General features: G+C 44.0%; 49 protein-coding genes and 1 riboswitch (2 of these 50 cut by a window edge). Of the genes, 39 read left to right on the forward strand and 10 right to left on the reverse strand.

The features are described 5' to 3' along the window. The 13 genes from dxs to xerD all read left to right on the forward strand — a co-directional run. Positions 1–1,539: the 3' portion of a 1-deoxy-D-xylulose-5-phosphate synthase gene (gene dxs, locus BQ7344_RS14425; protein WP_072523101.1), read on the forward strand. Its footprint begins 324 nt before the window's first position; 1,539 of the gene's 1,863 nt are visible here — the last part of the coding sequence; its start codon lies beyond the left edge, outside the window; it ends in the stop codon at positions 1,537–1,539. Further along, the gene (locus BQ7344_RS14430; RefSeq protein ID WP_072523102.1) at positions 1,536–2,345 is read left to right on the forward strand and encodes a TlyA family RNA methyltransferase; all 810 of its coding nucleotides are present in this window, start codon (positions 1,536–1,538) and stop codon (positions 2,343–2,345) included. The genes dxs and BQ7344_RS14430 overlap by 4 nt, the downstream gene beginning before the upstream one ends. A 14-nt stretch (positions 2,346–2,359) precedes the next feature. Next, complete coding sequence (locus BQ7344_RS14435) at positions 2,360–3,223, forward strand: NAD(+)/NADH kinase (RefSeq protein ID WP_072523103.1); 864 nt, start codon at positions 2,360–2,362, stop codon at positions 3,221–3,223. 18 nt (positions 3,224–3,241) lie between these two features. Continuing rightward, positions 3,242–3,697, forward strand: a complete 456-nt coding sequence (argR, locus tag BQ7344_RS14440; RefSeq protein ID WP_072523104.1) for an arginine repressor — start codon at positions 3,242–3,244, stop codon at positions 3,695–3,697. After that, positions 3,691–5,382, forward strand: a complete 1,692-nt coding sequence (gene recN, locus BQ7344_RS14445) for a DNA repair protein RecN (protein WP_072523105.1) — start codon at positions 3,691–3,693, stop codon at positions 5,380–5,382. Before argR ends, recN begins: the two co-directional genes overlap by 7 nt. A gap of 185 nt (positions 5,383–5,567) precedes the next feature. After that, a complete protein-coding gene (gene spoIVB / locus BQ7344_RS14450; RefSeq protein WP_072523106.1) occupies positions 5,568–6,815 on the forward strand; it encodes a SpoIVB peptidase in 1,248 nt (415 codons plus the stop codon). Between the two features lie 210 nt (positions 6,816–7,025). Next, positions 7,026–7,832: a sporulation transcription factor Spo0A gene (gene spo0A / locus BQ7344_RS14460; RefSeq protein WP_072523108.1), complete on the forward strand. Its 807-nt coding sequence runs from the start codon at positions 7,026–7,028 to the stop codon at positions 7,830–7,832. A 95-nt stretch (positions 7,833–7,927) separates the two neighbouring features. After that, positions 7,928–9,376, forward strand: coding sequence for a glycogen synthase GlgA (gene glgA, locus BQ7344_RS14465; RefSeq protein ID WP_072523109.1), 1,449 nt, complete (start codon positions 7,928–7,930; stop codon positions 9,374–9,376). Positions 9,377–9,562: 186 nt separating this feature from the next. Continuing rightward, on the forward strand, positions 9,563–10,606 hold the full coding sequence (gene recA / locus BQ7344_RS14470) for a recombinase RecA (protein WP_072523110.1): 1,044 nt from the start codon (positions 9,563–9,565) through the stop codon (positions 10,604–10,606). A gap of 4 nt (positions 10,607–10,610) precedes the next feature. Continuing rightward, positions 10,611–11,093 (forward strand): regulatory protein RecX, encoded by a 483-nt coding sequence (locus BQ7344_RS14475; protein ID WP_072523111.1) that lies wholly within the window; start codon positions 10,611–10,613, stop codon positions 11,091–11,093. Between the two features lie 72 nt (positions 11,094–11,165). Further along, on the forward strand, positions 11,166–12,725 hold the full coding sequence (rny, locus tag BQ7344_RS14480) for a ribonuclease Y (RefSeq protein WP_330392882.1): 1,560 nt from the start codon (positions 11,166–11,168) through the stop codon (positions 12,723–12,725). A 185-nt stretch (positions 12,726–12,910) separates the two neighbouring features. Further along, the gene (locus tag BQ7344_RS14485) at positions 12,911–13,504 is read left to right on the forward strand and encodes a stage II sporulation protein M (protein ID WP_072523112.1); all 594 of its coding nucleotides are present in this window, start codon (positions 12,911–12,913) and stop codon (positions 13,502–13,504) included. Positions 13,505–13,688: 184 nt separating this feature from the next. Next, positions 13,689–14,573 (forward strand): site-specific tyrosine recombinase XerD, encoded by an 885-nt coding sequence (gene xerD / locus BQ7344_RS14490; RefSeq protein ID WP_072523113.1) that lies wholly within the window; start codon positions 13,689–13,691, stop codon positions 14,571–14,573. A gap of 46 nt (positions 14,574–14,619) precedes the next feature. On the opposite strand, the gene BQ7344_RS14495 is transcribed toward xerD, so the two are convergent. Then, complete coding sequence (locus BQ7344_RS14495; RefSeq protein ID WP_072523114.1) at positions 14,620–15,651, reverse strand: 3-deoxy-7-phosphoheptulonate synthase; 1,032 nt, start codon at positions 15,649–15,651, stop codon at positions 14,620–14,622. 107 nt (positions 15,652–15,758) lie between these two features. Continuing rightward, positions 15,759–17,072, reverse strand: a complete 1,314-nt coding sequence (locus BQ7344_RS14500; protein WP_072523115.1) for a polysaccharide biosynthesis protein — start codon at positions 17,070–17,072, stop codon at positions 15,759–15,761. 126 nt (positions 17,073–17,198) lie between these two features. On the opposite strand from BQ7344_RS14500, the gene BQ7344_RS14505 reads away from it, so the two are divergent. From BQ7344_RS14505 to BQ7344_RS14520, 4 genes are all read left to right on the forward strand, one after another. Next, positions 17,199–17,633 carry an RrF2 family transcriptional regulator gene (locus BQ7344_RS14505; protein WP_072523116.1) on the forward strand — a complete coding sequence of 145 codons (435 nt, stop codon included), beginning with the start codon at positions 17,199–17,201 and terminating at the stop codon, positions 17,631–17,633. Between the two features lie 29 nt (positions 17,634–17,662). Next, entirely contained in the window at positions 17,663–18,847 is a 1,185-nt protein-coding gene (gene nifS / locus BQ7344_RS14510) for a cysteine desulfurase NifS (RefSeq protein ID WP_072523117.1), read from the forward strand. A gap of 62 nt (positions 18,848–18,909) precedes the next feature. After that, the gene (gene nifU / locus BQ7344_RS14515; protein ID WP_015541142.1) at positions 18,910–19,350 is read left to right on the forward strand and encodes a Fe-S cluster assembly scaffold protein NifU; all 441 of its coding nucleotides are present in this window, start codon (positions 18,910–18,912) and stop codon (positions 19,348–19,350) included. Positions 19,351–19,378: 28 nt separating this feature from the next. Next, entirely contained in the window at positions 19,379–21,829 is a 2,451-nt protein-coding gene (locus BQ7344_RS14520; RefSeq protein WP_072523118.1) for a cation-translocating P-type ATPase, read from the forward strand. Positions 21,830–21,934: 105 nt separating this feature from the next. Here BQ7344_RS14520 and BQ7344_RS14525 read toward each other — a convergent pair whose 3' ends face one another. Both BQ7344_RS14525 and BQ7344_RS14530 read right to left on the reverse strand, forming a co-directional pair. Next, positions 21,935–24,217, reverse strand: coding sequence for an alpha-amylase family glycosyl hydrolase (locus tag BQ7344_RS14525; protein WP_143143571.1), 2,283 nt, complete (start codon positions 24,215–24,217; stop codon positions 21,935–21,937). A gap of 46 nt (positions 24,218–24,263) precedes the next feature. Further along, positions 24,264–25,082 carry a histidinol-phosphatase HisJ family protein gene (locus tag BQ7344_RS14530; protein ID WP_200793052.1) on the reverse strand — a complete coding sequence of 273 codons (819 nt, stop codon included), beginning with the start codon at positions 25,080–25,082 and terminating at the stop codon, positions 24,264–24,266. Between the two features lie 211 nt (positions 25,083–25,293). Between BQ7344_RS14530 and gap the strand changes: the two genes are divergently transcribed. From gap to BQ7344_RS14580, 10 genes are all read left to right on the forward strand, one after another. Further along, on the forward strand, positions 25,294–26,313 hold the full coding sequence (gap, locus tag BQ7344_RS14535) for a type I glyceraldehyde-3-phosphate dehydrogenase (protein WP_015541145.1): 1,020 nt from the start codon (positions 25,294–25,296) through the stop codon (positions 26,311–26,313). Positions 26,314–26,455: 142 nt separating this feature from the next. Continuing rightward, a complete protein-coding gene (locus BQ7344_RS14540) occupies positions 26,456–27,649 on the forward strand; it encodes a phosphoglycerate kinase (RefSeq protein WP_072523119.1) in 1,194 nt (397 codons plus the stop codon). A gap of 215 nt (positions 27,650–27,864) precedes the next feature. Next, a complete protein-coding gene (tpiA, locus tag BQ7344_RS14545) occupies positions 27,865–28,614 on the forward strand; it encodes a triose-phosphate isomerase (protein ID WP_022387864.1) in 750 nt (249 codons plus the stop codon). Between the two features lie 226 nt (positions 28,615–28,840). Then, the gene (locus tag BQ7344_RS14550; RefSeq protein WP_072523120.1) at positions 28,841–30,136 is read left to right on the forward strand and encodes a homoserine dehydrogenase; all 1,296 of its coding nucleotides are present in this window, start codon (positions 28,841–28,843) and stop codon (positions 30,134–30,136) included. Positions 30,137–30,179: 43 nt separating this feature from the next. Then, complete coding sequence (locus tag BQ7344_RS14555) at positions 30,180–31,328, forward strand: DUF2974 domain-containing protein (protein WP_072523121.1); 1,149 nt, start codon at positions 30,180–30,182, stop codon at positions 31,326–31,328. An 86-nt stretch (positions 31,329–31,414) separates the two neighbouring features. Then, on the forward strand, positions 31,415–32,956 hold the full coding sequence (gene gpmI, locus BQ7344_RS14560; protein WP_072523122.1) for a 2,3-bisphosphoglycerate-independent phosphoglycerate mutase: 1,542 nt from the start codon (positions 31,415–31,417) through the stop codon (positions 32,954–32,956). A gap of 254 nt (positions 32,957–33,210) precedes the next feature. Next, positions 33,211–33,393, forward strand: a complete 183-nt coding sequence (locus BQ7344_RS14565; protein WP_072523123.1) for a hypothetical protein — start codon at positions 33,211–33,213, stop codon at positions 33,391–33,393. A 393-nt stretch (positions 33,394–33,786) separates the two neighbouring features. After that, entirely contained in the window at positions 33,787–34,194 is a 408-nt protein-coding gene (locus BQ7344_RS14570) for a hypothetical protein (protein ID WP_072523124.1), read from the forward strand. A gap of 206 nt (positions 34,195–34,400) precedes the next feature. After that, a complete protein-coding gene (locus BQ7344_RS14575) occupies positions 34,401–36,212 on the forward strand; it encodes a L,D-transpeptidase family protein (RefSeq protein WP_181985304.1) in 1,812 nt (603 codons plus the stop codon). 21 nt (positions 36,213–36,233) lie between these two features. After that, positions 36,234–36,533, forward strand: a complete 300-nt coding sequence (locus BQ7344_RS14580) for a DUF3784 domain-containing protein (protein ID WP_072523125.1) — start codon at positions 36,234–36,236, stop codon at positions 36,531–36,533. A gap of 127 nt (positions 36,534–36,660) precedes the next feature. Here BQ7344_RS14580 and BQ7344_RS14585 read toward each other — a convergent pair whose 3' ends face one another. Continuing rightward, a complete protein-coding gene (locus tag BQ7344_RS14585; protein WP_072523126.1) occupies positions 36,661–37,281 on the reverse strand; it encodes an HAD family hydrolase in 621 nt (206 codons plus the stop codon). A 183-nt stretch (positions 37,282–37,464) separates the two neighbouring features. Between BQ7344_RS14585 and mutY the strand changes: the two genes are divergently transcribed. Beyond that, the gene (gene mutY, locus BQ7344_RS14590) at positions 37,465–38,523 is read left to right on the forward strand and encodes an A/G-specific adenine glycosylase (protein ID WP_072523127.1); all 1,059 of its coding nucleotides are present in this window, start codon (positions 37,465–37,467) and stop codon (positions 38,521–38,523) included. Continuing rightward, entirely contained in the window at positions 38,520–39,533 is a 1,014-nt protein-coding gene (locus BQ7344_RS14595) for a glycosyltransferase family 2 protein (RefSeq protein ID WP_072523128.1), read from the forward strand. The genes mutY and BQ7344_RS14595 overlap by 4 nt, the downstream gene beginning before the upstream one ends. A gap of 56 nt (positions 39,534–39,589) precedes the next feature. On the opposite strand, the gene BQ7344_RS14600 is transcribed toward BQ7344_RS14595, so the two are convergent. Continuing rightward, positions 39,590–40,513 carry a diacylglycerol/lipid kinase family protein gene (locus tag BQ7344_RS14600; protein ID WP_072523129.1) on the reverse strand — a complete coding sequence of 308 codons (924 nt, stop codon included), beginning with the start codon at positions 40,511–40,513 and terminating at the stop codon, positions 39,590–39,592. A gap of 175 nt (positions 40,514–40,688) precedes the next feature. Between BQ7344_RS14600 and BQ7344_RS14605 the strand changes: the two genes are divergently transcribed. From BQ7344_RS14605 to BQ7344_RS14625, 5 genes are all read left to right on the forward strand, one after another. Further along, complete coding sequence (locus BQ7344_RS14605; RefSeq protein ID WP_072523130.1) at positions 40,689–42,878, forward strand: DNA topoisomerase III; 2,190 nt, start codon at positions 40,689–40,691, stop codon at positions 42,876–42,878. A 70-nt stretch (positions 42,879–42,948) separates the two neighbouring features. Continuing rightward, a complete protein-coding gene (gene ade / locus BQ7344_RS14610; protein WP_072523131.1) occupies positions 42,949–44,652 on the forward strand; it encodes an adenine deaminase in 1,704 nt (567 codons plus the stop codon). Between the two features lie 20 nt (positions 44,653–44,672). Continuing rightward, on the forward strand, positions 44,673–46,157 hold the full coding sequence (locus BQ7344_RS14615) for an AAA family ATPase (protein ID WP_072523132.1): 1,485 nt from the start codon (positions 44,673–44,675) through the stop codon (positions 46,155–46,157). A gap of 135 nt (positions 46,158–46,292) precedes the next feature. Further along, positions 46,293–46,337, forward strand: a riboswitch (PreQ1 riboswitch). A gap of 76 nt (positions 46,338–46,413) precedes the next feature. Next, positions 46,414–47,397 carry a nucleoside hydrolase gene (locus tag BQ7344_RS14620; RefSeq protein ID WP_072523133.1) on the forward strand — a complete coding sequence of 328 codons (984 nt, stop codon included), beginning with the start codon at positions 46,414–46,416 and terminating at the stop codon, positions 47,395–47,397. A 13-nt stretch (positions 47,398–47,410) separates the two neighbouring features. Continuing rightward, positions 47,411–48,037 (forward strand): ECF transporter S component, encoded by a 627-nt coding sequence (locus BQ7344_RS14625; protein WP_072523473.1) that lies wholly within the window; start codon positions 47,411–47,413, stop codon positions 48,035–48,037. Positions 48,038–48,132: 95 nt separating this feature from the next. On the opposite strand, the gene BQ7344_RS14630 is transcribed toward BQ7344_RS14625, so the two are convergent. The 4 genes from BQ7344_RS14630 to BQ7344_RS14645 all read right to left on the reverse strand — a co-directional run bounded on the left by BQ7344_RS14630 (position 48,133) and on the right by BQ7344_RS14645 (position 54,021). Further along, entirely contained in the window at positions 48,133–49,749 is a 1,617-nt protein-coding gene (locus BQ7344_RS14630; RefSeq protein ID WP_072523134.1) for an alpha-amylase family glycosyl hydrolase, read from the reverse strand. Between the two features lie 79 nt (positions 49,750–49,828). Next, positions 49,829–51,433: a phosphoenolpyruvate carboxykinase (ATP) gene (pckA, locus tag BQ7344_RS14635; protein WP_072523135.1), complete on the reverse strand. Its 1,605-nt coding sequence runs from the start codon at positions 51,431–51,433 to the stop codon at positions 49,829–49,831. Between the two features lie 158 nt (positions 51,434–51,591). Beyond that, positions 51,592–52,950 carry an MATE family efflux transporter gene (locus BQ7344_RS14640; protein WP_072523136.1) on the reverse strand — a complete coding sequence of 453 codons (1,359 nt, stop codon included), beginning with the start codon at positions 52,948–52,950 and terminating at the stop codon, positions 51,592–51,594. 18 nt (positions 52,951–52,968) lie between these two features. After that, a complete protein-coding gene (locus tag BQ7344_RS14645) occupies positions 52,969–54,021 on the reverse strand; it encodes an AraC family transcriptional regulator (protein WP_072523137.1) in 1,053 nt (350 codons plus the stop codon). Positions 54,022–54,213: 192 nt separating this feature from the next. Between BQ7344_RS14645 and BQ7344_RS14650 the strand changes: the two genes are divergently transcribed. The 5 genes from BQ7344_RS14650 to BQ7344_RS14665 all read left to right on the forward strand — a co-directional run. Further along, the gene (locus tag BQ7344_RS14650) at positions 54,214–54,549 is read left to right on the forward strand and encodes an MFS transporter (RefSeq protein ID WP_235816127.1); all 336 of its coding nucleotides are present in this window, start codon (positions 54,214–54,216) and stop codon (positions 54,547–54,549) included. Continuing rightward, positions 54,549–56,117 carry an alpha-L-rhamnosidase-related protein gene (locus BQ7344_RS14655; RefSeq protein WP_072523138.1) on the forward strand — a complete coding sequence of 523 codons (1,569 nt, stop codon included), beginning with the start codon at positions 54,549–54,551 and terminating at the stop codon, positions 56,115–56,117. Before BQ7344_RS14650 ends, BQ7344_RS14655 begins: the two co-directional genes overlap by 1 nt. A 71-nt stretch (positions 56,118–56,188) precedes the next feature. After that, positions 56,189–56,422, forward strand: a complete 234-nt coding sequence (locus BQ7344_RS14660; protein ID WP_072523139.1) for an HPr family phosphocarrier protein — start codon at positions 56,189–56,191, stop codon at positions 56,420–56,422. A gap of 2 nt (positions 56,423–56,424) precedes the next feature. Next, a complete protein-coding gene (locus BQ7344_RS16610; RefSeq protein WP_235816128.1) occupies positions 56,425–56,730 on the forward strand; it encodes a glycoside hydrolase family 3 C-terminal domain-containing protein in 306 nt (101 codons plus the stop codon). Positions 56,731–56,808: 78 nt separating this feature from the next. Further along, positions 56,809–57,671, forward strand: the 5' end (the start) of a protein-coding gene (locus tag BQ7344_RS14665; RefSeq protein WP_235816129.1) for a glycoside hydrolase family 3 N-terminal domain-containing protein. Its footprint extends 1,264 nt past the window's final position; only the first 863 of its 2,127 coding nucleotides appear in the window; its start codon is at positions 56,809–56,811; the stop codon falls past the right edge of the window.

Consider the following 57,671-nt stretch of genomic DNA (forward strand, 5'->3'; position numbering starts at 1 on the left):
TTTGATGCTGGACACAGTTCAAATTCTATTTCGGCAGGCCTTGGTTATGTACGTGCGCGTGATCTTCAGGGACAGAAATACCGCGTGGTATCGGTGATCGGAGATGGTGCACTTACCGGAGGAATGGCATATGAGGCATTAAACAATGCAGCGGAACTCAAGACAAATTTTATAATTGTCCTGAATGACAACAACATGTCCATTTCAAAAAATGTCGGTGGCATTTCGTCTTATCTGAGCGCGCTTCGTACAGCAGAAGTCTACACCGGCATGAAAATCAATGTGACGAAAACACTTAAGAAGATCCCTAAGGTGGGAACTGCGGTGGTAGATACGATGCGCCGCACAAAGAGCAGTATCAAGCAGCTTATCATACCGGGTATGCTTTTTGAAAATATGGGTCTGACTTATCTGGGACCGGTTGACGGTCATGATATGCGTCAGATGATGAAACTTTTTAATGAGGCAAAGAGAGTAGAAGGACCGGTTATTGTCCATGTTCTGACACAGAAGGGACGTGGCTACGAACCGGCAAGTCTGCATCCGGATCAGTTTCATGGCACAGGGCCGTTTGATATCCGCACCGGCAGACAGCTTGCTGCAAAAAAAGGACCCTCATGGACGGATGTTTTTTCAGATGTAATGGTGCGCCTGGGAAAAGACAATCCGAAGCTTGTGGGTATTACTGCGGCTATGAAAGCAGGCACCGGCCTTGTGGCTTTTGAGAAAGCATTTCCGGAGCGCCTTTTTGATGTGGGAATTGCAGAGGAACACGCAGTCAGCTTTGCAGCAGGACTTGCGCTGGGCGGAATGATTCCGGTCGTTGCAATTTACTCGTCATTTCTTCAGAGAGCAGTGGATCAGATGCTTCATGATGTCTGTATGCAGAAGCTGCATGTTATTTTTGCAATCGACCGTGCAGGACTGGTTGGTGCAGACGGTGAGACACATCAGGGCTGTTTTGACCTGTCATATCTGACTATGATGCCGAATATGACGGTCATGGCACCGAAGAATGGCAGAGAACTCGAAAAAATGATGGAATTTGCCGTACACGCGGCAGGTCCGTGTGCAATCCGTTATCCGAGAGGAACGGCGTATCAGGGACTGGAAGAATTCGAAAGCCCGGTTCGTTACGGCAAGAGTGAGATCCTTTACAGGGGCAAAGATACCGCAATTCTTTCTGTGGGAAGTATGACGGAAGTATGCGAACAGGTTTATAAAGAGATGAAAAACAGAGGGGAAGAACCGACATTTGTCAATGCGAGATTTGTGAAACCTCTGGACACGGAACTTCTTGATGAACTTGCAAAGGATCACAAACTGTTTGTGACAGTAGAAGAAAATGTAAAAAACGGCGGATTTGGAGAACATGTGGCAGCTTATATGGAAGCCTGTCATCCGGAGGTACGTGTGCTTCCGCTGGCAATCTGGAACCGCTTTGTACAGCATGGAGAAATCGCCAGTCTGCGGGCCAAGATCGGCCTGTCAGCACCGGAGATTCTGAATGCAATAGAGGAATATGAGGAGCAGGCATGAAGAAAAGACTGGATCTTTTGATGATGGAGCGTGCGCTGGCACCTTCCAGAGAAAAAGCAAAAGCATATATTATGGCAGGAAATGTTTATGTGGATGGCCAGAAAGAAGACAAAGCAGGAACTATGTTTCAGGAAACTGTAAAGATCGAAGTGCGCGGAAATACACTTCCGTATGTAAGCCGCGGCGGTCTGAAACTGGAAAAGGCGATGAATCATTTCGGTGTGGAACTGGATGGCAGAGTCTGCATGGACGTAGGGGCATCTACCGGTGGATTTACAGACTGTATGCTTCAAAACGGAGCAGTAAAAGTATATTCTATCGATGTCGGATATGGACAGCTTGACTGGAAACTCCGTAATGACCCGCGTGTGGTCTGCATGGAAAAAACAAATATCCGCTATGTCCTTCCGGAAGATATTCAGGAACCGGCACAGTTTTCATCAATTGATGTTTCCTTCATTTCACTGACAAAAGTACTTCTTCCGGTAAGAAATCTTCTGACGGAAGACGGAGAGATCGTCTGTCTGATCAAACCGCAGTTTGAGGCCGGACGTGAAAAAGTCGGCAAAAAAGGTGTGGTAAGAGATCCGGCAGTACATCTTGAGGTCATCGAAAAAGTAATTGCCTATGCGTCCTCGATCGCGCTGGAACCGAGACATCTTTCTTTCTCACCGATCAAGGGACCGGAGGGAAATATTGAGTATCTGTTACATCTTAAGAAAAGACCGGAAGGAGAAGTGATCGAATCTTCTCTTGAAGCAGAACCGGAGCAGGTAGTGCGGGAGGCACATGATCAGCTCGATTAAGGAAGGCAGAAGAGATGGACAAGTTTTATATCATAACAAATCGTGACAAAGATCAGAATCTGAGATTTACGGAGGAGATCGTACGGTATCTGAAAGAACACGGAAAGAAATGTCAGGTGCAGCAGGCGGAGCGTAAGACAGAGGGCACATATCATTATACAGATCCGGAACTGATCCCTGAGGGAACACAGTGTATTCTGGTACTCGGAGGAGACGGAACGCTTCTTCAGGCAGCGCGTGATGTAGTTCACAGAGAAATCCCGATGCTCGGAGTGAATCTCGGTACGCTCGGCTTTCTTGCGGAAATCGATAAGCCATCGATTTATGCAGCGCTGGATAAACTTTTTGCGGATGACTACGAAATAGAAGAGAGAATGATGCTTACCGGAACGGTATGGCGTGGTGATAAAATCATAGGACAGGATGTGGCACTGAATGATATTGTGATCAGCAGAGTGGGACCACCTCTTCGTGTAGTTGGATTTAATAACTATGTGAACGACGGTTATCTGAATTCCTACAATGCAGACGGAATCATCATTGCGACACCGACCGGTTCTACCGGTTACAGTCTGTCATGCGGCGGTCCGATCATAGCACCGAATGCGGCAATGACGGTGATGACACCGATCGCACCACATACGCTGAATACCAGAAGTCTTATTTTTCCGGAAGATGATGTGATCACGGTTGAGCTTGGCGAAGGAAGACGACAGATTCAGGAAAACGGTCTTGCATCGTTTGACGGAGATGTCGAAGTGCCGATGTCGACAGGAGACCGGATTGTAATAAAAAAAGCTTCAGTCAGCGTCAAAATACTGAAACTGAACCATCTGAGTTTTGTTGAGGTGCTGAGACAGAAAATGAGCAACAATTAGTGTGATGGAGGGAATGTCGTGAAAAGTGCAAGACACGAAAAAATTATAGAGCTGATCCAGCAGCATGACATTGATACACAGGAAGAGCTTGCTGCGAGACTGAACAGTGCCGGATTTAAGGTGACACAGGCAACAGTGTCCAGAGATATCCGTGCACTGAAACTGACAAAGGTTGCCGGCAAAGACGGAAAATCCCGTTATGCAGTACTTTCCAGTGCATCTGTGGAGCTTGGAGACAAGTATACACGTGTACTTCATGATGCGCTTACATCCATTGATGTCGGACAGAATATGATCGTGATTCGGACAGTACCGGGCATGGCTATGGGGGTTGCGGCAGCACTGGATGCACTGAACTGGAAAGAAATCCTCGGAAGCATTGCCGGGGACGATACCGTTATGTGTGTGGCACGGGACAACGAACAGGCACAGAGCGTAGCTGAGCGTTTGAAAGGAATTTTGAAATTATGTTAGTTCATCTTCATGTGAGAAATCTTGCACTGATCGAAGATATTGAAGTGGAGTTTGGTCCCGGTCTTAATATCCTGACAGGTGAGACCGGAGCCGGTAAATCCATTCTCTTAGGCTCCATGCAGTTGATCCTTGGCGGCAGAAGTGCGAAAGATATGATTCGTACCGGTGCGTCAAGTGCGCTGGTGGAGCTGCTTTTTCAGGTGGAAAATCCGCGTGCGGAGGCATCTCTCCGGGAGCTTGGAGTCGAGACATCGGAAGGCCAGGTACTTTTGACACGTAAGCTTATGGATGGCAGAAGCATCAACAAAATCAATGGTGAGACCTGTACTGTGGCACAGATGAAAGCGGCGGCATCCTGTCTTCTGGATATTCATGGACAGCATGAGCACCAGTCACTTCTGTATCAGGATAAGCAGCTTGAAATTCTTGATATTTATGGAAAAGAAGAAATTTTTCCTGCAAAAGATCAAGTACAGAAGTCATATAAAGAGTACCGTGACTGTAAGAGACAGTTGGATGAACTTGACATTGATGAAGAACAGCGCAACAGAGAACGTGCGTTTCTTGAGTTTGAGATCAATGAGATCGAGAGCGCACAGCTTGTATCAGGTGAAGATGAGGAGCTGGAGAAGCGCTACCGTAAGCTGAACAATGGCAGGAAGATCCTTGAGACACTACAGGGTGTACGTGATCTGACAGGATATGAATCCGGGCAGGGAGCCGGTGAGTCGGTCGGAAATGCTGTACGTGAGATCAGCCGTGTGACAGAATATGATACACAGCTTGATTCCATGGCATCCGCACTTCAGGAGATTGACGGCCTTCTGAATGATTTTAACCGTGAGCTGGCTTCGTACGTTGATGATCTGAATTTTGATGATGAAGCTTTTTATGAGACCGAGAAACGTCTGGATACGATCAATGGTCTCAAGGCAAAATACGGACGTACGATTGAAGACATTCAGGAGTATTGTCTTAAACAAAAACAAAAACTGGAAAATCTGGATAAATATGAGGAACGCTTCCACGAAGCAGAAGAAAATCTTAAAAAGAGCAGAGAAGAACTGGAAACTGTTTCGCATAAATTATCCGTGATCCGTCAAAAATACAGTCAGATGCTGACGGACAAGATCACAGAAGGTTTGAAAGATCTGAATTTTCTGGATGTACAGTTTCAGATCACATTTCGCCGCCGGAAGGAATATACGGCAGGTGGATTTGACGATATTGAATATGAGATTTCAACGAACCCGGGCGAAAGCCTGAAACCATTGGGCAAGATCGTATCCGGTGGTGAGCTTTCACGAATCATGCTGGCAATCAAGGCAATCCTTGCGGACCGTGATCAGATTGAAACGCTGATCTTTGATGAAATTGATACTGGAATCAGCGGCAGGACTGCTCAGAAAGTTTCAGAAAAAATGGCAGTGATCGGCCGGTGTCATCAGGTATTGTGCATTACGCATCTGCCACAGATCGCAGCAATGGCAGATACACATTTCGAAATCGAAAAACATCAGAAAGACAACGAAACGATTACAGAAATCCATCCGCTTGAAGGAGATGATTCTGTCCGTGAACTGGCGCGCCTGCTTGGCGGAGCCGAGATCACGCAGGCTGTTTTTGATAATGCAAAAGAAATGAAAGAATTGGCACAGGTACATAAAAATACAAGACTGAAATAAAAAGATCTACAGATAATAAGAGAGGATGATCCAAAAGGATCTCTTCTCTTTTTTTGTGTAATAGGAAATTACTTCGTGTGGAATATGTCTGCTAAAGCAGACTGCATCTGGCGCGCAAAGCGTAACAAGTCCTTCAAAGATTGATGGATTCAGGGAGTTTGAAGCGGACTTGTCCGCTTTGTTCTATGGAGAGAAGTTTACAAAAGAAAGGATGTGGCAGAGTGGACAGAAAGAAGAAATACCGACGCCTGCTTCTGTGGTTCCTGTGTCTGGATCTGCTTGCAGTGGTGTGGTTTGGATATCGTTATCTGGAGCGCAAGATCCCGGATGAACTGTTTGTTTCAGAAGGAAAAGAAGAACAGGTAAAGAATGTGCTGGATTTTCCATTTTTAAGTTTTGATGATGCAATTACTGTATCGGGTGACGGAAGCTATCTTCTGAAAGCCCGGATCCTCGGTGTAATTCCATTTAAAGATGTGAAGATTACCCCGGCGGACAGTGAATCTGTCATGGTATCCGGTGACACGGTCGGAATCTATATGGAGACAGACGGTGTACTGGTGATTGATACCGGAGAAATTGTTTCGCAGGAGGGATTTACACAGGAACCGGCAAAAAATATTGTGAAGCCGGGTGATTATATTGTGGCATTTAATGACCAGACGGTGCACAGTAAAAAAGAGCTGATCGAGGATCTTTCGAAGCTGGATGATTCACAGGTGACACTTGAGGTCATCAGAAACGGGGAAAAAATCCCTCTTTCGATTACTCCGGTAAAAGATGTCCGGGGAGAGTACAAGCTGGGAGTCTGGGTGCGGGACAATACACAGGGAATTGGTACGCTGACTTTTGTGGATGAAAAGGGGAATTTCGGCGCACTCGGACATGGAATCAGCGATGTGGACACAGGAGAACTTTTGCATATAAATGAAGGCGCACTGTATCAGGCAAAAATCATCGGGATACAGAAAGGCAGCAGCGGAAGTCCCGGCGAGATTTCAGGGATGATCCATTACGATGCGCAGCAGGTGATCGGTTCTATTGATAAGAATTGTGATCAGGGAATTTTCGGAACATTAAACATCGTTCCAAAGCCACTTTCACTGAAGAAGATGGAAGTTGCATACAAGCAGGAACTGGAAACAGGACCGGCGACTGTTTTGTGCGGTATAGATGGTGAAGTGAAAGAATTTGAAGCAGAGATCACAAGAATTGATATGAATCATGAGGATTCGAATAAAAGTTTTGTGATCCAGGTGACCGATCAGGAACTTCTGGATATGACAGGAGGTATCGTGCAGGGCATGAGTGGCAGTCCTGTGATCCAGAATGGAAAGTTTGCAGGTGCGATTACACATGTGTTCGTGCAGGATGCAGCCGGCGGTTATGGGATTTTTGCAGAAACGATGATAGAAAATGTGGAAAAAGAATAAAAAAATAATGGCAGAAAAAGTCATGTCGAAGATGCGAAGAAAAAGAAAAAAGCAGAAAAATATGAAAAAAGAAGCTAGGAAAATGTCGCTTTCGGACGAACGAAAATGCTGTATTTCAGCCAGTTTCGGCTTGATTTCGCGAAGGCCTTTCCACTATAATGTCCTTGTTGTAAGGAAGTAGAATGCTGTAGGTTAGGAGGGAAAGGCCTCATGGAAAAATTAAATGTGGCGATTGCAGATGATAATGAGAGAATGACAGACATACTTGGTCAGATGATCGAAGAAGATAAAGAACTGGCGCTGGTCGGCAAAGCACATAACGGAGAAGAAATCTGTAATATCATAAGAGAAAAAGAACCGGATGTGGTGGTTCTGGATATGATCATGCCGAAAATGGACGGACTGACCGTTATGGAGCAGTGCAGTCATGATCAGACAGTCAAAAAGCAGCCGGCATTTATTGTGATCTCAGCAGTGGGACAGGAGAGAATCACAGAAGATGCATTTAATCTGGGGGCTTCCTACTACATGCTGAAACCTTTTGATAATCAGGTATTACTGAACCGCATCAAACATATCCGCAAAAGCAGTGTAAAGAGATTTCGTGAGCCTGTACGCCAGACAGTACGGGAAGAGCCTGCACCGTATGGCAAACGTAATCTGGAGGCTGATGTCACCAATATTATCCACGAGATCGGAGTTCCGGCGCATATCAAGGGATACCAGTATCTGAGGGATGCGATCATCCTTGCAGTCAATGATATGGAGATGTTGAATTCTATCACGAAAGTCCTGTATCCGACGATCGCAAAAAAACATCAGACGACCCCGAGCAGGGTAGAACGTGCCATACGTCATGCAATCGAAGTTGCATGGAGCAGGGGCAAAATGGACACGATCGATGCACTTTTCGGCTATACGGTAAGCACCGGAAAAGGTAAGCCGACCAACTCGGAATTTATTGCTCTGATCGCAGATAAAATACGTCTGGAATACAAAAATCACTCTTTCAATTAGAAGTGTTTTAGGGTATAATAAACATAAAAATCCGGCATAGACCGAGAAAGTCAGATAATTTTCTGACAGCGGGAATCAAGGAGGGGTATTTACAGATGAAAAGAATCTTATTTGCAACATCAGAAGCAGTACCATTTATCAAGACAGGAGGTCTTGCAGACGTAGCAGGTGCACTTCCGAAATGTTTCGATAAACGTTATTTCGATGTACGCGTGATTTTACCGAAATATGCCTGTATGAAGCAGGAATGGAAAGACAAAATGGAATATATCACCCACTTCTATATGGATCTGGGATATAAGAATTGTTATGTTGGAATTCTTCATATGGAATATGACGGAATCCAGTTTTACTTTATTGATAACGAATATTATTTCAGCGGTCCGAAACCGTATGACAGTGCACCATGGGATCTTGAGAAGTTTGCTTTCTTCTCAAAAGCAGTTCTCTCCGTGCTCCCGGTGATCGGATTCCGCCCGGATGTGATCCACTGCCACGACTGGCAGACAGGTCTTGTTCCGGTATATCTGCATGATTCTTTCCAGCAGAATGAATTTTTCTGGGGAATCAAGACGGTTATGACGATCCACAATCTGAAATTCCAGGGCGTATGGGATGTCAAGACCGTACAGGGTATCACAGGTCTTTCTGATTACTATTTTGCCCCGGATAAGCTGGAAGCATACAAAGATGCAAACTTCCTCAAAGGTGGAATTGTATTTGCAGATGCAGTAACAACAGTAAGTAATACTTATGCCGAAGAGATCAAGACACCGTTCTACGGAGAGAGACTGGACGGACTTCTCTGTGCGCGTGCCCATGACCTTCGCGGTATCGTCAACGGAATCGATTATGATGTATTCAATCCGGAGACAGATAAATACATTACACAGAATTATAATGCAAAGACCTTCCGCAAGGAAAAAGTCAAAAACAAGCTTCAGCTTCAGCGTGACCTCGGGCTGAACGAAGATCCGAACGCAATGCTGATCGGTATCGTTTCCCGTCTGACAGACCAGAAAGGCTTTGACCTGATCGCATATATCATGGATGAACTGTGTCAGGATGCTGTTCAGATCGTCGTACTCGGTACCGGCGAAGAACGCTACGAAAATATGTTCCGCCACTTTGACTGGAAATATCATGGAAAGGTATCTGCTCAGATCTATTATGATGAGCCGATGTCCCACAGAATTTATGCAGCGTCAGATGCATTCCTGATGCCATCATTGTTTGAACCATGCGGTTTAAGTCAGCTGATGAGTCTCCGTTACGGTACCTTACCAATCGTGCGTGAGACAGGCGGCCTGAAGGATACGGTAGAGCCATACAACCAGTACGAGGGAACCGGTACAGGATTCAGCTTTACAAACTACAATGCACATGAGATGCTTGCAACTGTCCGCAATGCCGAAAAGGTATTTTATGACAACAAACGCGAATGGAATAAAATGGTTGACCGTGCAATGGCAGCAGACTTCTCATGGAGTCATTCCGCACAGCAGTATGAAGAAATGTACAACTGGCTGATCGGGGACAAATAAATAATACAGATATCAGGAGGTATCGGGGAAACCCGGTACCTCTTTTGCCATTTCAGGGAGAAAAATGTCAAAAAGTTTTGCTTGACTTTACAGGAGATTTATAATAGCATATAAGAAGAAAACACGAACATAGGTTTGGTATTACGCATAAATAAAAATCAAAATAAAATTAAGGAGAATCCTGAAATGATGAACGAAGAGAAACAGAAGGCGCTGGAAGCAGCCCTTGGACATATTGAGAAGCAGTACGGTAAAGGATCCGTTATGAAGCTTGGAGATTCCAGCTCTAATATGGTGGTAGAGGCAGTTCCGACCGGATCTCTCGGACTTGACATTGCTCTTGGTGTGGGCGGTGTACCGAAGGGGAGAATCGTCGAGATCTACGGACCGGAGTCCAGTGGTAAGACGACTGTTGCCTTACATATGGTTGCAGAGGTACAGAAGCGTGGCGGAATCGCCGGATTTATTGATGCAGAGCATGCACTTGATCCGGTCTATGCGAAGAATATCGGTGTTGACATCGATAACCTCTATATTTCACAGCCGGATAACGGTGAGCAGGCACTTGAAATCACCGAGACGATGGTACGTTCCGGTGCAGTTGACATCGTAATTGTAGACTCTGTTGCAGCACTTGTTCCGAAGGCAGAGATCGAGGGGGATATGGGAGACAGTCATGTAGGTCTTCATGCACGTCTGATGTCTCAGGCACTTCGTAAACTTACTGCAGCAATAAGCCGTTCGAACTGTGTGGTAATCTTTATCAATCAGCTCCGTGAAAAGGTTGGTGTTATGTTTGGCAACCCGGAGACAACGACTGGTGGACGTGCTTTGAAGTTCTATGCTTCCGTACGTCTTGATGTCAGAAGGACAGAGACCCTGAAGCAAGGCGGCGAGATGGTCGGTAACCATGTAAAGGTTAAAGTTGTTAAGAATAAAGTTGCTCCGCCGTTTAAGCAGGCAGAGTTCGATATCATGTTCGGTACCGGTATCTCCAGAGAGGGTGAGATCCTTGATCTTGCAGCAGAATGCAATGTAGTGAATAAGAGCGGTGCATGGTACTCTTACAATGGAGAGCGTATCGGGCAGGGACGTGAGAACGTCAAGATCTTCCTGAAAGATCATCCGGAGATCTGCGAAGAAATCGAGAAGAAAGTAAGAATCCAGTACCATCTGCTTCCGGGCGAAGAACCGGAGAACGCAGAACAGAACGGAGAAGAGCAGGAATAATTAAATGACAGATATGGAACAGCAGAGAAAGGCCCGTAAGAAGGCACTGCGTCTTCTGGAACATATGGATCGTACGGAGAAGGGATTGACGGATCGCCTTCTCCGTGCCGGTTTTTCAGAAGAACTTGCAGAGGATGCCGTCTCTTATGTAAAGGATTATGGTTATATCAATGACCGGAGATACGCACTGAATTATATCATGTACAGGATTCACGATAAGAGCCGTCAGAAGATATTTCAGGAGCTTTCCGGGAAGGGGATCGACCGTCAGACGATACAGGATGCATGGGAGGAAGCAGAGGAGCTTGAGACACCGGATGAAAGGGCACTTCTCCGCCAGATGGTCGGGAAAAAGTACGAGCCCGGAGCAGAGCTTGATGAGCGTGAGATGCGCCGTCTTTACGGATATCTGGCACGGCGTGGATTCCGTTCCGGAGACATTTTTTCGGTGCTCGAAGAAATGGACATAACACAAATAAAAACTTGACATAATTCTCAAAAACAGCTAAACTTGTATTGTTGTATTTGTACAATGAAAACTTAATAAGGAGGTGCTCCTGTGGCAATTACAATCATTGTAGCAATTGTCGCTGTAGCGGTCGCACTGCTTATTGCGGTTCCTATTACTTGCAAGGTTGCTGTTAACAACAAAGCACAGAAAGATGCAGAAGTTGTTGGCACAGCAGAAGACAGAGCAAGAAGCATCATAGATGAAGCTTTAAAAGCTGCTGAAACGAAAAAAAGAGAAGCTTTATTGGAAGTAAAGGAAGAATCCCTCAGAACGAAAAATGAACTTGAGAAGGAAACCAAGGAACGAAGATCAGAACTGCAGAAATACGAAAGACGTGTCCTGTCAAAAGAAGAATCTGTTGACAAGAAAGCGGATGCAGTAGAGAAGCGTGAAGCAGAGTGTACAGCAAAAGTTGCTGAGTTACAAAAAAGAGAAAAGAAAGTAGACGAACTTGAACAAAAAGGAGTACAGGAACTGGAAAGAATTTCCGGTCTGACCTCCGATCAGGCAAAAGACGAGTTACTCAGAAGTGTAGAAGACGATGTCAAAGTAGACGTGGCAAGACTCTACAAAGAGCTTGAGAGCCGCGCGAAAGAAGAAGCCGGTAAGAAGGCAAAGGAATACGTAGTAAATGCAATCCAGAAATGTGCAGTAGATCATGTTTCTGAAACTACAATTTCCGTTGTACAGCTTCCAAGTGATGAGATGAAGGGAAGAATCATCGGCCGTGAAGGACGTAACATTCGTACCCTCGAAACACTGACAGGTGTTGATCTCATCATCGATGATACTCCGGAAGCAGTAGTTTTATCAGCATTTGACCCGATCCGACGTGAGATTGCCAGAGTTGCTCTGGAGAAATTAATCGTTGACGGACGTATCCATCCGGCAAGAATCGAAGAAATGGTAGAGAAAGCACAGAAAGAAGTAGAAGCACAGATCCGTGAAGACGGTGAGAATGCAGCAATGGACGTTGGAGTTCATGGCATTCATCCGGAGCTTCTGAAACTTCTTGGACGTATGAAATTCCGTACCAGCTATGGACAGAATGCATTGAAACATTCTATCGAAGTAGCACAGCTTTCCGGACTTCTTGCAGGAGAAGTCGGAGCAGATGTCCGCATGGCAAAACGTGCCGGACTGCTTCATGATATCGGTAAATCTATTGATCATGAAGTAGAAGGATCACATATTCAGATTGGTGTGGATCTTTGTAAGAAATACAAAGAGTCAGCAGTTGTTATCAATACTGTTGCATCACATCACGGAGATGTGGAACCTGAGTCTCTGGTTGCATGCATTGTACAGGCAGCTGATGCGATTTCCGCAGCAAGACCTGGTGCAAGACGTGAGACACTGGAAACCTATACTAACCGATTGAAACAGCTTGAAGATATTACAAATGAATTCAAGGGTGTTGACAAGTCATTTGCTATTCAGGCAGGCAGAGAAATTCGTGTAATGGTAATACCGGAACAGGTAAACGATGCAGATATGGTTCTGTTGGCACGTGATATTTCCAAACAGATCGAAGCTGAACTGGAATATCCGGGACAGATCAAGGTTAATGTCATCCGCGAGAGCCGCGCAGTAGATTACGCGAAATAATTCTTTCTGAAAAATAAACGTGAAAGTTCAAAAGAGTATGATGTCCATACAGGATGTCATACTCTTTTTTATGTAATAGGAAATTACTCCGTAATGTTCCTATTACATTGTGTGTATGTAGAAGAGACTTTGGCTTTTGGTTCTATTCATACTTACGTGTTCGTAAACTGATACGGGGTGAGGCAATGAATCGTGAAATTGGAGTTTATGAAAGAAAAAAATATCCGGGTCAGTTTTTATTTGGAATGGGCTTTCTGATCGGAGTGATTTTGCCAAATTTTATCTACCGCACACAGTGGCGCCAGAGTACTGTATCGTCTATGTATCTTATGGGGATTTTTTCAGGAGATAACAGTGCAGAGTATTTCTGGAAGGTACTTAAGATGAGAGGGGGAATCTTTCTGCTTGCAGCCTGCAGCGGTGTGACGATATTCGGAATGCCGCTGGCCATCATGGGGATGCTTGCAGGCGGTGTACTGATCGGAATGCTGCTCACTGTATCGGTTCTCCAATTTGGTCTGAATGGAGGTTTGGTTGGGGCGGGACTTCTTTTTCCGCAGTATCTTCTGTATCTTCCATGCATGTTTATCGGACTGGAACAGATTTACAGCTGTTCAAAAAGACTGTGGAAAAACCGATCTTTCTCGGCAGGACAGATTACCGGATATCTTCTGAGAATGTTGTTATGCGCGGCACTCTGGCTGGCAGGGATTTTTCTGGAAGTATATTGTAACCCGAAAATTACAGAAATTCTGATAAAAAATTTAAAAATTTTTTGAGCGGATTTTACCAGATGTGGTGGTGGTTTACCATAAAATCTCGATATTTGGTGGAAGATGTCGAAAATGCCTGTTTTGCAGGCTTTTCATGCAAAAATAGTGTTTGATTTTATGTAAAATAATCAGTATAATACAGGTACATTTTCAGGAAAAATATGTAGAAACAGAGTTGGGATGAAGCAGAATGGAAAGAGTAGTTGAGGATTTCATTTTATATTTACATGAGACGAAAAATACCTCTAAAAATACAGAAGTGTCGTATGAACGTGATCTGAAAAAATTGATTCGGTATTTACAGGAGCAGAATCTTATAGGCTTTTCAGAAGTGACATGCACAGATCTGCAGGGGTACTTAAATAAAATAAAAAGTGAAAATCTGGCGGCATCGACGATTTCCAGAAATATTGCGTCGATCCGGGCTCTGTATCATTATCTGATAAAGACAGGAATTGTATCGGAAGATCCGACAGAGGCATTACATACACCGAAGATTGAGAAGAAACTGCCGGAGATTCTTTCTGTTGAGGAAGTAGACCGTCTGCTGAAACAGCCGGATATCCGGACCCCGAAAGGCATCCGCGACAATGCAATGATGGAACTTCTGTATGCGACGGGCATGCGTGTCAGTGAACTGATTCATCTCAAGACTACTGACATCAATCTTCAGATGGGCTATGTGGTATGCCATGACAGCGATAAGGAACGTATCATCCCGATCGGAAATGTCAGCAGGAATGCAATTTTGCAATATATGGAGCATTCCAGAGGCTTTTTTACAAAAGATACAAAAGAGAGTGCACTGTTTACGAACTGCTCGGGGAAATCCATGAGCAGACAGGGATTTTGGAAAGTACTGAAAGGATATGCGGCAGATGCCGGAATCCACAGAGATATCACACCGCATACACTTCGCCATTCTTTTGCGGCACATATGCTGCAGAACGGGGCGGATGTAAAGAGTGTACAGGAAATGCTGGGACATGCAGATGTTTCATCGACACAGATTTATCTGGGACTGAACGTTTCGAAGATGAGAGATGTGTATATGAAAGCACACCCGAGACATTGAATCATAATTAAGGACCTGCCGAATAGCAGGTCCTTTTGCTGATTTATCAGCACATTTCCGCGATTGTGTAAAGCAGCTTTTCGGATTCTTCCCATCCAAGACAAGGGTCTGTGATGGATTTTCCGTAAATATGTGTACCACCGATCTTCTGGTTGCCTGGCTCAATGTAACTTTCAATCATGAAGCCTTTGACCAGTTTGTGAAGTTCCGGATCGACCATACGGCTGTGGAGAACTTCTTTTGCAATACGAACCTGCTGTTCATACTGTTTGTTGGAATTGGAGTGGTTGGTATCAACGATGACAGCAGGATTCTGCAGATTTTTTTCCTGATATTTTTCCCACAGAAGACGGAGATCTTCGTAATGGTAGTTCGGAATCGCCTCTCCGTGTTTGTTTACGGCACCGCGAAGAATGGTGTGTGCCAGAGGATTTCCGGCTGTTTCAACTTCCCAGCTTCTGTAGATAAAGCGGTGAGATCCCTGAGCTGCAACAACGGAGTTGAGCATAACACTGTAGTCACCACTGGTCGGGTTTTTCATTCCGGCAGGTACATCCATACCGCTGACGGTAAGTCGATGCTGCTGATCTTCTACGGAACGTGCACCTACAGCGACATAAGAGAGAATGTCGGAAAGATAACGGTAGTTTTCAGGATACAGCATTTCATCAGCACAGGTGAAACCACTTTCCTGGATGGCGTGGATGTGCATCTTACGGATGGCAATCAGACCGGCAAGCATATCCGGAGCTTTTTCCGGATCCGGCTGGTGAACCATACCCTTGTAACCTTCGCCTGTTGTACGTGGCTTATTTGTATAAACTCTCGGAATGATCAGAACTTTATCCTCAATTTTTTCCTGAACTTTGCGGAGACGGAGAAGATAGTCACATACAGCATCTTCGTTGTCCGCAGAACAAGGTCCGATGATGGCAAGAAATTTATCGGATTTCCCGGTAAAAACATCACGGATTTCCTGATCTCTTTTTGCCTTTAATTCCTGAATGGCAGTATCAATGGGATACTGATTACGTATTTCGGCAGGTGTAGGCAGTTTCTTTAAAAAAGTGAATCCCATATTTTCCTCCTCGTGTCCAATGCGTTTTCAATTGGACATATCAGGATTATTATATATGATTGTTAAGTAATTGTCGATAGGGAAAGGCGCGTATTTTGTCGAAATCCTCAGGATTTTATATGATAAAGTGAATAAATATGCATAATACTTAAGAGTATTTCGCTGAGAAGCAATCCATAAAGATACCCATGTATACCAATCGGTGGAATTGCAAATAATACAAACAGGATGCGGATAAGGCTCCCTGCTGCATTGTGAAGCAGCGTTGCTCCGGTTTTCCCCAGGCCGTTAAGGATGCTTGTAAGCATGATGTTTGTATACAAAAAAGGACAGACAAAGGAAAGCGTACGGATACAGGTTCCGGCTGTAGCTTCATGAAACAGAAGTTCACCTGCAAACGGGCCGAAAAAATAAAAAAGCCCCGTGCAGGCGGCACCCGTCAGAAAACAGGCAGTACAGGCGCGGCTGGCTATATAGCGGATATGCCGGTGCGCTCCGAGCGCCTGCAATTCTGCGACAGACGGTGTGAGCATGACGGCAGCGGAATTTGTAACGGTGGATGGAAAAAGGATGCAGGGAAGTGCCATACCTGTAAAAATTCCGTACAGACTCAGCGCATTACTCCGGGAAAAGCCATACATACGCAGCCTTTGCGGAATCAGTACGACTTCGATTGCGGCGAGAATCGAGAGAAGCAGACGGTTCAGCGTCAGCGGAAAAGCTGTGGCAGTGATTGCGGAGAGTTTGTGAAGTGGTGCTTTTATATGTAAAAAAGAGTAATTTTCTGCATGAAGATGCAGACTTAAAAAAAGCAACGAGGATAAAACAGCAGCAAATTCTGCTGCAAGAGCTCCCAGAGCGGCAATCCGGGCGGTAACAGCAATACCACGGGACAGAAAGATTTTTACAAGTATATAGGAAGAGAGGACGCGCACAGTCTGCTCGATGAGCTGGGTAGATGCCGGATAACCGGCGCTTTTTCGCCCGAAATAATAGCTGCTGATACAGGAATGCAGGGAAGCAAGCGGAAAACAGAATGATATAATCCGGATCAGTGCTTCAGTTTCCGGCTCTTTCAGAATCTCTCCGGCAAACCATCCGGCGAAAGTGTAAAAGATCCACATAGCTGCAAGAGAAAGCCCGAGCGCAAAAAGTGTGCCGACACAAAAAGAATCGACTGCTTCTTTTTTCTGCTTTAAAGCAGTCTGGGAGGCAACTGTGCGTGAGAGCGCAGTCTGGATTCCTGAGGTTGTCACTGCAAGTACCATATGCTGAAGTGGAACGACAAGCTGGTACAGACCGATTCCTCTGGAACCAATCGTCTGAGAGAGGAATATCCTATAGAAAAAGCCCATGATCCGGCTGATGACACCGACCGTGGACAGTAGAAAAGTTCCTGCAAAAAAATGCTTTTTTGACATAAAAAAGACCTGATTGCTTTTTTGTCAGTATATGCGTAAAACCTCCTTGACAGACCGATTTCTTTCTGCTAAAGTATGACTTGAAATAAATCCGACGAAAATACTGGGAATTAAAGAGGTGAGTGGATGAAACTGTCAACAAGAGCAAGATATGGTCTGAAAGCACTGATCGATCTTGGGCTGCATTGTGAAACAGAAGCCGTTTCCATCCAGAGTATCGCGAGTCGGCAGAATATTTCGGACAGCTATCTCGAACAGCTTATGGCGAAACTTAAGAAGGCAGGTCTGGTGGAAAGCACCAGAGGTGCCGGAGGCGGATATCGTCTGGGACGTCCGGCGGCAGAAATCTCTGTCGGCGATATCCTGAGAGTCCTTGAGGGAAGTCTTGAAGCGGCACAGTGTTCCGGCATGGAAGATGAGAGCAGCTGTGAGAATCACGATATATGTGTGACGAAATATGTATGGAAACGAATCAACGACAGTATCACACAGGCGGTAGATACCATGATGTTGGATCAGTTGATAGAAGAAAGTCGGAAAAAACAAAAAGAAAAAATGTAAAATTCATTTTTTAAGCAGGAGGAAAAAATATGAGTAAATTAATATATCTGGATAACGCAGCCACAACAAAAACTGCACCGGAAGTCGTTGATGCAATGCTTCCGTATTTTTCTGAATTTTATGGAAACCCGTCCAGTATTTATGATTTTGCCCAGAAGAGCAAAGAAGCAGTGACAAAGGGAAGACAGCAGATCGCGGATGTTCTGAATGCAAAAAAAGAAGAAATTTATTTTACAGCAGGTGGAAGTGAAGCGGATAACTGGGCACTGAAGGCTACTTTTGAAGCATACAAATCAAAAGGAAATCACATTATTACAACAAAGATTGAGCATCATGCTATTCTTCATACATGTGAATACCTCGAAAAAGAAAGAGGCGCAAAGATCACATATCTTGACGTAGATGAGAATGGTATCGTACGTCTGGACGAACTGGAAAAAGCAATTACACCGGAGACCATTCTGATTTCCGTAATGTTTGCAAACAATGAGATCGGATCTATCCAGCCGATCAAAGAGATAGGACGTATTGCCAGAGAACACGGCATTCTGTTCCATACAGATGCAGTACAGGCATTCTGCCAGGTTCCGATCGATGTAGACGAATGCAATATTGATATGCTGAGCTCCAGCGGACACAAGATCAACGGACCAAAAGGAATCGGTTTCCTTTATATCCGTAAAGGCGTAAAAATCAAATCTTTCGTACACGGCGGTGCACAGGAGCGTAAACGTCGTGCCGGTACAGAAAACGTTCCGGGAATCGTAGGATACGGCGCAGCAGCAGAACGTGCAATGAAAAACATGAAAGAACGTACCGAAAAAGAAATCGAACTGAGAGATTACCTGATCAATCGCCTTACTACTGAGATCCCATACTCCAGACTAAACGGTGACAGAGTGAAGAGACTTCCAAACAACGTTAACGTAAGCTTCCAGTTCATCGAAGGTGAATCCATGCTTCTGATGCTTGATCAGAACGGTATCTGCGGCTCAAGCGGATCTGCATGCACATCCGGTTCTCTTGATCCGTCTCATGTACTTCTGGCAATTGGACTGCCTCATGAGATCGCACATGGTTCCCTGAGACTTACCTTAAGTGAAGAGACAACCAAAGAAGATCTGGACTTTACAGTAGATAAACTGAAAGAAATCGTACAGTATCTGAGAAGTATGTCTCCACTGTATGAAGACTTCATGAAACACCAGAAGTAAATAACAGAATCTAAATAGTATTTACGGTAGATACAAGACAATAACAGGAGGAATTAAATATTATGTACAGCGAAAAAGTAATGGATCATTTCCAGCATCCGAGAAATGTAGGAGAAATCGAAGACGCCAGCGGTGTAGGAACAGTTGGTAACGCAAAATGCGGAGATATCATGAGAATGTTCCTTGATATCGACGATGAGACACATATCATCAAAGAATGCAAATTCAAAACATTCGGCTGTGGTGCAGCTGTTGCAACAAGCAGTATGGCTACAGAAATGGTAAAAGGTAAGACTATCGAAGAAGCAATGCAGATTACGAACAAAGCTGTTATGGAAGCTCTGGACGGACTTCCGCCGGTCAAAGTACACTGCTCACTTCTTGCAGAGGAAGCAATCCACGCTGCACTGTGGGATTATGCACAGAAACACGGCATTGTAATCGAAGGTCTGGACAAACCAAAGTCTGATATCAGCGAAGGAGAAGAGGAAGAAGAGTATTAATAACTGCGGCTGATTGTGAGGTGAAAAGTTGACAGGACTTACAGACGAACAGGTAAATGCACGAATTGCAGAGGGGAAGGTCAATGCAGATGAAAATCCGAATACCCGAACCTATAAGCAGATCGTCAGAGAAAACACACTGACATTTTTCAACTTTCTGAACCTTGTACTTCTGGTACTGGTTCTCCTGGTGGGCTCTTACAAGAATGCGTTCTTTGTATGTATCATTATCATTAATACGCTGATTGGTATTGCTCAGGAAATCCGTGCCAAAAAAACAATCGATAAGCTGGCAATTCTTACAGCCAGAAAATCCGTTGTTATCCGTGAAGGACAGAAATGGACCGTTCCGACGGAAGAACTGGTACTTGATGATGTGGTCTGTCTTAAGACCGGTGATCAGGTGCCGGCAGATGCCCGTATACTGGAAGGCAGCCTGGAAGTAAACGAATCATTACTTACAGGAGAATCGGATAATCTTCCGAAGAATGAAGGAGACGAACTTTTTTCCGGAAGCTTTGTAACATCAGGAGAAGCGTGCTGTCAGATCATTCATGTAGGCAAGGATAATTACGCAGCACAGATCACCAGCGAAGCAAAGGAATTTAAACGACACAATTCCGAACTGAAAAATTCCCTGAATGCGATCCTGAAAGTGATCAGTATTATTATTGTGCCGCTCGGTGCACTGCTGTTTTATAAGCAGTATTATATCGTAGGTGATACATTCAGAGACTCCGTAGTGAGCATGGTAGCCGGAGTCCTGGGAATGATTCCTGAGGGACTTGTCCTTCTGACCAGTGTTGCACTGACCCTCGGTGCTCTTGTACTTGCAAACAAAAAGACACTTGTACAGGAACTCTACTGTATCGAGACACTTGCAAGAGTCGATACGCTCTGTCTGGACAAGACCGGAACGATCACAGAAGGAACCATGTGCGTAGAGCGTGTGGAACCATATGTAAGTACAGGACGAGTTGAGACAGCTGCGACAGAATCTGAGCCCTCAGAAAGCCCGGAGGCAGAAGCGCAGGGACAGGTTGCAGCAGATCCTGCTTTCGGAGATGACATCAATACCGTCATGGGAAACATGATGTATGTGCTCAAAGATCAGAATGCGACGATAGATGCACTTCGTAAGTGCTTTCCGGCAAGGCAGGGCATGACGCTGGAACATGTGATTCCATTTTCTTCTGACCGTAAATACAGTGGTGCTGTTTTTGAAGAAAAAGGCACTTATCTGATGGGAGCAGCGCAGTTTTTGTTTCCGGAGGATAATGAAGAACTGACGGAGAAATGTCAGGCTTATGCAGAAGAAGGACTGCGAGTGCTTGTACTTGCACACAGTTCTCAGAATGCGGAAGGGACAGAACTTCCGGAAGGACTGGAACCGCTGGCTCTGATGCTTCTTACCGATGTAATTCGTGAAGAAGCACCGGATACGTTGGCTTTCTTTGACAGCCAGGAAGTCGACCTGAAAGTAATTTCCGGTGATGATCCGGTGACAGTTGCTGCGATTGCGAGACGTGCCGGACTTAAGAATGCGGACAGCTATGTAGATGCGACAACACTGACAACTGAGGAAGAATTACAGGATGCAGTGGCACAGTACAGCGTGTTCGGACGTGTGACACCACAGCAGAAGAAAGCAATGGTCCAGGCATTGCAGTCTCAGGGGCATACAGTTGCGATGACCGGTGATGGTGTCAATGACGTACTTGCCCTGAAAGAAGCGGACTGCAGTATTGCAATGGCGCAGGGCAGTGATGCGGCAAAGAATATTGCGAATGTGGTACTTCTGGATTCCAATTTTGCTTCCATGCCACATATCGTAAATCAGGGGCGAAGAGTTGTAAACAACATTCGTACAGCAGCATCGATGTTCCTGATCAAGACGATGTTTTCGGTTATGTTGTCTCTGCTGACGATCTTTTTCGGAAATGCATATCCGTTCGAGCCGATTCAGATGTCACTGATCAGTGCATGTGCGGTTGGTATCCCGACATTTCTTCTTGCACAGGAGAATAACTACGAAAAGATTGACCATACGTTTTTACGACATGTATTTATCAATGCTTTTCCGGCAGCGATTACGATCACATTCTGTGTATTTGCAGTAATGCTTGTCTGCCAGAATGTATATCATTCTATGGCAATGCTGAATACCGCATGCGTCCTTGTGACAGGATGGAATTACATGGCAGCATTAAAAACAGTCTATGCACCGCTTAATACGTATCGCAAGGTGATTATCTACGGTATGCAGTTTATTTTCTTTGCAGCGGCTGTTATTTTCCAGAAACTGCTTTCACTTGGTTCTCTGGATTTCGGTATGATCATCCTTGTATTCATACTGATGACATTTGCACCGGTATTGATCGATGTGATTACGGTCTGGCTGAAAGGCATTTATGCCCGTTCCCTGGATCAGGAAAATCCGGGACGCTTTACCGGATTCATCGACAAACTTCGTAAATAGAATATATGATATCCAGAATAGGATATTAACAATAAGACATTAAGAAAGGCTCTGGTCATTATCATTACGACCGGAGCCTTTTGGCATGGTTTTATGGAAAAACTTTTATTTTTTACTTCTGCACAGCCAGTAGCATCCGAATGCCGGAATCTGCACGCCTTTGGCTTCCAGTTCACGGCCGGAAATGAGGTCTGTGTACATGCCGTCTTCCTCATTGATCCAGGCTACTTTATCGTTTTCGCTGAAGTTGTAGATTCCGATAAATTTCTCTTCATCATTTTCACGTACAAAAGCAAGAATTGAATTATCCCATGTGTCGATGGTATGAAACGGTACATTGCTGTTAAATACGCTGTGACTGGTACGTATGTGTTCCAGCTTATCAAGTGCAGGGAAGAGTTTGCCCTGTACAGTAGCCGGATCATTACGGTTTTCAGCCAGTTTCCAGTCAAAGTTTCCTCTGTGGAGATAACGGGAATCGGCAGCTTTTTCCGGATCATCTTTGTAAGTATAATCATTTACCTGACCGATCTCGTCACCACTGTAAATTACCGGGATACCGGACTGGGAAAGCATAAATGCATGCAGTGTAATGTCATAACGGACAGCTCTGTCTACACCCTCCTGATTTCCTTCAAATCCAAAACGTTCAATACCGCAGAGAGAAGCAGTAGTTCCACAGAGTCTTGCATCACCAAGACGTGGATCATCGTTATAAAGTTCTCCTCGTGCAAAGGAATTCGGATATTTTCCTGTAAGGAAATCATTCAGGTATTTCTTATGAGGGACTTCCTGAATACCGAAGTTTTCCAGATATTCATAATCCAGTCCCCATCCGATATCGTCATGGCAGCGGAGATAATTTTGGAATACGTAGTCTCTTGGAAGGTTTGAGATGATATCCAGCTGGCGGCGCAGCAGAGAAACATCTTTGGTTGCAACTGTGTGCCAGGTGCTTGCCATAGTTGTTACATTGTACAGCAGATGACATTCTGGTTTCTCGACAGTTCCGAAGTATGGAACAACCTTTTCAGGAGCCATAACAACTTCTCCGAGAAGAAGTATGCCCGGGCATACAATCTCACAGACCATACGCATGATACGTACAATGGTGTGAACCTGTGGAAGATTGCGGCAGTTGGTTCCAAGCTGTTTCCAGATATATGGTACAGCATCCAGACGAACGATATCCACACCCTGGTTGGCAAGATACAGCATATTAAAGATCATTTCATTGAGAACAATCGGATTGCGGTAATTCAGATCCCACTGATAAGGATAGAAGGTAGTCATAACATGTTTATGAAGATCTTCCAGCCAGGTAAAGTTGCCAGGTGCAGTAGTTGGGAAAACTTCCGGGCAGGTCTGCTCATATAAAGAAGGAATATCATAGTTGTCAAAGAAGAAGTAACGGTCTTGATATTCTTTTTCTCCATTTCGGGCACGTTTTGCCCATTCGTGATCTTCGGATGTATGGTTCATGACGAAATCCAGGCAGACGTTAATGCCGCGTTTGTGGCAGGCTGCAGTCAGATCTGCAAAATCATCCATGGTTCCGAGTTCTTCCTGGATTTTACGGAAATCAGCAACCGCATAACCGCCGTCGCTGCGTCCTTTCGGGGAGTCAAGAAGCGGCATCAGATGCAGATAATTAACATTGCATTCCTGAACATAATCCAGTTTGGATTCCAGATTGGAAAGAGTACCGGCAAATGCATTGACATACATCATCATACCGGTAAGATCATTGCGCTTGTACCATGTCGGATCTTTTTCGCGTTTCAGATCAGATTCTTTCAGGGCATCGCCACGCATGTCGTAGAACTTCTTGAGTACTTTCAGAAGATCGTTCAGGTGCATTGTGACATATGGATTGTCCTGATACAGTTCACAGTAGAGCCATTTCAGTTCGTCGAGATGGCGGGCAAGACGCTCACAGTAAATTCTGTTATCATCGCGTTTATTTTCAAGTCTGACCGGATCGGATTTTGCAGTCTCGACTTTGACAGCCTCGGTTTTCTTGGTTTCCACCTTAACCGGCTCAGTCTTTTTCGTCGCGACTTTAGCAGCCTCGGTTTTCTTAGTCTCAACTTTAATCGGCTCAGTCTTTTTTGTCTCAACTTTAACCGGCTCAGTCTTTTTTGTCTCGACTTTGACAGCTTCAGCCTTCTTGGTTTCAACTTTAACCGGCTCGGTCTTTTTTGTCTCAACTTTAATTGGTTCAGTCTTTTGGGTTTGCACCTTAACCGGCTCAACTTTCTTAGTCTCCACTTTTAACGGTTCGACAGTTTTAGTTACTTTTTTGATGGGTTCTGCTTTTGGTGCGGCAGTCTGTGCCGCAGAAGCTCTGGCAGCTTCACGCTTTTTCTGAAGACGTTTTTTTGCCATAATAAATAGCCTCCTTTTGTATCTTTATCTGAAAATTAATTAATAGCTATAATTTAATAAATTCCGGCTTGCGGTTTTGGAATACAGTATAGTATTTAAAGCCGCTTTCTGCAAGTATGGCGGCAGCTTTGTCAAAATCATAGGCGATTTTGTCCGGAGCATGTGCATCGGCTCCGACCGTGATGATTTCGCCGCCAAGTTCACGATAACGGCGGATGACGGCACGGCATGGATTCGGCTCCCCGAGACCATAATGAAAACCACCTGTATTCAGCTCGATTCCGAGATTTTTGTCAATGACTGTGCGCAGGATCTCATCCAGAATATCCTGATAACGTTCATAGGAATATTCTCTGTTCTGATTCGGACCATAGCGGACTATATAGTCAATATGTCCGTAAACATCCATTCCGGAAAAAGCGTTAAGATTCTCAAGAATAGATTCAAAATATTCACGGTAACACGCGGATTCCTCACGATTTTCAAAAAAAACTCCATAATATGGATCATAACCATGAACCACATGAGAAGAACCAATCACGAAATCAAAAGGCATTGTCTTAAGAAGTTCGTTCAAAGAATCGGCAAGATGTGGCTGCAGTCCCAGCTCAATGCCGAAATGTATATTCAGTTTTGAACGGTATTTCTCCTGAAGTGAGCAAAGCGTTTCTCTGTATGCATCCAGATCAAGTTCAAATGTTTCATTATCCGGTGTTGGTGGGTAATCAGGATCCAGATGTTCTGTAAAACAGATGCCGGAGAGATTTTGTCGGATCGCCTCATGAATCATATCTTCCATAGATGTGTCTGAGTCAGCAGAAAAAGAAGAATGCATATGGCAGTCCCATAAGATCTGATTTGACATTTTTGTATCCTCCTTTGCATGGACTGACATTATTATAGCATGTAAAAATAGTTCCTGCTATGGTTTCATTTCTATATTAAAACATTTTTATCATGTTTTTTTATAAAATGGTCTTGAATTTTTGTACAAGATTCGATACAATATGCAATAGGTTGACGTTTCTTTAACAAACGCCATAAATCAACCATTTAATTCATAGGAGGAATTTATCATGGCAGTAAAAGTTGCAATTAACGGATTTGGCCGTATCGGTCGTCTGGCTTTCCGTCAGATGTTTGGAGCAGAAGGATTTGAAATCGTTGCTATCAACGACCTTACATCCCCGAAAATGCTGGCTCACTTATTAAAATATGACTCAACTCAGGGAAGATACGCTCTGGCTGACAAAGTAGAAGCAGGCGAAGATTCCATCACAGTTGACGGAAAAGAAATCAAAATCTATGCAAAAGCTAACGCTGCAGAACTTCCTTGGGGAGAAATCGGTGTAGACGTAGTTCTTGAGTGCACAGGTTTCTATACATCCAAAGACAAAGCTCAGGCTCATATCGATGCAGGTGCTAAACACGTTGTTATTTCCGCTCCGGCTGGAAACGACCTTAAGACAATCGTTTACAATGTAAACCATGAAGGTCTTACAAACGAAGATAAAATCATCTCCGCTGCATCCTGTACTACAAACTGCCTTGCACCAATGGCTAAGGCTCTTAACGATCTTGCACCGATCAAATCCGGTATCATGTGCACAATCCACGCTTACACAGGTGATCAGATGACACTTGACGGACCGCAGAGAAAAGGCGATCTGAGAAGATCCCGTGCAGCTGCAGTTAACATCGTTCCGAACAGCACAGGTGCTGCAAAAGCTATCGGTCTGGTTATCCCGGAACTGAACGGCAAACTTATCGGATCTGCTCAGCGTGTACCAACCCCAACAGGTTCTACAACAATTCTTACAGCAGTTGTTGAAGGAAACGTTACAAAAGAACAGATCAACGCAGCTATGAAAGCAGCTTCTAATGAATCCTTCGGATACAACGAAGACGAAATCGTATCCAGCGATATCGTTGGTATGAGATTTGGTTCTCTGTTCGATGCTACTCAGACAATGGTTCTTCCACTTGAGAATGGCACAACAGAAGTACAGGTTGTTTCATGGTATGACAATGAAAACTCCTACACAAGCCAGATGGTTCGTACAATCAAACACTTTGGCAAACTTCTGAACGCTTAATTAGAAGCCGAGTAGCACTCAGATGTGACAGATATCAGTTATCTGACACATATGAATAAGACTCAGAGAAGGGTCCGGTCTTGAATAGGACCGGGCCTTTTTGTCTGTATAAAGTTAAATATTTATAAGGAGGCATAACAAGATGCTGAATAAGAAATCTGTTGATGACATCAACGTAAAAGGCCAGAAAGTCCTCGTAAGATGTGACTTCAATGTACCTCTGCAGGACGGTAAAATTACAGATGAGAACCGTCTGGTAGCAGCTCTTCCTACAATCAAGAAGCTTGTTGCAGATGGTGGAAAGATTATCCTTTGCTCCCACCTCGGAAAACCGAAGGGAGAGCCGAAACCGGAACTTTCTCTCGCACCTGTTGCAAAACGTCTCACAGAGCTTCTCGGCCAGGAAGTTAAATTCGTTCCGAGCCCGGTTGTTGTAGATGACACAGTAAAAGCAGCAGTAGCTGATATGAAAGACGGCGAGATTATTCTTCTTGAGAATACTCGTTATCGTGCAGAAGAGACAAAGAACGGTGATGAATTCAGCAAAGAACTTGCTTCTCTTTGTGATGTATTTGTAAACGACGCATTTGGTACAGCTCACAGAGCTCACTGCTCTAACGTTGGTGTTACCAAATATGTAGATACAGCAGTAGTTGGATATCTGATGCAGAAAGAAATCGATTTCCTTGGAAACGCTGTAAACAATCCGGAAAGACCATTCGTAGCTATCCTTGGCGGAGCTAAAGTTTCCAGCAAGATCTCTGTTATCAACAACCTTCTTGACAAAGTTGATACTCTGATCATCGGTGGTGGTATGTCCTACACATTCTCCAAAGCACTTGGCGGACATATCGGTAACTCCCTCTGCGAGGATGATTACCTTCAGTATGCATTAGACATGCTTAAGAAAGCAGAAGAAAAAGGCGTTAAGCTTCTTCTTCCGGTTGACAACAGAATCGGAGATGATTTCTCCAATGACTGCAACATCCAGATCGTAAAACGTGGATGCATCCCGGATGGCTGGGAAGGAATGGACATCGGAACAGAAACAGAGAAAATCTTCTGTGATGCTGTAAAAGATGCCAAGACAGTTGTCTGGAACGGACCGATGGGCTGTTTCGAAATGCCGAACTTTGCTCATGGTACAGAAGCAGTTGCAAAAGCTCTTGCTGAGACAGATGCTACAACAATCATCGGTGGCGGTGATTCCGCAGCCGCAGTCAATATCCTTGGCTATGGCGACAAGATGACTCACATCTCCACAGGTGGCGGTGCTTCTCTGGAATTCCTCGAAGGTAAGGAGTTACCGGGCGTAGCAGCAGCTAACGATAAGTAAAAAGCTTAGTGATTGACAAGCCGTAGGCGCAGGCAGAGCTTAGCGTTTACTTAGTTCGCCGCTCTTAATGAACACAAGTCGCAGACGTAGTGTGAATTTAGTGCCAGGCGAACAATGGCTTGGCTCACAATTACTGCTTCTTTGAATACAATATCTGATAGTTTGAGAAAAATCGAACTACCTTATAATACTTACAAATTAAGGGAGATAAGAAAATGGCAAGAAAGAAAATTATCGCTGGAAACTGGAAAATGAACATGACTCCAAGCGAAGCAGTTAAATTAGTTGAAACCCTGAAACCACTTGTACAGAACGATGAAGTTGACGTAGTATTCGGTGTACCGGCTATCGACATCGTTCCTGTAGTTGAAGCTTGCAAAGGCACAAACATCGCTGTAGCAGCAGAAAACATGTACTTTGAAGAAAAAGGTGCATACACAGGTGAGATCGCTCCGGCTATGCTCGTGGATGCAGGCGTTAAATATGTTATCCTCGGACATTCCGAAAGAAGAGATTACTTCGGAGAAACAAACGAAGACGTTAATAAGAAAGTCCTTAAAGCTTTCGAACACGGTATCACACCAATCATGTGCTGTGGAGAATCTCTTGAGCAGAGAGAACAGGGCATCACAATGGACTGGATTCGTCAGCAGGTTAAAGTTGGTCTTCAGAACGTAACAGCAGACCAGGCTAAAACTATGGTTATCGCATACGAGCCAATCTGGGCTATCGGAACAGGCAAAACAGCTACAAGTGAACAGGCTCAGGAAATCTGCAAAGGTATCCGTGATTGTGTAGCAGAAATCTATGATACAGACACAGCAGCAGCTATCCGTATCCAGTACGGCGGATCTGTAAATGCAGGAAATGCAGCAGAGCTGTTTGCAATGGGCGATATCGACGGTGGTCTTGTTGGTGGAGCTTCCCTCAAACCAGACTTCGGAAAGATCGTTAACTACAAATAATTCATACAAAAACATACAGCCAGATACTTCAAACCGCATCGGTCAGAGGTATCTGGTTTTTTGATGTATTATGAAATTGCTCCGTAATGTTCCTATTACATCAAAAATTTTTCATACACGCACAAATGTCCGCGCTTGACAAAATCCATTTTATACCATACTATTAGACACATGGTAGAAATAATCCCTGAACTTTAAGGGACGAGGAGAAAGGAGCCATTCCAAAATGGAGAAAAAAGTGATTCGTGCAGCCCTCCTGGGATTTGGTACAGTAGGAACCGGCGTATATAAAGTACTGGAGAAGCAGAAAGAGGAGATGATTCCGAAGCTTGGAAGTCAGCTTGAAATCAGCAAGATTCTGGTACGTAATCTGCAAAAAGCAGCATCAAAGGTAAAAAATCCTGAGATTCTGACAAACAACTGGGACGAGATCGTAAAAGATCCTGAAATAGATATTGTAATTGAGCTGATTGGCGGAATCGAACCGGCAAGAACCTACATACTTGACGCATTAAATGCCGGCAAACATGTAGTAACAGCCAACAAAGACCTGATTGCAGCTCATGGAAAAGAACTTCTCGATGCAGCAGAAGCAAACCATGTGGATTTCCTGTTTGAGGCAGCAGTAGCCGGTGGAATTCCGATCATCCGTCCGCTGAAAGAATGTCTGGCAGGCAATCATATGGCAGAAGTAATGGGAATCGTCAACGGAACGACCAACTTTATCCTCACAAAGATGACACAGGATGGTATGGAATTTAAAGATGCCCTTGCCCTTGCTACAGAGCTGGGTTATGCCGAGGCAGACCCGACTGCAGATATCGAAGGTTTTGATGCCGGACGTAAGGTGGCAATCCTTGCATCCGTAGCGTTTAATTCCAGAGTTGTATTTGATGATGTTTATATCGAGGGAATCACAAAGATCACAGCCAAAGATATCAAATATGCTAAAGAAATGGGATGTGACATAAAACTTCTGGGAGTTGCAAAGAATACAGAAGACGGAGTAGAAGCTTATGTATGCCCGATGCTGATTCCGAGCAGCCATCCGCTTGCATCTGTCAATGATTCCTACAATGCAGTATTTGTAAACGGTGACGCAGTAGAGAATGCAATGTTCTATGGTCGTGGTGCTGGAGAATTCCCGACAGCAAGTGCGGTAGTTGGGGATCTTTTTGAGATCGTAAGAAACATTCAGGCAAATTGTTGTGCACGTATCGGATGTACCTGCTACAAAGAACTTCCGGTCAAAAAAATGGCAGATACCTGCAACCGTTACTTTATGAGACTGATCGTAGAAGACCGCTGTGGTGTACTGGCTGAGATGACCGCAGTATTTGCAAAATATGGTGTCAGTGTGGCTCAGATCATCCAGAAAGCAGCAAGAGATGAAGGAAGCGCAGAAGTTGTTGTGATCACTGCAAAAGTTCGAGAGGGAGATTTCCGTACTGCAATGGAAGAACTGAGTGGAAGAAGCTCTGTACGTAAGATCAGCAGCATGCTTCGTGTGTACGGAGAATAAAATATAAATCATACCTTAAGTTATTTTCGAGAAGGAGAAGCTTATGGGAAATATTATGGATTATATCAGCTGGAGAGGTGACCTTACTTTTGCACAGTCTCCATTTAATGAGGTGGATAACCTGATTCTTGCCTGTTTTTCGTATGTGAATCTTGACAGGATTCCGGCGGTGACCAGACAAAAAGGAATAGAACTTAAAAAACTGGTCAAAGAATTTAAGAAATTACACACGATAAAAGAACTGGAGGCGGATAAATCATTTATCCGCCTGGCTCCGTTTATGATGTTTGAAATGGCAGAATCCGTCCGGTTTGGTAATTGTGTGATCCGAAACTATGTCAATGAGATCGTTACAGAAGCGGAACAGCAGTTTTCGGCTGTGGAGATCGTGCTGGAAGACGGAACTTCTTATATTTCTTTCCGTGGCACGGATGATACCATTATAGGCTGGAAAGAAGACTTCAATTTAAGTACCGGTGTCGTTCCGGCTCAGGAACGTGCAGTTGAATATATGCAGCGGATTTCTGACAAAGCCTCCGGGATGCTGCGAGTAGGAGGACACTCAAAAGGTGGAAATCTTGCAATTTATGGCTCTGTCATGTGCAAAAGTGTGCATGATAAGATTCTGGAAATATATTCGAACGACGGGCCGGGATTTTCAAAGGAATTTCAGGATTCTCCTGAGACAGCAGAGATGATGCCGAAGATTATCCGGATCATCCCGGAATATTCCATCATAGGAACACTTCTCGAACATGAGAAAAAGCCGATTATCGTGGCAAGTACCAGCAGAGGACTTCTTCAGCATGATGGTTTTTCATGGGAAGTGCAGGGGCCGGGTCTTGTCAGACGAGACAGCCTGAATAAAACAGCGCTACGTTTTATCGAGATCCTTCACAAATGGATCGACGGAATGGACACGGAGCAGAAGCGACTTTTAATTGAAGACCTTTTTGCAACACTGCAGGCATCCGGCTGCGAAAACTTAAGTGAAGTACAGTCGGGCGGAATCAAGAGCCTTGCGGCCATGGTGAAACGACTGGATAAATTTGCACCGGAATCAAGGGGAATGATGCAGGAACTTCTGACCGCGATCTGTGGCGGCTGGCTGGAACAGCTTCAGGAGAATACAAAGGATAGGATATCTGCGATTCCACAGAGCTTTTCCGATAAAATCCTTGAAAAATTCTAAATTTTTGGTACTATATAATAGGAAAAAACATACAAGCTGACACTGCATGAATATGCAGAAAAACTATACAATAGAAGGAGAATATTATGAGTAAAAAACCAACCGTTTTAATGATCCTGGATGGTTATGGCCTGAATGACAAACATGAGGGAAATGCAATCTACGAAGCAAAGACTCCTGTTATGGATAAATTAATGGCAGAATATCCATTTGTAAAGGGAAATGCCAGCGGACTTGCAGTTGGTCTTCCGGACGGACAGATGGGTAACTCTGAGGTAGGTCATATGAATATGGGCGCAGGCCGTATCGTATATCAGGAACTTACCAGAATCACAAAAGAGATCAACGATGGTGATTTCTTCAAGAATGAAGCACTTCTTGCAGCAATGAAGAATGCAAAAGACAATGATTCTGCTGTTCACTTCATGGGGCTTCTTTCCGATGGTGGTGTACACAGCCACAATACTCATCTCTATGCACTGCTTGAGATGGCTAAAAGAGAGGGACTTAAGAAAGTTTATGTACATTGCTTCCTTGACGGACGTGATACTCCTCCGGCATCCGGTAAAGAATTCATCGAACAGCTTGAAGCAAAGATGAAAGAAATCGGCGTTGGTGAGATCGGTGTTGTTTCCGGACGTTACTATGCAATGGACAGAGATAACCGCTGGGATCGTGTAGAACTTGCATACAAAGCACTGACAGAAGGCGAAGGTGTCAAAGGCACAGACGCAGCAGCAGCAGTTCAGGCTTCCTACGATGCTGACAAGACTGATGAATTCGTACTTCCGACTGTAATCGAAAAAGACGGCAAACCGGTTGCAACTATTCAGGACAAAGATTCCGTTGTTTTCTTCAACTTCCGTCCTGACCGTGCACGTGAGATTACCAGGGCATTCTGCGATGATGAATTCAAAGGCTTCGAGAGAGCAAAGAAACTTGACCTCACATATGTTTGCTTCACAGACTATGATGAGACGATCCAGAACAAACTGGTTGCCTTCCACAAAGTACTTCTTAAGAATACATTTGGCGAATACCTTGCAGCTCATGATATGACACAGGTTCGTATCGCTGAGACAGAGAAATATGCTCACGTTACTTTCTTCTTCAACGGTGGAGTAGAAGAGCCAAACAAAGGCGAGGACAGAATCCTTGTAAAATCTCCAAAGGTTGCTACTTATGACCTTCAGCCGGAAATGAGTGCGCCGGAAGTTTGTGACAAACTTGTAGATGCGATCAAATCTGACAAATACGATGTGATCATTATCAACTTTGCAAACCCGGATATGGTTGGCCATACCGGTGTACAGGCTGCAGCAGTAAAAGCAATCGAGACTGTTGACGGTTGTGTGGGCAAAGCAGTAGAAGCCCTCAAAGAAGTTGACGGACAGATGTTCATTTGTGCTGACCATGGTAACGCAGAGCAGCTGATCGATTATGAGACAGGCGAACCATGGACCGCTCATACAACAAACCCGGTTCCGTTCATCCTCGTAAATGCAGATCCGAAATACACCTTAAGAGAGAACGGATGCCTTGCAGACATCATTCCTACACTGATCCAGCTTATGGGAATGGAACAGCCGGCAGACATGACAGGAGAAAGTCTTCTGATTGAAAAATAAAGACTGAAACTAATCTGAATATAAGTAAATAATGAAATCCCCGGATGGTTATGGTGATTGCCAAAATTGTCCGGGGACTTTTTTACCTAATTTTAAAGCGGAAAACTGGTGAAAAGTCACAAAAAATATTCTACGATATGGAAAAGAATCGCTGTTTTTTCGTGCCTTCTTTATACTTGTACTATATATTCTGAGAAAAATAAAAGTAGTCAGAAAAAGAAGGAAGAAGGCGAATGAAACCAAAAGGACGATAAATGATGGCATGGCTGCTGACGGCAACAGTAACCCTAAGTGGCAATTCCTTTACGGTACTTGCGAATGAGATGGATGTGCAGGTACAGCAGGAAACATCAGAAAATGAAGAAGAAATTTTTGCAGCAGAAGAGGCAGAAACCGTACAGGATGAGGCAGCAGAGAAGATGAGTTTACTACAATGACAGACCTGCCGGATAATATGATTTTCTGGTCAGAAACTGCTGAGAATAACAGCGTTCTTAAAATCACTGGATTAGACATGACTACATCTGTTATGTAGAAAATAAGGATCATTGGAAAGGTGATAATGTTCCTTTTGAAGTAACAGACGTATCCATTGAAAATTCATGGGAAGAAGAGGACGAAACACCGGTCCTGATAGTTGAGCCGATGGAAGATGGCTGGAATATTCGGGCAAATAGATTAGGAACAGCAGTAGTAGAACTTGCTTATATTGATATTTCCGGCGAAGTACAGCATTATAGTTATAAGATTGATGTAAATGAAGATAAATTTACTCTGGAACTTAATCCGGATGAGAGCGTCAGACTTCATATGGAATACGATGAAACAGTATGGAAAGCTGCTATTTCCCTACATCATATAACAAAGACGAAAAATGTAGTCATCTCTGGGAAACTGTTATTGATGTCAAAGGAAACTGTGGAAAAGCAGAAAAACGTCATCAGATTTGTACTGTCTGCCAGGAGCGGAAAGCTCCTTCAGATATTCCAGCAACCGGTAAACATAAATGGAGTAAATATATTGTAACTAAAAAAGCAACCGTATTTGCACAGGGACAGGAAAACGGAGACATCAGACTTACAGCTCAGAGAAGCACAAACAGAAGAGCAGTAAAAGTAAAAGTACTTGTAACTGTAGATGCAAGGGGCAGAGTAAAAGGAATAAGAACAGGAAGTGCTGTGATTACAGTAAAAACAGGAAGGGCGGTATACAGAACTGTCATAAAAGTTACAAAATAATTGAGTATTTGAAGCGCGGGCTGCAGAAATGTATCCCGCGCTTTGAATGTCGGTGACAGAAATTTGACATTTCATAAAAAAAGAGATAATTTAAGATGCAAAAATACAGAAGTATGTTATAATGGAAACGTTACAGGAAAATCATCTTAAAATGTTAGGATTTGGATGGTTGGACGCAGGTATTGATATTCAGGAGAGTATAATAAATGAGTAACAAAGAAATTAAGGATAGATTATCTGACGGTGAAGGGGCACCGGGTGAGCGCACAGATATGGAAGAACATATTGATGCGGTTATGGACAGACTGACAGACCCACCGGACGACGATGAAGGGTTGGATGATCTGGGCGAGTATGATGATTCAAGAGAAGAATATGAAGATACAGAGCCGGATGAGGAGAATCCTGATAATGGTGAAGAATTTACTGAGGATGACGAAGAATCCATAGAAGATACAGAACCGTATGATGAGGCTGAAGAAGTGTATGAGGAGAGACCTCATCCTGCAAGACATAAATCGGCACGTCCCGGTCCGGTCGTGTATGTTCCAGTAGATGATATGGATGAACAGCCGGTACAGAAAAAGAAAGGAAGCAAAAAGAAACACAAAGGTGGGCGTATCTTTGGGCTTCTGCTTCTGATGGTGCTTGTGGTTGGTGGCTGTGCCTATGCAGGAGCAAGCTACTACTTCTCGGATCGGTTTTTTGAGGGAACATGGATCAATGGTGTGAACTGTTCACGTATGACGGCATATGAAGTAGAGAATCTGTTCAAACAGAAATTCCAGAATTATTCCATTGAGGTTTCTTCGAGAGGACTGGATCCGCAGACAATTGCAGGAGATCAGATTGATTATCAGTATCTTTCTACCGGGGAAGTGCTGAATCTTCTGAAACAGCAGAAGCCGTATGAATGGATCAAAGGCATGTATGAGCAGAAGAGCTATACTGTTTCCGAGAATACAGGATACAACAAGACCAGGCTTCAGGAACAGCTCAAATCACTGAACTGTGCACAGGCAGAGAATCAGACCGCACCGGAGAATGCATATGTGGCATTTAAGGATGGACAGTTTGTGATCGTTCCGGAGACGGAAGGTAGCAAGCTTAATATCAAACAGGCATATCAGGTATTGGATGCAGCTGTTGCGGCCGGTCAGACAAGCGTTAATTTTGCAGATACACCGGAAGCATACGTAAGTGCGGATGTTACACAGAATGATCAGGCACTGCAGTCTGCTCTGGAAGCATGCAATAACTACACGAGAGCAAGTATCACCTATACTTTTGGCGACCGTACAGAAACGCTCGATGGCAATACCATCAAAGACTGGCTGCAGTTTGACGAGAAGGGTCAGCTTGTATGGGATGACAATTCTTTCCAGCAGCATGTGGCTGATTACGTGGCACAGCTTGCAGCAACTTATGATACAGTCGGTACGGAGAGAGAATTTCAGACGACAAGCGGCAGAACTGTTTATGTATCCAGTTCCGTATACGGATGGAAGATTGACCAGAGCGCGGAGACAGCGCAGCTGAGTAAGGAGATTCAGTCCGGTACGCAGACGACGAGAGAGCCGGTCTTCTCACAGACAGCAAATGCCTACGGAGTAAATGATCTCGGTAACACTTATATCGAAGTTGATTTAAGTGAACAGCATATGTACTATTATCAGAACGGTGCAGATATTTTTGAATCTGATTTCGTTTCCGGTAATATGAGTTACGCAGATCGCCAGACACATGCCGGTATCTTTACGCTCTATTATAAGAAGAGCCCGGATGTACTCAGAGGAACAATGAAAGCGGATGGTACTTACGAGTACGAATCAAAGGTTGAATACTGGATGCCGTTTGATGGCGGAATCGGATTCCATGATGCTTCATGGAGAGATGAGTTCGGCGGCGATATTTACCTGACAGACGGTTCACACGGCTGTATCAACATGCCACCGGAAAATGCGGGTGTTCTGTATGATCTGATACAGTATGATGTGCCAATCGTATGCTTTTACTAAAACACAGGAGAAAGAATAATTATGATGGATAAATCTTTTGGCCTTATTTTGGCCGTGATAGCATTAATTGCCGGAGTCATGCTTCTGACAGGACATGGAGACATCCTGTTGAAAGGCGGCAATGCAAAGCTTCGCAAAGAAAAATATGATGAGAAAAAAATGACATGGGGATCAGGTGTTGCCCTGCTTCTGATCGGCGTTGCAACCCTTATAGACAGCTATACGACAAGTCTTGCAGCGGAGGTTGCTTATATCGTTGTACTGCTTGCAATTCTTGCATGGCTGGTATTCTATCTGAAAACCAAATGTGTTAAGAAATAATAATTACAGAAAATCTGAAAATAAATTTATACTTACACAAAAGAAGAGCATGGAAGAAATCAAAATCGAATCTTCCATGCTCTTTTCGCCTTAAGTATAAGAGTAAATAGTTTATGACGTCTTTTCATTAACAAAACAGTGTAATGAGATCCATTGGTTTACTGATCCGCATATCCGGCTCCGGAACCTCACCGAAACCATATTCCGCAAGGACAAACGGAACTCCGGCTTTGCGGCATGCCTCGAAGTCTCCCATTGTATCACCGACATAGACCGGATCCTTCAAACCATTCTGATCAGTAATCTGGCGGATGTTGGAACCTTTATCAAGACCGGTATCTCCATTACAGAGATGTCCATGGAAATATTTGGCGAATCCGGTTTTTGCAAGGAAAAGTTCGATATAACCACACTGACTGTTGCTGACGATATAAAGAGGATATTGTGCGGACAGAATCTGCAGGGCTTTTTCCAGATCCTCATAGAGAGGTGCACCGGTAATATGAAGAAGTGCATGTTCTGCCTCGCAGCAGCCATCGATCAGGCGAAGCTGTTCATTCTCCGGATATTGGGGAAAGACCAGAGCTGCAATTTCTGCCAGGGGCTTTCCGAAAAGTGTTTTGAGCTGACCAGCTGTGATGGTAAGGTCTATCTGTTCTTTTTGCCGGAGATAATCAGTCCAGGCTTTTGCAACGACATCTGTAGAGTCCCACAAAGTACCGTCTACGTCAAAAATGATACTGTCCATAGTACAAATCCTTTCGATAAATTCATCTGAAGTGTTATTTATGTTACCATGTCTGATATTCTATCTGTTATAATAAAAAAAATCAACTGTCTTTTGGCAGGATTTATGTTATACTTAAGCAGTATTGAAAAATAATCTGGCATTGTTTACAGTAACAATATTCCATCAGATCCGGAGGATTTTATGCTAAATGAGATTGTACAGCCGCTTATAAGCTGGTACAGACAAAATAAACGGATCCTTCCGTGGAGAGATCAGAAGAATGCTTATTATACTTGGGTGTCGGAGATTATGCTTCAGCAGACCAGAGTAGAAGCTGTAAAGCCGTATTTTCTCCGTTTTATCGGAGAACTCCCGGATGTGAAGGCTCTTGCAGAGTGTCCCGAAGAGAAGCTTATGAAGCTGTGGGAGGGACTTGGATATTATAATCGAGTAAGGAATATGCAGAGCGCAGCGCAGGTCGTTGTCGCAGAATACGGAGGCGTTTTGCCGGCATCTTATGATGAGCTGCTCGCCTTAAAGGGAATCGGCAGTTACACCGCAGGCGCGATCGCATCGATTGCTTATGATATTCCGGTTCCGGCAGTCGATGGAAATGTCCTTCGTGTTTTTTCGAGGATCACCGAAGACCGTCAGGATATCATGAAACAATCTGTTCGCAGTCAGGTCGAAGAGAAACTGCTGGGGATTATGCCGAAAGATGCTCCCGGAGATTTTAATCAGGCACTGATGGAACTTGGAGCAGTGGTGTGTGTACCCAACGGACCGGCGCGGTGTATGGAATGTCCGGTTGCAGCATTGTGTAAGGCGTATCATCATGGCACGGTTGATGAACTTCCGGTAAAAGCACCAAAGAAAAAGCGAACTATCGAAAACAAAACGGTTCTTGTGATTCAGGACGGAGAGTGCACTGCAATTCGCAAACGACCACAGGAGGGGCTTCTTGCAGGGCTTTATGAACTGCCGAATGTCGAAGGTCATCTGAGTATGGATGAAGCACTTCAGAAGGTAAAAGAGATGAATCTGGAGCCGCTTCATATCGAAGTACTGCCTGAGGCGAAGCATATTTTTTCTCACATTGAATGGAGAATGATTGGTTATCGTATCCATGTATCTTCACTGGAGGAACGAAAGGAAGCACCATTTATTTTTATAGAAAAGAAACAGTCTGAAAAGCAGTATGCGATACCGTCTGCTTTCCGGGCATATATAAAATACATGAAGGAGAAACCAGGAAAATGAAATTACTGAGTATTGCAATTCCCTGTTATAATTCAGAAGCATATATGGAAAAATGTATCGAGTCTCTTTTAAAGGGTGGAGAAGATGTGGAGATTCTTGTAGTAAATGACGGATCTTCCGACCGTACTGCAGAGATCGCAGATGCATATGCAGAGAAATATCCGACGATTATTAAGGCTGTCCATCAGGAAAACGGCGGACATGGAGAAGCTGTCAATGCCGGCATCCGTAATGCCACAGGCCTTTATTTCAAGGTTGTAGACAGCGATGACTGGGTAAATGAAGAAGCTTATGCAAAGATTCTGCATACACTGGGAGAACTCGTGCGTGGACCGGAGACAGTAGATATGCTGATCAGCAATTTTGTTTATGAGAAGCAGGGTGCAGCCCGCAAGAAAGTTATGCAGTACCGTCATTGCCTGCCGGTAAATGAGATTTTCGGATGGGACAGCGTGCATATGTCGAAGGGAAAATACCTTTTGATGCATTCGATTATTTACCGTACCAAACTCCTGCATGAATGCGGAATGGAGCTTCCGAAGCATACATTCTATGTGGATAATATCTTTGCATTTGAGCCGCTTCCGTTTGTGAAGAAAATGTATTATCTGGATGTGAATTTTTATCGTTACTTTATCGGAAGAGATGACCAGTCTGTAAACGAAAAGGTAATGATAAAAAGAATCGACCAACAGATCAGAGTAAATAAACTGATGACAGATATCTTCCATAATTGTCAGTTTGACAATAAATATGTGAAGAAATATATGTTGAGTTATCTGGACATCATCACGACAGTTTCTTCCATTATGCTGGTGCGTGCCGGTACACAGGAAGCCCTTGATAAGAAAAGAGAACTGCTGGATTATATCCGTGAGCAGGATCTGTGGCTTTATCACAAATTGCGTTACAGCATCCTCGGACGTGCGGCAAATCTGCCGGGAAGAGGCGGACGTAAGATGTTTGTGGCTGCGTATAAAATATGTCAGAAATTCTACGGATTTAACTAAAATCAAAATAAAACTTCTGCTGAGTGACCGGCAGAAGTTTTTTATGTAATAGGAAATTATGAGATCATGCGCACCTGCCTGGAGCCGATGGATACGGAAAAATCTTTCAGGATTCCGGCGGATTCTCCGTCTTTGTGCACCGGCAGTGCGAGATCACTGTGGATATCTATTTTTTTACAGCGGAAAATGTGGATACCATGAAAAATCGTGTGTTTTCCGAAAAATGCTGTCGGAAGACAACACAGGACTTTGGGCTTGCTTAAGCCATCGACTACGATGACATCGAGATATCCGTCAGACGGACTGGCATTGGGACAAAATTTAAATCCACCGCCTTCGTATTTCTGATTCATGACCGCAGTAAAATATACTTTGGAAAATTGCTGCACGTTGTCATCGTCCATGATAAGTGTCATAGGAGATGGTTTCAGAAAAAGAAGCTGTTTTAATGCAACAAAAAGATAGACCAGCTTTCCGAGTCCGATACGGTTAAGAACTTTTTTCATCGGTGTGACACTGACTTCATGGCATACTCCGGCATCGAAGCCGATTCCGCAGCTTATCGCAAAGTGGCTGCTTCCCGTACTGCAGGTGAGTATCGGAACATCCATCGGATGAGGCCGGCAGTCGGAAAGAATCAGATTAAGTGCCTCGGTGGGTTCTGTCGGAAGTTTCATTCCGCGGCAGAAATCATTTCCGGATCCGGTAGGGATATAGCCGAAAGTAATATATGACAGATCGTGTACGCCGCTTAATACTTCCTGAATCGTGCCGTCTCCTCCGACTGCAATGAGGGTTACCGGGTTTTCCGGGGCAGCATCGGAAGTAATGGACTCAGACAGAAGAACGGCATGTCCTCTGTATTCTGTAAAAAATATTTTATATTCAACATTTCGCTCATTTAAGATGCCTTCGAGTCCTTTCCAGATCAGGGCACCTTTTCCAGAGCGGGAATTAGGATTTACGATAAAATAATACATAATTTCCTCCCTTACGTTCCTGTTTATCATAGCATGACCGACAGAAATTTACAAATATTTCAGCTATTTATTATCATTGAAAGGAAGAGTAGTTATCTTCCTTTTTTTGTTAGGATATGTTATACTCACATCAAAGAAAATTCAGAAAATATCAACTTGAGAAAGAGGAACATCTATGAAGTCATTGGTAATTGCAGAGAAACCATCTGTAGCACGGGATATTGCGAGAGTTCTCCACTGTAACCAGAAGGGAAACGGAATTCTGGAAGGGAAAGAATACGTGGTGACATGGGCACTTGGACATCTTGTGACGCTTGCAGATCCTGAAGAATATGATAAGAAATATGTGAAATGGGATATGGAGACTCTGCCGATGATGCCGGAGAAGATGAAACTCGTGGTCATCCGTCAGACCTCCAAACAATATCAGGCAGTTAAAGCTCAACTGTTTCGAAAGGATATCGGGGATATCATCATTGCTACAGATGCTGGCAGAGAAGGAGAGCTTGTGGCGCGCTGGATTCTGGATAAATCCGGATGCCGCAAACCGATCCGTCGTCTCTGGATCTCCTCTGTGACAGATAAGGCGATCCGTGATGGGTTCCATAATCTGAAAGACGGCAGAGAATATGATAATCTTTATCGCGCAGCGGTAGCCAGAGCAGAAGCTGACTGGCTGGTTGGTATCAATGGCACGAGAGCGCTGACATGCAGGCACAATGCCCAGCTTTCCTGCGGAAGAGTGCAGACACCGACACTGGCGATTATTGCAAGAAGAGAAGCGGAGATCCGTAAATTCCAGCCGGAAGAATATTATGGTGTTACCCTGCAGGCGGGTGGCATACAGTGGACATGGAAAGATACCAGAAGCGGCAGTTACCGTACATTCCAGAAAGACTGTGCAGAAGACATACGCAAAAATATTTCAGACGGTGTACTGGAAATCACCTCTGTAGCAAAGAAACCGAAGAAAACATATGCACCAGGTCTGTATGATCTGACGACGCTTCAGAGAGAGGCAAATCAGAAATACGGATTTTCCGCAAAAGAAACTCTGAATATTATGCAGCGGCTTTATGAAAATCATAAGGTACTTACATATCCGCGAACGGATTCACGTTATATCGGAAAGGATGTTGTACCGACGATTAAAGAACGTCTGAAAGCCTGTGGAACAGGCCCGTACAGAAAGCTTGCCGGAGTACTGATCAGCAAACCGATTCAGACAAACGGAAGCTTTGTGGATGATAAAAAGGTCAGTGACCATCATGCAATCATTCCGACGGAACAGTTTGTACAGCTCGATCATATGACGAACGAAGAACGCAAAATATATGATATGGTCGTGCGTCGGTTCTTGAGTGTGCTTTATCCTGCATTTGAATATGAGCAGACTTCTCTTGAAGCAAAGGCAGCAGGACAGACTTTTGCAGCAAATGGAAAAACAGTTATAAGTGCCGGATGGAAAGCTGTCTATGAGGAGGGCATGCAGGAAGAAGATACGGAGGACAATGCACTGAAAGATCAGAAACTTCCTGTGTTCCGTCAAGGAGAAAAAATCCATATAGACAGTGTAAGGCTCACTAACGGCAAGACAAAACCACCGGCACATTTTACCGAGGCAACACTTCTTGCTGCGATGGAAAATCCGGTAAAATATATGTCGACGAAAGACTCACAGGCGGCAAAGACGCTGGGAGAGACCGGCGGACTTGGCACTGTTGCCACAAGAGCCGATATCATTGAGAAACTATTTCACACATTCCTTATGGAAAAACGTGGAAATGAGATTTATCTGACATCGAAGGCAAAACAGCTTCTGGAACTGGTACCGGAAGACTTGAAGAAACCGGAGCTGACAGCAGACTGGGAAAAGAAACTTTCTGATATTTCAAAGGGAAAGCTGAAGCAAAAAGTATTTCTTGACGGAATCCGGGAATATACAGAAGAAATTGTTGGTGAGATAAAGACAGGAACAGGTACATTCCGTCACGACAATCTGACAAATAAAATCTGTCCGAACTGTGGAAAACGTCTTCTTGCAGTAAATGGTAAAAACAGTAAGATGCTGGTATGCCAGGACAGAGAATGTGGATACAGAGAGACTATTTCCCGTACGACCAATGCGCGCTGTCCGAAGTGCCACAAACGTATGGAGATGCTGGTCAAAGGGAAAGAAGAAACTTTCGTATGTGCATGTGGCTATAAAGAAAAGCTTTCTTCCTTCCAGGCAAGACGTGCAAAAGAAGGCGCAGGCGTAAATAAAAGAGACGTGCAGAAATATTTGAAAAAGCAGCAAAAAGAGGCGGCAGAGCCGGTAAATAATGCATTTGCACAGGCGCTGGCAGGCATTAAGCTGGATTGAGAAATCAGGTGCATAAAGCACTGGCAGAATTTAAAAACAAGGTAAAACAGAATAAAAGGAGAGTGGGCTTATGAAGTTACAGAAGTATCAAAAATGTTCAGAAGTTACCCGTGGACTGGAAAAAGCAGAACTTGTACTGAAAAATGCCCGTATTGTGAATGTTTTTACCAGAGAGATCCTGAAAGGGGACATTGCGATAGAAGAGGGTCTGATTTCAGGAATCGGAAGTTACGAAGGAAAACGAGAAATTGATCTGGAAGGCAGGTACGTCTGTCCGGGACTGATCGACAGTCATCTGCATCTGGAATCAACTCTTGTGACACCGGCAGAGCTTGTAACAGTGGCTGCCCGCCATGGGACAACGACGTTTATTGTGGATCCGCATGAATCTGCAAATGTGTCCGGTTTAAAGGGCATTGATTATATCCTGAATCAGACAGAAGATGTAGAGGCAAATGTATTTGTGATGATGCCGTCGTGTGTACCGGCAACTGCAATTGACGACAATGGATGTACCATTACTGCATCGGATATGGTGCCGTATCTTAGCAACAGAAGGATACTGGGTCTGGGAGAAGTAATGGACTATATATCTGTAGTGAATGCTGATGAAGCCATGCACAGCAAACTGGATCTGTTCAGAGAAAGAGTGAGAGACGGGCATGCACCGTTTCTGGCTGAAGCGGATTTGCAGGCTTATGTGATGGCTGGAATCACGACAGATCATGAGTGTTCGGATTTTGATTATGCAATGCAGGAGCGGCGCTGTGGAATGACGGTACATATCCGTGAAGGCAGTGCGGCAAGAAACCTCAAGGCAATTGTATCCGGCATTGTCAGGCATCAGATGAACGGAGAAGGCTTCTGCTTCTGTACCGATGATAAACATATCGAAGATATTGAAAAAGAAGGACATATCGATCATAATGTACGTAAGGCAATAAAGCTCGGCATGGATCCGATCGATGCTATTTGCATGGCCACGATCAATTCTGCGAAATGCTATGGACTCAGAAGACTTGGTGCAGTTGCAACAGGATATCAGGCGGATCTTCTGGTTCTGGATGATATTGAAAATATGACAATTCATGATGTCTATTATAACGGACAGAGAATCGATCAGGACAGCGAGATTACGATAAGAGAATGTCCGGTCGAATTAAAAAATACAGTTCATGTCGGAAACTTTACAGTAGATGATCTGACACTGGAATCACCAGACGGAAGTTTTTATGTAATTGAAATGCAGGAAGGTGAGATTACAACTGTCCGTAAAAGAGTACAGCTATTTGACGGACCGGGTGTGTTCCGGGCAGATGAGGATTATCAGAAAATTGCGGTGATCGAGCGTCACAAAGCAACCGGTAAAACGGGAGTGGGTATTGTAAGTGGCTTTGGAATCCGCGGCGGAGCGATTGCGTCCAGTGTTTCACATGATTCTCACAACATTATCGTGATAGGTGACAATGATCAGGATATGGCACTTGCAGTACAGGAACTGATCCGTACGCAGGGAGGCTATACGCTTATTGCAGACCATAAGGTTTTTGATACACTGGAATTACCGGTGATGGGACTGATGAGTGATGCCGGTTTCCGGTATAGTCACATCAAACTGAAAAGAATGATTGAAAAAGCCCATGAAATGGGTGTACCGGATGGAATCGCACCATTTATCACACTGTCATTTATGGCGCTTCCGGTCATTCCGGAGATTCGTATTACACCGCGAGGCATCTATGATGTATGTACAGGTGAATTTTATAAATACTAAAAGAGGAGTAACAGTTTATTATGCCAGTATTTGATTTCAGCAATACAAAAACAGAGAAAAAAGATCCGGAATGTACTTATACGACGTTCCAGTCCAATGAAAAAGTACCTTCAGCAGAAAAACCGATTCTGGTTATTGAGAACAGAAACCGTCAGTGGAAACATCATTCCTGTGGTGTATTTTCCAACCCAAACCAGAAATCATCCTTCGAGTTTAAAGAGGATGATGGCGTGTTTCCGGCAGATATCTTAAAGATTGATGCACGTTTTGTGAGCCTTGTAAAATGGCTTGGCGAAAATCATATCAGTGTACGATTATCGGGACAGAATAATGAAGGGGGTTATGCGGTTTATAAGATTCGTGAGACAGCATTTGGAGGCGGAACGAAGCTTTCAGCAGAGGATGGATTCCTGCAGTTTATGATCGAACGACTTCTTGCAAGTAATGCACCGACGGAACTTCCGGAAAACGATGAGGAAGATGAAGATGGTGACGATATGAAACTCACCAGTATACAGAGTATTACGGACTTTATGACCTGTGCCGGAAGAACCATGCCGGACAACATCCGCCTCTGGGCAAGAAGAAACCTTGCAGTGGCACGCTCTCATGAAGTTTCGCAGGAAGAGCGGAGACATGCACAGAGAGCTCTGTCCATTATGATGAATATTCAGTGGAAAAACAATTATTTCGAATCCATTGATCCGGTAGAGGCACGCCGCATTCTCGACGAAGAACTCTATGGAATGGAAAAAGTAAAACAGAGAATCATTGAGACGATCATCCAGATCAACCGTACACACACCCTTCCGGCATATGGTCTGCTTCTCGTAGGACCGGCAGGTACCGGTAAGTCCCAGATCGCCTATGCTGTGGCACGTATTCTGAAACTTCCATGGACAACACTTGACATGAGTTCTATCAACGATCCAGAGCAGCTGACAGGAAGTTCCCGTGTTTATGCAAATGCAAAGCCGGGTATCATCATGGAAGCTTTTTCTATGGCGGGTGAGTCAAATCTGGTATTTATCATCAATGAGCTTGACAAGGCGACGAATGGTAAAGGAAACGGCAACCCGGCCGATGTCCTTCTGACGCTTCTTGACAATCTCGGATTTACAGACAACTATATGGAATGTATGGTTCCGACCGTCGGTGTATATCCGATCGCCACAGCAAATGACAAGGCACAGATCAGTGCGCCGTTAATGTCCCGTTTTGCGGTTATTGAACTTCCGGATTACACAGCAGAAGAAAAGAAAGTGATTTTTTCGAAATTTGCTCTTCCGAAAGTCCTGAAACGAATGAGCCTGAAAGCGGAAGAGTGTGTGGTGGCATCGGACGGTCTGGATGCAGTCATTGAGCAGTTTGCCGATACGACCGGTATCCGTGATCTTGAACAGGCGGCTGAGCACATTGCAGCAAATGCACTGTATCAGATTGAAGTCAATCATGTATCTTCTGTAACATTTGATGCAGAGATGGTAAAGAAACTGTTTGAATAAGAATAAACGCTGTTACTGTTCACAGGATACTATCTGTGAACAGTAACTAAATGCCCGGAATGCAGGATTGTTTTACAAAATAGACTTGCATTTCGGGAATTCTTTTGTTATACTACAGAAAGTTTCATAGAAATTAAATAACTGGTTCGAAACCCTCCCAGTATAAAAAACTAGGTCATTTAGGTATCTTCCGATCGTTGATACCTTTTCTGTGGAGGATTTTTACATAGAAAAGGGAAAGGTTGGAAGTTTTTTTATGCGTAAAATTATTATAGACTGTGATCCGGGGATCGATGACGCACTTGCCATCATGCTTGCGGTCAATTCTCCGGAGCTGGAGATTGTGGCGATTACGACTGTATCAGGAAATGTACCTTCTGATATGGGAGCAGTCAATGCAAAAAAAGTCCTCAAACAGTTAAACAGACTGGATATTCCGGTCTATATCGGAGAAGATGCACCACTTCGGGAAGAATATATCGATGCACGTGATACACATGGAATGGACGGACTTGGGGAAAGTTTTCTCCCGGAAGTTTCCAGCGGGTGTGAAAAGCAGAGTGCGGTGGATTTTCTGACAGAGATTCTGGAAAAAGAAAAGATCTCGATCATTGCTCTTGGTCCGATGACAAATCTTGCAAAAGTATTTTCGAAGAAGCCACACCTTATCCGAAATGTGGAAGAACTGGTGTCTATGGGAGGCAATTTCAGAAGTCACGGAAACTGTTCACCGGTGGCGGAGTACAATTACTGGTGTGACCCGGATGCGGCTGCCATTGTATATGATCTTTTTGAAAAAGAAGGCAATATCATTCATATGATCGGTTTGGATGTCACCAGAGAAATCGTGCTGACACCGAATCGTCTGGAATATATGTGCCGCCTCGACAAAGAAAATGGTGAGTTCATCCGCAAGATCACAGGATTTTATATGGATTTTCACTGGGATCAGGAAGGCATCATCGGATGCGTGATCAATGATCCACTTGCAGTGGCATATTTCATTGACAGGTCAATGTGTAGTGGATTTGACAGCTTTACAGCCGTTGCAACCGATGGTATCTGTCGTGGACAGACGGTAGTAGACTCTATGGATTTCTGGAAAAAAGAACCGAACAGTCATATTCTTACAGAGACGGATCCGGAGAAGTTTTTCCGCTTCTTTATGGTACGTGTGCTTAAGAAAGAAGATGGCAGCAAATGGAACGACGAGGACTTAAAACTTCTGCATGAACTGTGAAAGGGGAAGAAAAATGAGCGCAAACATGGAAGCGAACAACGTAAATAACACAAAGAAAAATACTGCCGGCAGCAAGATCAATGCCTATCAGATCTGTCTGGTAGCGCTGGCAGTCGGAATTAATATTGCCGGAGGACAGATCGCACTTCTTCTGAAACTTCCGGTTTATCTGGATAGCATTGGTACGATTCTGACCGGTGCACTTCTGGGACCATGGTTTGGAATGCTTCCAAATCTGATCAGCGGAATCTTCATGGGAATGACAGTCGATATTTATTCCCTGTATTTTGCGCCGGTAGGAATGATCACCGGTATTATGAGTGGTCTTGTATTTCGCAAACTGTCCGTAAAGAGAGTAAAAGTGCTGGCGGCAGCTGCAATGATCACTGTCCCGGGAACAGTGGTAAGTTCTGTAATCAACGCAGTGCTGTTTGGTGGAGTTACTTCTTCCGGATCTTCAATTCTGGTGCAGCTTCTTTCACATACACCACTTGGCCTGACCGGAAGCATTTTTGTAGTTCAGTTCCTGACCGATTATCTCGATCGCTGCATCGCAGTTTTTGTAGTCAGTGTATTTGTGACCATGCTTGGTGGAGAAATGAAGCAGAGACTGACAGGAAGTGTGAATAACAGAGCGTAAAAATTATAAAATAAGAGCTGTCGTACCTGACGAGATTATGATCTCGCGGTGGTACGCAGCTCTTTTTTTTGCATTGCCTCAAAAAGGAAAGAATATCAACGGAAACTCTTTAACCAGTTGACAAGGGAATCATGCCAGATGTTTTCATTGACAGTTTTCTTCATCTGATCGCTAACCGGACCGTTGTTTGCCATTTTGGCAAGGATGGTTGACTGTAATTCTGCAACAGACATGTCTTCCGGCGACTTGTTCGGATCGAAATGAACCGGTTCTGTGGCGGAGGATGGTGCTTCAGAATCAGCCGGTATGGATTCTTCATCTGTCACTGTTTCCTCTTTCACCGAAATCTCAACCTTAAATGGTTTATACTCAGGCATATCGCCGGCAGGTACCCAGATCTCGCCACTGTTTGCCGGAACAGTTACATTGATACGGCCATCCTGTACAGCGACTTTCTGACCGGACAGTGCACCGATGTATTCCACAGAGTTTCCAGCAGGAAGATCCATGGAAGCAGCATTGTCATCGTTATTGACTGTTACAACGACACGCACATCGTTCAGATCACGTGCAAATGCAAACTGACGGTTTGTAAGGTGCAGTTCTGCATAGCTTCCGTAACTTAATGCAGGTGTGTGCTGTCTGATCTGTCCGAGAGCTGCAATAAGGGCAGTACATGGATTGTCTCCCAGAGCAGTTTCATAATCATCAAGTGAAAGGGCAGGGCGGAGACTGTCATCAGAAGAACGCTCCTTGCGGCCCTCAATTCCGAACTCAGAACCATAATAAATACTCGGAACTCCCGGAAGAGTATAGAGCAAAATATGAACCGGTGTAAAGTGCGCTTTATTGGACAGTTTTGTATAAATTCGCTCGACATCATGATTGTCCACAAAATTATAAAGATCGAGATTTCCCATATTCTGTAAATATTTGACCGTATGGGCAATCTCAAAATAGTTGTGGTCATTATGACCGCTGTAGAGTGCCTTGTGAAGCGCGTAATTCGTGACACTGTGCAGCGTCTCACCGTTTACCCAGCGGCTGTAATCACCGTGGATAACCTCGCCCATCAGCCAGAAATCCGGCTTGACTTCCTCGGCAGTACGACGGAGCATACGCATAAAATCAAAATCAAGGACATCGGCAGCATCAAGACGGATGCCATCTACATCAAATTCAGAAACCCAGTAACGGATCACATCACAGATATAATTCTGAACATCCGGATTGCGCTGGTTAAGTTTGACGAGCAGATTATATCCACCCCAGTTGTCATAGGAAAATCCATCATTGTATTCGTTGTTTCCATAGAAATTGACATTGCAGTACCAGTTAAGATATGGCGAATGCTCCCTGTTTTTCCGGATATCTTTAAAGGCGAAAAAATCACGTCCGGTATGGTTGAATACACCGTCAAAAATAACTTTGATTCCTTTTTCGTGGCAGACTTTTACAAAAGTTGTCAGATCCTCGTTGGTTCCAAGACGGGAATCCAGTTTTTTGTAATCGGTTGTTTCATAACCATGTCCGACACTTTCAAAAAGAGGCCCGATGTACAGGGCAGTGCAGCCGATTGCTTTAATATGGTCAATCCATGGAAGAAGAGTGTTCAGGCGATGTACCGGTGTACTGTAGTCGTTCTGCTTCGGTGCTCCGGAAAGACCAAGCGGATAAATGTGATAAAAAATAGCTTCGTTGTACCAACTCATGTTGTTATCATCTCGTTTCATATAAAATTATGGGGCTGTCGTAAAACGGCAGCCCCTGAAATTGCTTTCGATTATGAAATTATGCCTGAGGACCAGCAGCAACAAGTGCTTTACCAGCAGCATTTCCTTCGTATTTAGCAAAATTCTTAACGAATCTTGCAGCAAGATCTTTTGCTTTTTCTTCCCACTGTGCAGCATCTGCATATGTGTCACGTGGATCAAGGATTCCTGCATCAACACCCGGGAGTTCTGTAGGAACTTCGAAGTTGAAGTATGGAATTGTCTTTGTAGGAGCGTTCAGAATGGCTCCGCTCAGGATAGCATCGATGATACCACGGGTATCTTTGATGGAGATACGTTTGCCTGTTCCGTTCCATCCTGTATTAACGAGGTAAGCTTTTGCTCCGCTCTTTTCCATTTTCTTAACAAGTTCTTCTGCATATTTGGTCGGATGCAGTTCAAGGAATGCCTGACCGAAGCAAGCAGAGAATGTAGGTGTAGGCTCTGTGATTCCACGCTCTGTACCAGCAAGTTTAGCTGTGAATCCGGACAGGAAGTAGTACTGTGTCTGAGCTTCTGTCAGGATAGATACTGGCGGCAGTACACCGAATGCATCTGCGGACAGGAAGATTACGTTCTTAGCTGCCGGTGCAGAAGAAATCGGGCGAACGATTTTTTCGATGTGGTCGATTGGGTAGGAAACACGAGTGTTTTCTGTTACGCTCTTATCAGCGAAATCGATCTTACCGTTTGCATCAACTGTTACGTTCTCAAGAAGAGCGTTACGTTTGATTGCATTGTAGATATCCGGTTCAGATTCTTTGTCAAGGTTGATAACCTTAGCGTAGCATCCGCCTTCAAAGTTGAATACACCGTTGTCATCCCAGCCGTGTTCGTCATCACCGATCAGGAGACGTTTCGGGTCTGTGGAAAGAGTTGTTTTACCTGTTCCGGAAAGTCCGAAGAAGATAGCGGTGTTTTCACCATTCATATCTGTGTTAGCGGAGCAGTGCATAGCTGCGATGCCTTTCAGTGGAAGGAAGTAGTTCATCATAGAGAACATACCTTTCTTCATTTCTCCGCCGTACCATGTGTTGATGATAACCTGCTCTTTGGATGTAATGTTGAACATTACAGCTGTTTCAGAGTTCAGGCCAAGTTCTTTGTAGTTTGTAACTTTTGCTTTGGAAGCATTGTATACAACAAAATCCGGCTCAAATGTTTCCAGTTCTTCAGCTGTTGGCTGGATGAACATGTTTGTAACAAAGTGTGCCTGCCATGCAACTTCAACGATGAAACGGATAGCCATACGAGTATCAGCGTTAGCACCGCAGAATGCGTCAACTACGAAAAGTTTCTTGTTGGAAAGTTCTTTCTTGGCAAGTTCTTTACAAGCTGCCCAAGCTTCCTGTGTTGCAGGATGGTTGTCGTTCTTGTATTCATCAGAAGTCCACCAAACAGTATCTTTGGAATTTTCATCCATAACGATGTATTTGTCTTTTGGGGAACGTCCTGTGTAGATACCAGTCATTACGTTAACAGCGCCAAGTTCTGTTTCCTGGCCTACTTCAAATCCTTCAAGACCTGCTTTGGTCTCTTCTTCGAATAAAACTTCGTAAGAAGGATTGTACACAATTTCAGTTGTACCAGTGATGCCATACTTAGTTAAATCGATTTTTGCCATCTTACATTTACCTCTCTTCTTTAATAGAGCCATCTACACGATGGCTTTCTTTAACCTTTAAGAAGTAGAATGCTCCTACTTCCCATAGAGTTAATTATACATAATTCATCAATAAAAGCAATAAAAAAACAATGAAAATTTAAAAAAATGACAATTATTTAACATTTCAGTTTCCGATAGCTGATAATAAAATAAATGATTTCTGCGGCTGAAGTGATAAGCCACGAAAAAACATACAGCAGATAAAGTGACGGAATGGTATGAATCCAGGCAAAGATCGTGTAGATCCATATGATACGGAATGCACAGGAACCGAGGAGTATGATAATGGTCGGGACAATCGTTTTGCCGATTCCACGTGATGCTGCAGTTGTGCAGTCCATAAATACGGATACAGCATAGGAAAAAGCCATGATCCGTATCCTCTGCATGCCGGCATCGATGACTGCCGCGTCAGTGGCAAACAATGAAAGAAACTGATGACCAAAAACAAACAGCAACACACCCAGAAGGACACTGGCAAAGAAAGAGTAAAAAAGGCAGACAAAATAGCTTTTTAAAACTCTTTTTTTGTTTCTGGCACCGTAATTCTGACTCATGAAACTGGAACAGCCTGTATAAAAAGCATATAACACGTTAAAAATCAATGAATCCGCATTGGTGGCGGCTGCATTTCCGGAGACTGTAATAGTATTAAAGGAGTTAACCCCTGCCTGTACAAAAAGATTGGCAATGGCGAAAACTGCGCTCTGGATTCCGGCGGGAATACCGATCATCAGTACCCGGACACCCGCATCTCTGTGAAATCGGATATTTTTTAAGGAAACATGACATTCATCTTTTCGCTGTACGAGATGAATCATGATAAGGCCGGCAGAAACGTACTGGGCAATCGCAGTTGCAGTTGCCACACCTGCAGCCGCCATATGAAATACAATGACAAAAAACAGGTTCAGAAGTACGTTTAACACACCGGCAATCGCGAGATAATAAAGAGGTCGCTTCGTTTCGCCACGGGCACTCAAAACACCATTACCAAAATTATAGATTCCCATTGCCGGCATACAGAGAGCATAAATCCGAAGGTAGAGTGAAGCCTGATCGATCAGATCATCTTTTGTATTTAAAAGTCGGAGCATTCCTCCTGAAAAGAAGAAACAGACTGTTCCGATCAGAAGCCCGATCAATGTACAGAGAAAAAGAGAAGTCTGTATGGTCTCTACGGTATTTTCGTGATTTTTTGCACCAAGCGCGTGCGCGACGCGGACATTGACACCACTGCCCATACCGATCAGAAATCCGGTAAACAAGGTGACCAGAAGTGTAGTGGAACCAACAGCACCGAGTGCTTTGTAATCGGCAAAATGTCCGACAACAGCAACATCGCTTAAATTGAACATGACCTCCAGAAGCTGGGAGCACATCAGCGGAATGCTGAAGAAAAGAATATTTTTCCACAAAGAACCCGTTACCATCTCAATGGAACGGGCTTTCTTTTTTGTATTTTTACGTATCATATAAACCTCAATAATAAATTAAATTTTATGTTTTTTGCGGTATTCACCCGGAGTGATCCCGTAGGCTTTCTTAAAAGTCCGCATAAAATGTTCCGGTGATTCATAGCCGACCAGATCACAGATCGCGTGGTTGCTGAGTTTGGTTTCACGGAGCGCGCGGCATGCCTGGTTCAGCTTAATGTCACGGATGATCTGAAGAAAAGTCTGGCCGGTTCCTTCCTTTATCAGTGTACTGAAATGCGAAGTACTGTAGCCAAAATGTTCCGCGGTGCTTCCAAGAGTAGCATTCTGATAATGATGATTCAGATAATTCAGAATTTCTGTCATAGAGCCGCTTCCGGTATCTTTTGTGAGAATGGACTCAATCTCATTTTCGTGATAGCGAAGAAGCATTGCCCAAAACATGATCAGCATGGAATTCAGGAAGGTGTAGCTGTATTTTTCATGCCCGAGATATTCGATATAAAGATTTTCCAGCATATCACGGATGCGGATATCATCAAAAGTATGGAAAATCAGATAATTCCCCTCAGTTTTACGATAAAGTACGTGTGCAAAAAAATGGGCAAGTGCGCTGTCGGCAGTCAGCGACTGGAAAAAAGTGGACTGAAAAGTAGAGCCACGGACCAGGATATTAAAAGCGAGACTGTCATCAAAAATTCCGATACTGTGCGTGGTATGAGGCGGTATGATGCAGATATCTCCGGTATGGAGTTCATGAGCCATTCCCTGGATTGTTGTATGGGCAGTTCCGTTATATACGCAGATAATTTCAAAAAACTCATGCTCATGATCAAATATCGGTGTATACCGGTAATGCTTTGAGAACATGATATTTCCGGTCAGATCACCGAAGAGGTCTTTTTCCTCCATATAGGGGTACCATGCTTCTTTTTGAAGCTCCGGAACAAAAAGACGGTGGTTGGAAATAAACTGCCGGTCCAGATTCAGACAGTAGTCATGAAAAGCTTCCGGATGATTTTTTTCCTGAAAATATAAATCTCTGTAAAAAATTTCGTCATCATTATAGTCTTTAATATAATTTCGAAAATCCTCTCTTGTAAGTTTCATAAATGCCCCTCAAAATATTGATAGATCAGAATTATTTCTTTATATAATAGATCTCGTTTTGCAATTCGATATTTTCAGTATAGCATCATCTGAATCGAAAAAAAAGTCAGTGTTTTACAAAAAAAATCACAATTGGAAGAAATGTAAAAAAGAAGTAAAGTAATGGCAGAAAGAAATTTGGAGGTTATAAAAATGAACGAAGTTGAAATGCAGCCTGACCCGGTTGATTATGGTGAATGGAAAAGCGGTGTCAACACAGCCGGAACTCTTTCTGCAGTAAATGGCTTTGTAGGTAAAGCTGGTATGGCAATTGCAAGCAGTGTCGGAGCTGCTATGCTTCAGTTTGGTGGATTTGATGCAACTCAGACGATCCAGACAGTGACAGCACAGCACTATATTACTGCCATGTACATCTGGGTTCCGATTATCACAAATATTGCAACAATTGTTACTATGATGTTCTATGATCTGGATAAGATTTATCCACAGATTATCAAAGAACTTGATGAAAGGAGAGCAAACGCATAATGGCAGAGGTAAGTATAGATCTTAACATGGTCCGTGTGACCAATGATGCATTTGTTGCAAAAGCAGAGGCGTGTGCACCGAAGCTTCTGGAGACAGTGGTTCGCCCTGTTTCCATCGTAGATATCGTAAAAACAGAAAATGTATATCCGGATGTTAATAAGAAGGACGACATCAAAAATCTCTCTTCCTATCATCTTGCAAAAGGAGATAAGATCTGTCTGGATTTCGGTGATCATCAGGTAGGATATGTTACACTGAAATTAAACTCTGTAGGGAGTCCGCAGGATGCACCGGCATTTTTCAGACTGAAATTTGCAGAGATTGCAAAAGAAATCACAGAGGATTCCAAAGATTATGACGGATGGATCAGCCGTGGCTGGATTCAGGAAGAATTTATCCATGTAGATGTCCTTCCGGCAGAACTGAAACTTCCGAGAAGATATGCATTCCGTTACATGGAGATTGAGGCAATTGATACCTCCCTGAAATGGCAGCTCGTTGTCGAAGATGTAAGCTGCACCAGTGTTTCCGCAGTTCGTATCGAAGATGTGGAGCCGGTAAAAAGTGATGACGAGATGATCAGAAGACTTGACCGTGTTAGCCTCCGCACGCTGCAAAACTGCATGCAGTCTGTATTTGAGGACGGACCGAAGAGAGACCGTCGTCTCTGGCTCGGAGACCTTCGTCTGCAGGCACTTGCAAATTATGAAACATTCCATAACATGGATCTCGTAAAAAGATGTCTGTATCTCTTTGCAGCGCAGACGAAAGATAATGGACAGGTAAGTGCATGTCTCTTCACAGAACCGAAATTCATCGTAGATGACACCTTCCTTCTTGATTATTCTATGTTCTTCGGTGCAACGCTTTACGATTATTATGAAGCGTCCGGTGACAAAGAAACCTTAAAAGATTTAAGTGCCTGCGCATATCGTCAGATGGAAATCGCAGAAGAGTGGTTTGATGAAAAAAATCTGCTGAAAAACGGCGAAGGTTTCTGGGGATTTATTGACTGGACCGATGGACTTAATAAACAGAGTGCCATGCAGGGCGTATACATCTACTGCGCAGGGAAAGTACAGAAGATCGCGGAAGTACTTGGTGATACAGAAAAGGCTGCTTATTTTGCAACAGAAGCAAAAGAAAAGACAGAATCTGCAAGGAAATATCTTCTGGATCCGGAGAGCGGCCTGTTTGTAAGCGGAGAGGAAAAACAGCTCAATTACGCGAGCCAGGTGTGGATGATACTTGCCGGTGCAGTATCCGCAGAAGAAGGAGCAGAAATCCTTGATAAAGTCATTGCACTGAATCCGGAAAAAGGAATGGTTTCTCCGTATATGACCCATCATTTTGTGGAAGCACTTCTTAAGTGCGGCAAAAAAGAACAGGCAATGGATTATATGAAATATTACTGGGGCGGCATGCTGAGCCATGGAGCAGATACCTTCTGGGAACTTTACAATCCGGAAAATCCGGCAGAATCTCCGTATGGCGGAAGTATTGTCAACAGCTACTGTCATGCATGGAGCTGTACCCCGACTTACCTTCTCAGAAAATATTTTATCTGAAAAATGGATTACGAAAAAGGTTTTCGAATATCCGCACGAATATGATTAGAAATGGAAAAAGGAGTCAGATTATGGTAAAATTAACAGTAAAGATCGTATCCATGCAGGATGCGGACAAATTTAACAAGCTTTGCAGCAAATTTGACTGTGACATGAATCTGCAGAGTGGAAAATATTACGTAGATGCAAAATCCATTATGGGAATTTTCAGTCTGGATCTCAGCAAACCGCTGATTCTGAATGCAGATACAGACGATGAGGCAAAAGTAAAAGAAACATTTGCAGATTTTGTCGGAGAGGAATAATCATGACACGTACTTTAAAAGAAAGAACATTTTCCGGTACAATGAATCCGGAAATCCAGCCATGGGAAACAGAGCACCGTAAAGTCGCAAGACGTGCAGCAGCAGAAGGAATGGTTCTTCTGAAAAATGAAGATCATATCCTTCCGCTGAAAGCGGGCAGCGCGGTAGCCCTCTATGGAGCAGGTGCAGGTAAGACGATCAAAGGTGGCACCGGTTCCGGAGACGTCAACGAAAGAGAAAAGGTTTCCATCTGTGAGGGCATGAAAAATGCCGGATTCCAGATTACTACAGGAGCATGGATCAATTGATACAACGATATTTATGACAAAGCCCGTCAGGACTGGAAAAATGATATTTTATCCAGAACCGGATATGGTGCGGACACCATGAGTTTCTTTGAGGTCTACAGTACGACGCCATTTATCATGCCGGCAGGAGACAAGATTAAGAAATCAGCAGGTGACGAAGCAGAGACTGCAATTTATGTGCCCAGCCGCATTGCCGGTGAAGGTGCGGATCGTCAGGCAGACAAGAGCGATTATTATCTGAAAGATGAAGAATACAAGATGCTGGCAGATATCTGTGCAAATTACGAAAATGTCATCGTTGTGATCAATGCAGGTGCACAGGTAGATCTTTCTTTTATGGATGAGTTTACCAATATTAAAGCACTTCTGACGATCGTACAGCCTGGTATGGAAGGCGGAAATGCATTTGCGGATGTTGTTTCCGGTAAGGTGAATCCATCCGGAAAGCTCACCGATACATGGGCATATAAATACGAAGATTATCCGAATGCAGAGACATTTTCCCACAATAATGGAAATGTTGAGACGGAAGTTTATGAAGAAGGTATGTATGTCGGCTATCGTTATTTTGATACTTTTGACGTGCCGGTACGTTATGGCTTCGGATTTGGCCTTTCCTATACGGACTTTGAGATAAACGACTACTGTCTGGAAAGTCTGGACAATAAAAAACTGACTGTCTCCGTACAGGTGAAAAATATCGGCAAAGTTTCCGGTAAAGAGGTCGTTCAGGTGTACACATCTCTTCCGGGCGGCATCCTCGAAAAAGAGGCACATCGTCTCGTGGCTTATGCCAAAACATCTGAACTTAAACCGGATGAAAGCGAAAAGATCACTGTAGAAATTTCTCTGGAACATCTGACTTCCTATGATGAAAAGAGAGCCGCATGGATTCTGGAAAGTGGATTCTATGGAATCTGGATCGGCAACAGCCTTGCAGA

The organism is Blautia sp. Marseille-P3087, from assembly GCF_900120195.1.
GTDB lineage: Bacteria > Bacillota > Clostridia > Lachnospirales > Lachnospiraceae > Blautia_A.

What these genes read in the sequence shown, in the direction of transcription:
- BQ7344_RS14435 (WP_072523103.1), top strand. Translation starts at nt 2,360, where the DNA reads ATGGACAAGTTTTATATCATAACAAATCGTGACAAAGATCAGAATCTG.
- BQ7344_RS14550 (WP_072523120.1), top strand. Translation starts at nt 28,841, where the DNA reads ATGGAGAAAAAAGTGATTCGTGCAGCCCTCCTGGGATTTGGTACAGTA.
- BQ7344_RS14605 (WP_072523130.1), top strand. Translation starts at nt 40,689, where the DNA reads ATGAAGTCATTGGTAATTGCAGAGAAACCATCTGTAGCACGGGATATT.
- BQ7344_RS14485 (WP_072523112.1), top strand. Translation starts at nt 12,911, where the DNA reads ATGAATCGTGAAATTGGAGTTTATGAAAGAAAAAAATATCCGGGTCAG.
- BQ7344_RS14645 (WP_072523137.1), bottom strand. Translation starts at nt 54,021, where the DNA reads ATGAAACTTACAAGAGAGGATTTTCGAAATTATATTAAAGACTATAAT.
- BQ7344_RS14495 (WP_072523114.1), bottom strand. Translation starts at nt 15,651, where the DNA reads ATGGGATTCACTTTTTTAAAGAAACTGCCTACACCTGCCGAAATACGT.
- mutY (WP_072523127.1), top strand. Translation starts at nt 37,465, where the DNA reads ATGCTAAATGAGATTGTACAGCCGCTTATAAGCTGGTACAGACAAAAT.
- spoIVB (WP_072523106.1), top strand. Translation starts at nt 5,568, where the DNA reads ATGGAGAGAAGTTTACAAAAGAAAGGATGTGGCAGAGTGGACAGAAAG.
- BQ7344_RS14630 (WP_072523134.1), bottom strand. Translation starts at nt 49,749, where the DNA reads ATGAGTTGGTACAACGAAGCTATTTTTTATCACATTTATCCGCTTGGT.
- BQ7344_RS14570 (WP_072523124.1), top strand. Translation starts at nt 33,787, where the DNA reads ATGGAAAGCTGCTATTTCCCTACATCATATAACAAAGACGAAAAATGT.
- BQ7344_RS14555 (WP_072523121.1), top strand. Translation starts at nt 30,180, where the DNA reads ATGGGAAATATTATGGATTATATCAGCTGGAGAGGTGACCTTACTTTT.
- xerD (WP_072523113.1), top strand. Translation starts at nt 13,689, where the DNA reads ATGGAAAGAGTAGTTGAGGATTTCATTTTATATTTACATGAGACGAAA.
- BQ7344_RS16610 (WP_235816128.1), top strand. Translation starts at nt 56,425, where the DNA reads ATGACACGTACTTTAAAAGAAAGAACATTTTCCGGTACAATGAATCCG.
- ade (WP_072523131.1), top strand. Translation starts at nt 42,949, where the DNA reads ATGAAGTTACAGAAGTATCAAAAATGTTCAGAAGTTACCCGTGGACTG.
- BQ7344_RS14655 (WP_072523138.1), top strand. Translation starts at nt 54,549, where the DNA reads ATGGCAGAGGTAAGTATAGATCTTAACATGGTCCGTGTGACCAATGAT.
- gap (WP_015541145.1), top strand. Translation starts at nt 25,294, where the DNA reads ATGGCAGTAAAAGTTGCAATTAACGGATTTGGCCGTATCGGTCGTCTG.
- tpiA (WP_022387864.1), top strand. Translation starts at nt 27,865, where the DNA reads ATGGCAAGAAAGAAAATTATCGCTGGAAACTGGAAAATGAACATGACT.
- BQ7344_RS14660 (WP_072523139.1), top strand. Translation starts at nt 56,189, where the DNA reads ATGGTAAAATTAACAGTAAAGATCGTATCCATGCAGGATGCGGACAAA.
- pckA (WP_072523135.1), bottom strand. Translation starts at nt 51,433, where the DNA reads ATGGCAAAAATCGATTTAACTAAGTATGGCATCACTGGTACAACTGAA.
- BQ7344_RS14640 (WP_072523136.1), bottom strand. Translation starts at nt 52,950, where the DNA reads ATGATACGTAAAAATACAAAAAAGAAAGCCCGTTCCATTGAGATGGTA.
- BQ7344_RS14575 (WP_181985304.1), top strand. Translation starts at nt 34,401, where the DNA reads ATGAGTAACAAAGAAATTAAGGATAGATTATCTGACGGTGAAGGGGCA.
- spo0A (WP_072523108.1), top strand. Translation starts at nt 7,026, where the DNA reads ATGGAAAAATTAAATGTGGCGATTGCAGATGATAATGAGAGAATGACA.
- BQ7344_RS14625 (WP_072523473.1), top strand. Translation starts at nt 47,411, where the DNA reads ATGAGCGCAAACATGGAAGCGAACAACGTAAATAACACAAAGAAAAAT.
- BQ7344_RS14530 (WP_200793052.1), bottom strand. Translation starts at nt 25,082, where the DNA reads ATGTCAAATCAGATCTTATGGGACTGCCATATGCATTCTTCTTTTTCT.
- nifS (WP_072523117.1), top strand. Translation starts at nt 17,663, where the DNA reads ATGAGTAAATTAATATATCTGGATAACGCAGCCACAACAAAAACTGCA.
- BQ7344_RS14650 (WP_235816127.1), top strand. Translation starts at nt 54,214, where the DNA reads ATGAACGAAGTTGAAATGCAGCCTGACCCGGTTGATTATGGTGAATGG.
- BQ7344_RS14565 (WP_072523123.1), top strand. Translation starts at nt 33,211, where the DNA reads ATGATGGCATGGCTGCTGACGGCAACAGTAACCCTAAGTGGCAATTCC.
- BQ7344_RS14500 (WP_072523115.1), bottom strand. Translation starts at nt 17,072, where the DNA reads ATGTCAAAAAAGCATTTTTTTGCAGGAACTTTTCTACTGTCCACGGTC.
- BQ7344_RS14615 (WP_072523132.1), top strand. Translation starts at nt 44,673, where the DNA reads ATGCCAGTATTTGATTTCAGCAATACAAAAACAGAGAAAAAAGATCCG.
- BQ7344_RS14580 (WP_072523125.1), top strand. Translation starts at nt 36,234, where the DNA reads ATGATGGATAAATCTTTTGGCCTTATTTTGGCCGTGATAGCATTAATT.
- BQ7344_RS14585 (WP_072523126.1), bottom strand. Translation starts at nt 37,281, where the DNA reads ATGGACAGTATCATTTTTGACGTAGACGGTACTTTGTGGGACTCTACA.
- BQ7344_RS14430 (WP_072523102.1), top strand. Translation starts at nt 1,536, where the DNA reads ATGAAGAAAAGACTGGATCTTTTGATGATGGAGCGTGCGCTGGCACCT.
- BQ7344_RS14505 (WP_072523116.1), top strand. Translation starts at nt 17,199, where the DNA reads ATGAAACTGTCAACAAGAGCAAGATATGGTCTGAAAGCACTGATCGAT.
- recN (WP_072523105.1), top strand. Translation starts at nt 3,691, where the DNA reads ATGTTAGTTCATCTTCATGTGAGAAATCTTGCACTGATCGAAGATATT.
- BQ7344_RS14595 (WP_072523128.1), top strand. Translation starts at nt 38,520, where the DNA reads ATGAAATTACTGAGTATTGCAATTCCCTGTTATAATTCAGAAGCATAT.
- BQ7344_RS14540 (WP_072523119.1), top strand. Translation starts at nt 26,456, where the DNA reads ATGCTGAATAAGAAATCTGTTGATGACATCAACGTAAAAGGCCAGAAA.
- BQ7344_RS14600 (WP_072523129.1), bottom strand. Translation starts at nt 40,513, where the DNA reads ATGTATTATTTTATCGTAAATCCTAATTCCCGCTCTGGAAAAGGTGCC.
- BQ7344_RS14525 (WP_143143571.1), bottom strand. Translation starts at nt 24,217, where the DNA reads ATGGCAAAAAAACGTCTTCAGAAAAAGCGTGAAGCTGCCAGAGCTTCT.
- BQ7344_RS14620 (WP_072523133.1), top strand. Translation starts at nt 46,414, where the DNA reads ATGCGTAAAATTATTATAGACTGTGATCCGGGGATCGATGACGCACTT.
- glgA (WP_072523109.1), top strand. Translation starts at nt 7,928, where the DNA reads ATGAAAAGAATCTTATTTGCAACATCAGAAGCAGTACCATTTATCAAG.
- gpmI (WP_072523122.1), top strand. Translation starts at nt 31,415, where the DNA reads ATGAGTAAAAAACCAACCGTTTTAATGATCCTGGATGGTTATGGCCTG.
- nifU (WP_015541142.1), top strand. Translation starts at nt 18,910, where the DNA reads ATGTACAGCGAAAAAGTAATGGATCATTTCCAGCATCCGAGAAATGTA.
- BQ7344_RS14475 (WP_072523111.1), top strand. Translation starts at nt 10,611, where the DNA reads ATGACAGATATGGAACAGCAGAGAAAGGCCCGTAAGAAGGCACTGCGT.
- recA (WP_072523110.1), top strand. Translation starts at nt 9,563, where the DNA reads ATGATGAACGAAGAGAAACAGAAGGCGCTGGAAGCAGCCCTTGGACAT.